The sequence below is a fragment of the Frigoribacterium sp. PvP054 genome (assembly GCF_040547465.1).
In the GTDB taxonomy this organism is placed as follows: Bacteria; Actinomycetota; Actinomycetes; order Actinomycetales; family Microbacteriaceae; genus Frigoribacterium.
Window position 1 is genome coordinate 1 of the sequence record NZ_JBEPPU010000007.1, and the last position, 57,524, is coordinate 57,524.

The 57,524-nt window shown below is 72.8% G+C and carries 47 protein-coding genes (1 of these 47 running past the window's edge); 16 read left to right on the forward strand and 31 right to left on the reverse strand.

Going from position 1 to position 57,524, the window contains the following annotated elements; translation table 11 throughout:
• Nucleotides 1–204 precede the first annotated feature (204 nt).
• Both ABID81_RS10330 and ABID81_RS10335 read left to right on the forward strand, forming a co-directional pair.
• Nucleotides 205–1,080, forward strand: a complete 876-nt coding sequence (locus ABID81_RS10330; RefSeq protein WP_354594722.1) for a DNA/RNA non-specific endonuclease — start codon at nucleotides 205–207, stop codon at nucleotides 1,078–1,080.
• Between the two features lie 56 nt (nucleotides 1,081–1,136).
• Nucleotides 1,137–2,177, forward strand: a complete 1,041-nt coding sequence (locus tag ABID81_RS10335) for a hypothetical protein (protein ID WP_354594723.1) — start codon at nucleotides 1,137–1,139, stop codon at nucleotides 2,175–2,177.
• 67 nt (nucleotides 2,178–2,244) lie between these two features.
• Here ABID81_RS10335 and ABID81_RS10340 read toward each other — a convergent pair whose 3' ends face one another.
• The gene (locus ABID81_RS10340; protein ID WP_354594724.1) at nucleotides 2,245–2,604 is read right to left on the reverse strand and encodes a hypothetical protein; all 360 of its coding nucleotides are present in this window, start codon (nucleotides 2,602–2,604) and stop codon (nucleotides 2,245–2,247) included.
• Nucleotides 2,605–2,855: 251 nt separating this feature from the next.
• Here ABID81_RS10340 and ABID81_RS10345 point away from each other — a divergent pair, with 251 nt between their 5' ends.
• A complete protein-coding gene (locus tag ABID81_RS10345; protein ID WP_354594725.1) occupies nucleotides 2,856–3,593 on the forward strand; it encodes a S1 family peptidase in 738 nt (245 codons plus the stop codon).
• Between the two features lie 221 nt (nucleotides 3,594–3,814).
• Here ABID81_RS10345 and ABID81_RS10350 read toward each other — a convergent pair whose 3' ends face one another.
• From ABID81_RS10350 to ABID81_RS10360, 3 genes are all read right to left on the reverse strand, one after another.
• Nucleotides 3,815–4,336: a GNAT family N-acetyltransferase gene (locus ABID81_RS10350; RefSeq protein ID WP_354594726.1), complete on the reverse strand. Its 522-nt coding sequence runs from the start codon at nucleotides 4,334–4,336 to the stop codon at nucleotides 3,815–3,817.
• 53 nt (nucleotides 4,337–4,389) lie between these two features.
• A complete protein-coding gene (locus ABID81_RS10355; protein WP_354594727.1) occupies nucleotides 4,390–5,745 on the reverse strand; it encodes a M23 family metallopeptidase in 1,356 nt (451 codons plus the stop codon).
• Between the two features lie 313 nt (nucleotides 5,746–6,058).
• Nucleotides 6,059–6,499, reverse strand: a complete 441-nt coding sequence (locus tag ABID81_RS10360; RefSeq protein WP_354594728.1) for a MarR family winged helix-turn-helix transcriptional regulator — start codon at nucleotides 6,497–6,499, stop codon at nucleotides 6,059–6,061.
• Between the two features lie 110 nt (nucleotides 6,500–6,609).
• Here ABID81_RS10360 and ABID81_RS10365 point away from each other — a divergent pair, with 110 nt between their 5' ends.
• Together ABID81_RS10365 and ABID81_RS10370 are read left to right on the forward strand one after the other, a co-directional pair.
• Nucleotides 6,610–7,770, forward strand: coding sequence for an ABC transporter permease (locus tag ABID81_RS10365; RefSeq protein WP_354594729.1), 1,161 nt, complete (start codon nucleotides 6,610–6,612; stop codon nucleotides 7,768–7,770).
• Between the two features lie 115 nt (nucleotides 7,771–7,885).
• Entirely contained in the window at nucleotides 7,886–9,163 is a 1,278-nt protein-coding gene (locus ABID81_RS10370; protein ID WP_354594730.1) for an FAD-binding protein, read from the forward strand.
• 61 nt (nucleotides 9,164–9,224) lie between these two features.
• Here ABID81_RS10370 and ABID81_RS10375 read toward each other — a convergent pair whose 3' ends face one another.
• The 3 genes from ABID81_RS10375 to ABID81_RS10385 all read right to left on the reverse strand — a co-directional run bounded on the left by ABID81_RS10375 (nucleotide 9,225) and on the right by ABID81_RS10385 (nucleotide 11,456).
• Entirely contained in the window at nucleotides 9,225–9,893 is a 669-nt protein-coding gene (locus ABID81_RS10375) for a histidine phosphatase family protein (protein WP_354594731.1), read from the reverse strand.
• A 112-nt stretch (nucleotides 9,894–10,005) separates the two neighbouring features.
• Nucleotides 10,006–10,725 (reverse strand): nucleoside/nucleotide kinase family protein, encoded by a 720-nt coding sequence (locus ABID81_RS10380; protein ID WP_354594732.1) that lies wholly within the window; start codon nucleotides 10,723–10,725, stop codon nucleotides 10,006–10,008.
• Nucleotides 10,722–11,456: a DedA family protein gene (locus tag ABID81_RS10385; protein WP_354594733.1), complete on the reverse strand. Its 735-nt coding sequence runs from the start codon at nucleotides 11,454–11,456 to the stop codon at nucleotides 10,722–10,724. The genes ABID81_RS10380 and ABID81_RS10385 overlap by 4 nt, the downstream gene beginning before the upstream one ends.
• A gap of 164 nt (nucleotides 11,457–11,620) precedes the next feature.
• Between ABID81_RS10385 and ABID81_RS10390 the strand changes: the two genes are divergently transcribed.
• The 4 genes from ABID81_RS10390 (at nucleotide 11,621) to ABID81_RS10405 (ending at nucleotide 17,135) form a co-directional block, all read left to right on the forward strand.
• Nucleotides 11,621–12,583, forward strand: coding sequence for an ABC transporter ATP-binding protein (locus ABID81_RS10390; protein WP_354594734.1), 963 nt, complete (start codon nucleotides 11,621–11,623; stop codon nucleotides 12,581–12,583).
• Nucleotides 12,580–13,458, forward strand: a complete 879-nt coding sequence (locus tag ABID81_RS10395) for an ABC transporter permease subunit (protein ID WP_354594735.1) — start codon at nucleotides 12,580–12,582, stop codon at nucleotides 13,456–13,458. Before ABID81_RS10390 ends, ABID81_RS10395 begins: the two co-directional genes overlap by 4 nt.
• 122 nt (nucleotides 13,459–13,580) lie before the next feature.
• Nucleotides 13,581–15,110, forward strand: coding sequence for an MDR family MFS transporter (locus ABID81_RS10400; protein ID WP_354594736.1), 1,530 nt, complete (start codon nucleotides 13,581–13,583; stop codon nucleotides 15,108–15,110).
• A 555-nt stretch (nucleotides 15,111–15,665) separates the two neighbouring features.
• Nucleotides 15,666–17,135, forward strand: a complete 1,470-nt coding sequence (locus tag ABID81_RS10405; RefSeq protein WP_354594737.1) for an MFS transporter — start codon at nucleotides 15,666–15,668, stop codon at nucleotides 17,133–17,135.
• A gap of 199 nt (nucleotides 17,136–17,334) precedes the next feature.
• Here the strand turns inward: ABID81_RS10405 and ABID81_RS10410 are convergent, their stop codons facing one another.
• Nucleotides 17,335–18,300, reverse strand: coding sequence for a hypothetical protein (locus ABID81_RS10410; protein ID WP_354594738.1), 966 nt, complete (start codon nucleotides 18,298–18,300; stop codon nucleotides 17,335–17,337).
• 257 nt (nucleotides 18,301–18,557) lie between these two features.
• Nucleotides 18,558–19,310, reverse strand: coding sequence for an NAD(P)H-hydrate epimerase (locus ABID81_RS10415; protein ID WP_354594739.1), 753 nt, complete (start codon nucleotides 19,308–19,310; stop codon nucleotides 18,558–18,560).
• 746 nt (nucleotides 19,311–20,056) lie between these two features.
• Here ABID81_RS10415 and ABID81_RS10420 point away from each other — a divergent pair.
• Together ABID81_RS10420 and ABID81_RS10425 are read left to right on the forward strand one after the other, a co-directional pair.
• Nucleotides 20,057–20,854, forward strand: coding sequence for an alpha/beta fold hydrolase (locus ABID81_RS10420; protein WP_354594740.1), 798 nt, complete (start codon nucleotides 20,057–20,059; stop codon nucleotides 20,852–20,854).
• A 229-nt stretch (nucleotides 20,855–21,083) separates the two neighbouring features.
• Nucleotides 21,084–22,646, forward strand: coding sequence for an FAD-dependent oxidoreductase (locus ABID81_RS10425; RefSeq protein WP_354594741.1), 1,563 nt, complete (start codon nucleotides 21,084–21,086; stop codon nucleotides 22,644–22,646).
• Here ABID81_RS10425 and ABID81_RS10430 read toward each other — a convergent pair.
• Nucleotides 22,577–23,341 carry a Pr6Pr family membrane protein gene (locus ABID81_RS10430; protein ID WP_354594742.1) on the reverse strand — a complete coding sequence of 255 codons (765 nt, stop codon included), beginning with the start codon at nucleotides 23,339–23,341 and terminating at the stop codon, nucleotides 22,577–22,579. The two genes, ABID81_RS10425 and ABID81_RS10430, sit on opposite strands and share 70 nt — an antisense overlap.
• Before the next feature lie 165 nt (nucleotides 23,342–23,506).
• Nucleotides 23,507–24,346, reverse strand: a complete 840-nt coding sequence (locus ABID81_RS10435; protein WP_354594743.1) for an aldo/keto reductase — start codon at nucleotides 24,344–24,346, stop codon at nucleotides 23,507–23,509.
• 332 nt (nucleotides 24,347–24,678) lie between these two features.
• Here ABID81_RS10435 and ABID81_RS10440 point away from each other — a divergent pair, with 332 nt between their 5' ends.
• Complete coding sequence (locus tag ABID81_RS10440; protein ID WP_354594744.1) at nucleotides 24,679–24,957, forward strand: hypothetical protein; 279 nt, start codon at nucleotides 24,679–24,681, stop codon at nucleotides 24,955–24,957.
• A gap of 185 nt (nucleotides 24,958–25,142) precedes the next feature.
• On the opposite strand, the gene ABID81_RS10445 is transcribed toward ABID81_RS10440, so the two are convergent.
• From ABID81_RS10445 to ABID81_RS10460, 4 genes are all read right to left on the reverse strand, one after another.
• Entirely contained in the window at nucleotides 25,143–25,811 is a 669-nt protein-coding gene (locus ABID81_RS10445) for an endonuclease/exonuclease/phosphatase family protein (protein ID WP_502915210.1), read from the reverse strand.
• A 135-nt stretch (nucleotides 25,812–25,946) separates the two neighbouring features.
• Nucleotides 25,947–27,635 (reverse strand): Ig-like domain-containing protein, encoded by a 1,689-nt coding sequence (locus ABID81_RS10450; RefSeq protein WP_354594746.1) that lies wholly within the window; start codon nucleotides 27,633–27,635, stop codon nucleotides 25,947–25,949.
• An 878-nt stretch (nucleotides 27,636–28,513) separates the two neighbouring features.
• Nucleotides 28,514–31,696 carry a S8 family serine peptidase gene (locus ABID81_RS10455; protein WP_354594747.1) on the reverse strand — a complete coding sequence of 1,061 codons (3,183 nt, stop codon included), beginning with the start codon at nucleotides 31,694–31,696 and terminating at the stop codon, nucleotides 28,514–28,516.
• 250 nt (nucleotides 31,697–31,946) lie between these two features.
• Nucleotides 31,947–33,071, reverse strand: coding sequence for a helix-turn-helix transcriptional regulator (locus tag ABID81_RS10460; protein WP_354594748.1), 1,125 nt, complete (start codon nucleotides 33,069–33,071; stop codon nucleotides 31,947–31,949).
• Between the two features lie 70 nt (nucleotides 33,072–33,141).
• Between ABID81_RS10460 and ABID81_RS10465 the strand changes: the two genes are divergently transcribed.
• Nucleotides 33,142–34,554 (forward strand): mannosyltransferase family protein, encoded by a 1,413-nt coding sequence (locus tag ABID81_RS10465; RefSeq protein ID WP_354594749.1) that lies wholly within the window; start codon nucleotides 33,142–33,144, stop codon nucleotides 34,552–34,554.
• A 140-nt stretch (nucleotides 34,555–34,694) separates the two neighbouring features.
• Here the strand turns inward: ABID81_RS10465 and ABID81_RS10470 are convergent, their stop codons facing one another.
• The 8 genes from ABID81_RS10470 to chvE all read right to left on the reverse strand — a co-directional run bounded on the left by ABID81_RS10470 (nucleotide 34,695) and on the right by chvE (nucleotide 45,672).
• The gene (locus ABID81_RS10470; protein ID WP_354594750.1) at nucleotides 34,695–35,708 is read right to left on the reverse strand and encodes an LLM class flavin-dependent oxidoreductase; all 1,014 of its coding nucleotides are present in this window, start codon (nucleotides 35,706–35,708) and stop codon (nucleotides 34,695–34,697) included.
• Nucleotides 35,709–35,838: 130 nt separating this feature from the next.
• Nucleotides 35,839–37,368, reverse strand: coding sequence for an L-arabinose isomerase (araA, locus tag ABID81_RS10475; protein WP_354594751.1), 1,530 nt, complete (start codon nucleotides 37,366–37,368; stop codon nucleotides 35,839–35,841).
• On the reverse strand, nucleotides 37,365–38,078 hold the full coding sequence (locus ABID81_RS10480; RefSeq protein WP_354594752.1) for an L-ribulose-5-phosphate 4-epimerase: 714 nt from the start codon (nucleotides 38,076–38,078) through the stop codon (nucleotides 37,365–37,367). Before ABID81_RS10480 ends, araA begins: the two co-directional genes overlap by 4 nt.
• Nucleotides 38,075–39,883: a ribulokinase gene (gene araB, locus ABID81_RS10485; RefSeq protein WP_354594753.1), complete on the reverse strand. Its 1,809-nt coding sequence runs from the start codon at nucleotides 39,881–39,883 to the stop codon at nucleotides 38,075–38,077. The genes ABID81_RS10480 and araB overlap by 4 nt, the downstream gene beginning before the upstream one ends.
• Before the next feature lie 604 nt (nucleotides 39,884–40,487).
• Entirely contained in the window at nucleotides 40,488–41,477 is a 990-nt protein-coding gene (locus ABID81_RS10490) for a LacI family DNA-binding transcriptional regulator (RefSeq protein ID WP_354594754.1), read from the reverse strand.
• Nucleotides 41,478–41,636: 159 nt separating this feature from the next.
• Entirely contained in the window at nucleotides 41,637–42,905 is a 1,269-nt protein-coding gene (gene mmsB / locus ABID81_RS10495; protein WP_354594755.1) for a multiple monosaccharide ABC transporter permease, read from the reverse strand.
• Entirely contained in the window at nucleotides 42,892–44,442 is a 1,551-nt protein-coding gene (gene mmsA, locus ABID81_RS10500) for a multiple monosaccharide ABC transporter ATP-binding protein (protein WP_354594756.1), read from the reverse strand. The genes mmsB and mmsA overlap by 14 nt, the downstream gene beginning before the upstream one ends.
• Before the next feature lie 102 nt (nucleotides 44,443–44,544).
• Nucleotides 44,545–45,672: a multiple monosaccharide ABC transporter substrate-binding protein gene (gene chvE / locus ABID81_RS10505; protein WP_502915208.1), complete on the reverse strand. Its 1,128-nt coding sequence runs from the start codon at nucleotides 45,670–45,672 to the stop codon at nucleotides 44,545–44,547.
• Nucleotides 45,673–46,165: 493 nt separating this feature from the next.
• Between chvE and ABID81_RS10510 the strand changes: the two genes are divergently transcribed.
• Nucleotides 46,166–46,483: a hypothetical protein gene (locus ABID81_RS10510; RefSeq protein ID WP_354594757.1), complete on the forward strand. Its 318-nt coding sequence runs from the start codon at nucleotides 46,166–46,168 to the stop codon at nucleotides 46,481–46,483.
• A gap of 123 nt (nucleotides 46,484–46,606) precedes the next feature.
• On the opposite strand, the gene ABID81_RS10515 is transcribed toward ABID81_RS10510, so the two are convergent.
• From ABID81_RS10515 to ABID81_RS10525, 3 genes are all read right to left on the reverse strand, one after another.
• On the reverse strand, nucleotides 46,607–47,665 hold the full coding sequence (locus ABID81_RS10515; protein WP_354594758.1) for an aldose 1-epimerase family protein: 1,059 nt from the start codon (nucleotides 47,663–47,665) through the stop codon (nucleotides 46,607–46,609).
• On the reverse strand, nucleotides 47,658–48,914 hold the full coding sequence (locus tag ABID81_RS10520; RefSeq protein WP_354594759.1) for an FAD-binding protein: 1,257 nt from the start codon (nucleotides 48,912–48,914) through the stop codon (nucleotides 47,658–47,660). Before ABID81_RS10520 ends, ABID81_RS10515 begins: the two co-directional genes overlap by 8 nt.
• 66 nt (nucleotides 48,915–48,980) lie before the next feature.
• The gene (locus ABID81_RS10525) at nucleotides 48,981–50,042 is read right to left on the reverse strand and encodes an LLM class flavin-dependent oxidoreductase (protein WP_354594760.1); all 1,062 of its coding nucleotides are present in this window, start codon (nucleotides 50,040–50,042) and stop codon (nucleotides 48,981–48,983) included.
• A gap of 219 nt (nucleotides 50,043–50,261) precedes the next feature.
• On the opposite strand from ABID81_RS10525, the gene ABID81_RS10530 reads away from it, so the two are divergent.
• Nucleotides 50,262–50,741, forward strand: coding sequence for a hypothetical protein (locus tag ABID81_RS10530; protein ID WP_354594761.1), 480 nt, complete (start codon nucleotides 50,262–50,264; stop codon nucleotides 50,739–50,741).
• 61 nt (nucleotides 50,742–50,802) lie between these two features.
• Here the strand turns inward: ABID81_RS10530 and ABID81_RS10535 are convergent, their stop codons facing one another.
• From ABID81_RS10535 to ABID81_RS10550, 4 genes are all read right to left on the reverse strand, one after another.
• Nucleotides 50,803–52,317, reverse strand: coding sequence for an NtaA/DmoA family FMN-dependent monooxygenase (locus ABID81_RS10535; protein ID WP_354594762.1), 1,515 nt, complete (start codon nucleotides 52,315–52,317; stop codon nucleotides 50,803–50,805).
• Between the two features lie 188 nt (nucleotides 52,318–52,505).
• Nucleotides 52,506–53,141 (reverse strand): hypothetical protein, encoded by a 636-nt coding sequence (locus ABID81_RS10540; protein ID WP_354594763.1) that lies wholly within the window; start codon nucleotides 53,139–53,141, stop codon nucleotides 52,506–52,508.
• 124 nt (nucleotides 53,142–53,265) lie between these two features.
• On the reverse strand, nucleotides 53,266–54,213 hold the full coding sequence (locus ABID81_RS10545) for an aldo/keto reductase (protein ID WP_354594764.1): 948 nt from the start codon (nucleotides 54,211–54,213) through the stop codon (nucleotides 53,266–53,268).
• A 174-nt stretch (nucleotides 54,214–54,387) separates the two neighbouring features.
• Complete coding sequence (locus ABID81_RS10550; RefSeq protein WP_354594765.1) at nucleotides 54,388–55,362, reverse strand: D-isomer specific 2-hydroxyacid dehydrogenase family protein; 975 nt, start codon at nucleotides 55,360–55,362, stop codon at nucleotides 54,388–54,390.
• A 558-nt stretch (nucleotides 55,363–55,920) separates the two neighbouring features.
• On the opposite strand from ABID81_RS10550, the gene ABID81_RS10555 reads away from it, so the two are divergent.
• Nucleotides 55,921–56,979: a magnesium and cobalt transport protein CorA gene (locus ABID81_RS10555; RefSeq protein WP_354594865.1), complete on the forward strand. Its 1,059-nt coding sequence runs from the start codon at nucleotides 55,921–55,923 to the stop codon at nucleotides 56,977–56,979.
• A gap of 111 nt (nucleotides 56,980–57,090) precedes the next feature.
• Here the strand turns inward: ABID81_RS10555 and ABID81_RS10560 are convergent, their stop codons facing one another.
• Nucleotides 57,091–57,524, reverse strand: partial view of an OsmC family peroxiredoxin gene (locus tag ABID81_RS10560; protein WP_354594766.1) — the 3' portion only. The gene runs 7 nt beyond the window's last position; the window shows 434 of its 441 coding nt (coding positions 8–441); its start codon lies off the right edge, out of view — the gene reads right to left on this strand; its stop codon occupies nucleotides 57,091–57,093.

Sequence of the window (57,524 nt, forward strand, 5' to 3'; positions counted from 1 at the left end):
GGCGTGTCCCGCGTACCGCGCCCCCGGGCGCGGGGGGCGGGGGGGCGGGGGGGGCGGGGCGCCCCCCCGGGGGGGGGGGGGGGGGAACCCCCCCCCCCCCCGCCTCCTGCACGTCCTCGCCCCGGCGCCCCGCCGACCGGGCCGGATGTCGGAGGCCGTGGGCATGATGGCCCCACGAGCACGACGACCCCGCCGGAGGCGCCCATGAGCACCGCAGACGACCCCACCACCGCGACCACTCCCGACCGCACGGGCTACGACCCGTCGTTCCTCACGGTCGACGTGCCCCTGCCGGCCGTCCACACCACCGTGCGCGAGCTGCCGTACGTCCACTTCACGGTGCTGCTCGACCCGGCCCGGCGCCTGGCCGCCCTGACGGCGGTCAACATCGACGGGGCGAGCCTGCTCGACCTCGGCCGCGGCGACGACTGGCACGTCGACGACCGCGTGCCCGACGACGAGCAGACCGGCCCCGACGTCTACGCCTCGAACGACCTCGACCGGGGGCACCTGGTGCGTCGTCGCGACCCGGTCTGGGGCGACCCGTCCGTCGCCGCGGCGGCGAACGTCGACACCTTCAGCTTCACGAACGCCGCCCCGCAGGCCGCCGAGTTCAACCAGTCGAAAGAACTCTGGCTCGGGCTCGAAGACCAGGTGTTGCAGTACGCCTCGACTCACCGGCAGCGTCTGACCGTCTTCACGGCACCCGTGCTGCTCGACGACGACGCTCCGTACCGCGGGGTCAGGCTGCCCCGCCGGTTCTTCAAGGTCGCGGCGTGGACGACGTCCGACGGTGGGTCGCTGCGCACGGCGGCCTACCTGCTCGACCAGTCGCCCGAACTCGAGGGCGTCGACCTCGAGGCGGCGTTCGCCCGGGCCCACGAGCTGGGCGACCCGCCCCCGCTCGGGCCGTACCGCACCTACCAGGTGCCCGTCCGCGACATCGCCGAGATGACCGGGTTCGACCTGGCCCAACTCGCCGAGGCCGACACCCTGCAGCCGGTGCCGACCATCGAGCCACCGGACGGCATCCGCGCCGGCTGGGTCCCGCTCACGTCGGTCGACCAGCTCTCGTTCTGAGGGCGGGGCCTCTCGCCCAGGCGGTTCGCATCGAGTCGTGCCACCATTCTCGGGCCATGGCACCGAACGACCGAGACCCCGTCGACCCCGCCGAGCCCTCCGACGAGGGGTCGGGCGACGCCGTGCCCGGCGACGCCACGTCCCGCGACCCCGAGCCGCGCGATCCGGGGCCGGTCCTGCCTCCCGAGATGCCGCGCAGCCTGACGATCCTGCGCGACGAGGACGCACCTCCGGTCCGCGCCGCCCCGTGGCGCGAGGTGCAGGTCGCCTTCGTCGTGCCGCTCACCTCGACCGACGCCGCCGCCGACGTCCGGCACCTGCTCGACGAACCCGAGCTGCACTTCTCGCCGGGCCTGCGTCGTGGAACCCTCGCGCTGCTGCCCCGTCGCTCGGCCCTGCTGCGGGTCGTGCTCGAGTGGGAGTGGTCGGTCGAGGCCGCCTCGTTCGCCGTCAACTCGTTCGAGCCCGAACCCTTCACGCCGGACGAGCGTGACGCCCTCGAGGCCTGGTCGCGCGCGACGGCCCGACGCCTGCACCTCTTCGAGGGCGCACTCGCGCGTGCCGTCGCCCGGGTCGACCACGACGTCGTCCGGGGCATCGACACGAGTTCGCCCGAGTCGTCCCTGGCCGGTGCGGCGGCCGCGGCCCGGGCCGCGCGAGCAGGCGTCGAGGGCACCGGGGCGGGCTCAGCCGTCGACGGTGCGTCCCGGCCGACCGACCTGGCGACGGCGGGCCCGGCGGCCACGACGCTGCGGACCGCCACCCTCGGGACGAGGCTCGCCTCACCGGCGCCCGGTGCGGCCCACCCGGTGGTCGACGTCACGCTGCCTGACGCGAGCGACCCCGGCTGGGAGGTGTTCGTCGACGCCGACAGCCGACAGACCCTGGGGTACCGCCGCACCCTCGACGTCGACGGCAGCGCGTACGCCTTCAGCTACCTCGTGGCGGACGACGTCGACGACGTCACGCCCGGCGACCTCGTCGACTGGCACGACCAGCACATCCAGCGCCAGCTGCTGGTCGAGGACGCCCGCCAGGCCTACGTGCACGTGCTCGCCGGGCTCGAGCCGCCGGTCTCGGTGCAGTACACGGTCTGACCGGCGCGCGCCGCGCCTCCTCGGCCGTCCCGAGGGGCCGGGCCGACGAGCCGGGCGGACGGAGGGGTCAGGGCGCGACGTCGACGATGGCGACGAAACGGGTGCCGACGCCGTCGACCTCGGCCCGGACGACGCCCGGCTCGGGCTCGGGCAGCTCGTCGGCGCCGTGGTCGTCGCAGCTGAGGTAGGTGTACTCGGGCCACCACTTCTTCGGCCGGGCCGCCTCGTGGTAACCGCAGACGACGCACTCGAGCTCGACCCAGACGGGCTTGCCCGTGCGGTTGGCGCGGGACTGCACCAGCCACGCCGGCGGGGTCCGCTCGATCACGACCAGCTCGTCGACCGTCATCTTGGGCGGCAGTCCGTGGCGCTTCGCCATCTCGAGCGGGATGTCCAGCCGCAGGGCGGCGTCTCGTCGCGTGATCACCCGCACACGCTACCCGTCAGCCCGCATCCGCCGCGAGCACCCGCCCTGTTGCCACGCGCAACACCGACCGTCAAGTCGGCCAGAGTGCCGACTTGCCCCCGAACGGGGGCCAGGCGGAGGCTCGAGCCAGGCGGCACGTGCCCGACCCACCCGGTCGGGCGATCACCGGGCCGCCCGTCCCGACGGCTCGGGCAGCAGCACCGCCCGACGGGGACCACCCGACACGCACCACACGAACGAAGGGGAACACCATGAAGAGAGCCGTCGCCGTCGCACTGACCACCGCGGCCCTGGCCGTCGGGTCGCTCGGGGTCTCGACCTCGGCCGTGGCCGCGGGGCCCGTCGACACCATCCGGTCGACGGACGTCGTCGGAGGCGAGAAGGCGCCCACGACGCCGTGGGCCGTCCAGCTGGTCTTCCAGACCGGGGGCACCGCGAGCTACGCCTGCACGGGCGAGCAGCTCAACGCCAGCTGGGTGCTGACCGCGCGCCACTGCATCGACGGCGTCACCTCGATGCAGGTGTACCACTCCAACAGCACGACGAACCCGGGCACCGCGATCGCCGTCGACCGCGTCGCCGCGGCACCGTCGGGTGACATCGCACTCGTCCACCTCAGCCAGTCGAAGGCCCTCGGCAGCTACCCCTCGGTGAACCTGGGGTTCCAGGCGACCTCGTCCGGCAGCGGGACGATCATGGGCTACGGCCTGCGGGCGAACTCGGTCCGGTCCGACGGCCTGTACCAGGCGACGGTCGGCCTGACCGGCCGCAGCACCGACGCCTACGGCGGGACCGCCCAGCACCTGAACGGCACGACCGGCGCGGCGAACCACGGCGACTCGGGCGGCCCGCTGATCGTGGGCGGCCAGATCGTGGCCGTCTGCTCGACCGGCGACGAGGCCGACCCGGGCGCGAACACGCGAGCGGGCTCGAACTACGCGGTGCTGTCGCAGAGCGCGAGCTGGATCCGCTCGACGGCCGGCCTCTAGTCCGGAGGCGGGCGGGTCCGGCCACCACGGGGGCTCACCGGCGCCCGGCGACGAGGGACCCTACCCACGACACGAGCGCAGGAGGCGCGCCCCGACCACGCGGCCGGGGCGCGCCTCCTGCGTCGTGGCGACCCGCGCCTCCTCGGTGCGTCGGCGGCGGCAGGCAGGCGCCCGCGGCGGTCCCACCCGGCCGCCGTCGCCCGACGGGCGGCGCCGACCCGTCAGGCGATCGGCTTCTCGAAGCAGATGGACTGCGGGATGGTCGTGACGTAGGGCTCGTAGGTCGGGATGCGCGTGAAACCGATCTTCTCGTACAGGGCGACGGCGTCCGGCTGCCGGTCGCCGGTCTGCAGGACGAGGCGACGGGCGCCGCCCTCGCGCGCGATCGACTCGACCTCGGCCATCAGCAGCCGACCGATGCCCCGCCCGCGCTGGCCGTCGGCGACGATCACGCGCTTGACCTCCCACTCGCCGTCGCGGTCCTGCACGAGGGCGTGGCCGACCGGGGTGCCGCCGTCGACGTCGTCGGCGACGACCAGCACGGTGCCCAACACGTTCGAGGGCTGGACGGTGAGGGCGGCGTTCCGCGCCTCGACGACGGCGGCGGGCTCGACCACGTCGCGGTGGTAGCGGACGGTCATCTCGGCGTCCATCGCGTCGCGCAGGGCGACGGCCCGGGGGTCGTCGAAGGCGACGCGTTCGAGGTGGAGCGGGGGCAGGGCGTGGTGGGCGGCGTTCGTCACCAGACGATTCTGCCCCTTCGTGGGCGGGCGGTCCGCCTCGGCGGGTTTCCGACCTAGAGGCCGACGCCTCGGGCGGCCATGAACGGCACGGGGTTCGTCGAGGCGCCGTTGACGCGCGTCTCGAAGTGCAGGTGGCAGCCGGTCGAGTTGCCCGTCGAGCCGACGAGCGCGATGAGCTGACCCGCGACGACGCTCTGGCCGCGCGACACCTTGATGCCGCCGTTGACGATGTGGCCGTAGGCGGTCGAGACGCCGCCGCCGTGGCTGATCTGGATGTAGTTGCCGTAGCCGCCCGTCAGGCCGGCGAACGTGACCGTGCCCGAGGTCGCGGCGTAGATGGGGCTGTTGCAACCGGGCGCGAGGTCGATGCCGTCGTGCATGCGGTAGACGCCCGTCACGGGGTTGACGCGCATGCCGTAGCCGCTCGACATGTAGCCGGCGCTGGGACGCACCCAGCCCGAACCGGTGGAGGCACCGCCGCCGGACGAGCCACCGCCCGAGGGCGCCGGAGCCGGTGCGGGGTTGCTCGGACGGGCTGCCGCCGCCGCCGCGGCCGCCACGGCACGCTGCTGACGGAGCACCTCGGCCTGGCGGGCGGCCTCGGCGGCCTCGGCCGCCTTGCGCGCCTCCTCGGCCTGACGCGCGACCTCGACGCCGGTGGCGTAGTCGGCCTCGGTCTGCAGGCTCTGGTCCTGCAGCACGGCGAGCTGGCCCTGGAGGCGCGACTCGTTCTCTTGCTGGGCGGCCACCGCGGACGCGGCGGCGTCGGACGCGGCCTGGGCCTCGTCCATCGAGACCTGTGCGGCACCTTGCAACTTCACGAGCGCGTCCGAGGCGACCTTGGCCTGGTCGGACAGCGACTGCGCGACGTTGCGGTCGGTCACCGCCTGCTGGCGGATGCCGTCGGTCTGCTCGGTGAGCTTGCTCATCGCCCCGAGGCGGTAGAGCAGGTCGCCCGCCTGCTCGGTGTCGCCCACCAGCTGGGACGAGACGTCGCCACCACCCGTGCGGGCGAGCTGCGCCGAGACCTGACCGGCCCGCTGTTCGCTGGCGTCGGCGACGGCGCCCTTCTCGTCGGCCTGCGCCTGCAGCTCGGAGAGCTTGGCGGCCCCGGCGTCGGCGTCGGCCTGTGCCTTCTCGAACGCGATGCCGAGACGTTCGGCCTCGGCCTGGGCATCGGCGGCGTCACTCGCCAGCTGGTCGAGCAGGCCCTGGATGCGGCTGACCTCGGCGGCCTTGGCCGACTCGTTCGACCGGGCCGCCTGGACGTCCTCCCACGAGGGGTAGCTGACGGCCTGCGCGGTCGAGGCCCCGAGCACCGAACCCGACACGACCAGCGACAGGCTGAGCAGCACCGTCGCGGCGGCGGCGATGCCTCGTCGGCGGGGCGGGGTCACGGGCGAAGTCACGGAGGGGGCACCTATCTGTGGTCGGTCCTGGCCCGCAGGACGCGTCGGATCGACGGTCGTCGGGGGTGGGGAACCCGATCAGCCTACGGGCGGAACCGGGAAGGGTAAACCCGCACCTCAAGGTTTCTCGTCATCGGCATGTCCCCAGTCAGGGGTTCACATGCGATCGCACGACATGACGTCAGTCACACGAGTCACACGATCTGTACCCCGAAAACCAGGAGGCGCGGTGCGGCGGACCCCGCGGGTCGCGGCGACGGGTGTCGCGTCGCGCGGCCTCGGAGCCCTGCCGGGCCCGATCGTGGGCGACGGGTCAGTCGACGAAGGCCGAGTTCAGCCGGTGCAACGCCGCGGCGAGCGCGTCGACCTCGGCGGCCGTCCAGCCGGCGAGTCGATCGGCCAGGGCGGACCGGTTCGCGTCGACGGACCGGGCCAGCAGGTCACGCCCGCGGTCCGTCAGGGCGAGAGCCTGGCCCCGCCGTCCCTCGCCGCCGGCCGCCGCCCCGGGTTCGACCAGCCCGAGTTCGACCAACCCGCCGAGCTGACGCGACACGGTCGACCGGTTGAGGCCGAAGTCCGCGGCGATGTCGGTGGCGCGGCACCCCGGGTTCGCGGCGATGAAGGTGACGAGCGAGTGCTCGACGAACGACAGCGGAGCACTCTTGTGCCGCGCACGGGCGACGGCCCGTCGCGACACCGTCTCGAGCTCGGAGTACACGGTGTCGATGCCCTGCTGCCCCCGCTGGTCCGTCACGCGCCCAGCCTAGCCACGGGTGATCGGGAACAGCGGAGCGGCGTTTTGTGTTGCATAATGCAACTGTCAGACCGATCGGGCAACGGCGCCCCCCGACCACGAGGAGCACCGTGACGACCACCGACCTGACCCTGCACCGACCCGGCGACCGGGTCCGCCCCGACGACGAGGGACGACGCGACGAGGCGTCACGCCCCGACCCGCGCCTCCACCGCGGCCACCAGCACGTCGGTCCGACCGTCGCGCGCCGCCCGCGCCCCGACGCCGCGGCCTGGCGCTCCCTGGCCCTGCACGTGCTCATCCCGCTCTTCCTCGCGACGGGGATGGCCCTGGCCTACCTCGGAGCCTTCGGCCACCCGGCCCCGCACCACGTCCCCGTCGCGGTCGTGGGCACCTCGGCCCAGAGCGAGGTCTTCGCCCAGCAGCTGAACGACGCCGACCCCGACGCGCTCGACGTCCGCACGGTGGCGGACCCGGCCGCCGCCCGGGCGCTGATCACCAGCCGCGAGATCTCGGGGGCGTTCGAGGTGGGTGCCACGGACGCGACGCTGTACGTCTCGTCCGCGGCCTCCGACACGACCGCGAACGTCCTGCAGAAGGTCTTCGGACCGGTGGCGTACCGGCTCGGCCTGCCCCTGCAGGTCGACGACGTCGTGCCGAGCGGCGGGGGCGACCCCACGGGCCAGGGGCTCTTCTTCCTGCTCGTCGCCCTGAGCGTCGGTGCGTACGCGAGTGCCGCGGCCATCTCGGCGGCGAGCGCCCGGCTGGGCCTCGGCTCGCGCCTCCTCGCCGGCGTCGTGACCGCGGCCGTCGTCGCGGCCGTCGGCACGGTCGTCGTCGGTCCGGTCTACCGGATCGTCACCACCGGGCTGTGGGGCGTGGCCCTCGTCAGCTGGCTGTACGTCACGGCGATCGTCGTGATCGGCATCGGCCTGCACCCCCTGCTGCGCCACTGGACGACGCCCGCGCTGACGATGCTCTTCGTCATGCTGAACTTCACCAGCTCGGGCGGCGTCTTCTCGTCGCAGCTCGTGCCGCCGTTCTTCGGTGCCCTCGGCGCCTTCTGGAACGGCTCGGCCTGGCTGCGCGCCACCCAGTCGATCGTGTACTTCCCGGGACAGGGCTGGGGGCGGGCCGGCCTGACGCTCGCCCTCTGGCTGGCCGTGGGCGTCGGCCTCGCCGGGCTCACGCACCTCTGGAGCGTCCGCCGCACCCGGCTCGCGGACGAGCGCGTCACGGTGCGCGAGGACGAAGAGGGCATCGCGGCCTGAGCCGGCCGCCGGACGGTCCTCACGAGGAGGCGCGGTGGGCGATGATCGCGCGCCGCGCCTCCTCGGGTCGTCGCGGCCCGGCCGACCCGGCCGGAGCTCGTGCGAGACTCGACCGGTGACGACGACGCACGAGACCCTCCGGCCGCCCCGACGCGACGAGCGCAACTGGGCGGACAGCTTCAGCTACGGCGCGACCGAGGTCGTGACGCCGACGTCGCTCGACGAGCTCCGCGGACTCGTCGCCGGGGCCCCCCGCATCCGGGCGCTCGGCACGCGTCACTCGTTCAGCGACGTCGCCGACGGCCGCGGCCTGCTGGTCTCGACGACGGCCCTCCCCTCCGACCCGGTGATCTCCGACGACGGTCGCAGCGTCACGATCGGTGCAGGCACGAACTACGCCGCCGTCGCCCGACACCTCGACCGCCACGGGCTCGCGCTGCTCAACATGGGGTCGCTGCCGCACATCTCGGTGGGCGGGGCGATCGCGACCGGCACGCACGGCTCGGGTCTCGGCCTCGGCAGCCTGGCGAGCGCGGTCTCGGCGCTCGAGATCGTCGGACCGGACGGGTCGCTGCGCACCGTCCGTCGGGGGGAGCCGTCGTTCGACGGCAGCGTCGTGGCGCTCGGCGCCCTCGGTGTCGTCGTGCGGGTGACGCTCGACGTGCAGCCCGGGTTCCGGATGCGCCAGGACACGTACGTCGACCTGCCCTGGACCAGCGTCGACGACCACCTGCTCGACGTGTTCGGCGCGGGCTACAGCGTCAGCTTCTTCCACGAGTTCGACCACCGCATCCGCGAGGTCCTGGTGAAGTCACGCGTGCCCGACGGCCTCGCGGACGTCTCGATGCCCCGCGAGCTCTGGGGTGCCCGGCCGGCCCCCGTCGACGAGCACGCCGAGGTGACCGGCACGAAGTCGACGCCGATGGACGGCAGCGTCGGCTCGTGGGCGGACCGGTTGCCGCACTTCCGCATCGACGCGACGCCGTCGGTGGGCTCCGAGCTGCAGAGCGAACACTTCGTCGCGCTCGAGGACGGGCCGGCCGCCCTCCGCGCCGTGCAGCGACTGGGCGACGCCCTGCGTCCGCACCTCCACACCTGCGAGACCCGCACGGTCGCGGGCGATCCGCTCTGGCTGAGCCCGACGCCCCGCGACAGCCTCGCGATCGCCTTCACCTGGAAGAAGCACCCGGCCGAGGTCGGCGCCCTGATCCCCCGCGTCGAAGAGGCGCTGGCCCCGTTCACCCCGCGGCCGCACTGGGGCAAGCTGTCGGCCCTGCCTCCGGCGTCGATCCGGGCGGCCTACCCGCGCCTGGACGACTTCGCCGCGCTCGTGCGCGAGGTCGACCCCGACGGCAAGTTCTCGGGCCCCGCGCTCGAACGTCTGCTCGCCTAGCCGGTCGTCGAGGTCGCGTCCGTGGCCTCGGACCGCCGCCCGACGAGGACGGCGGAGGCGGTCAGTACGACTCGCCCGTGGGGTCGGGGGCGTCGAGGTCGAGCAGCTCGGCGCCGCCGACGGGCAGGCCCTGCCACGTCTGCAGACGCCAGCCGCGGTCGAGCGTGCCCTCGAGCGTGACGACGCCCGTGTTCTCGAGCAGGTGCCGGCGGATGAACTCGTCGTCGGCGTTGACGGCCCGCGAGCCGACCCAGGCACGGATGGCCGCACCGTGGCTGACGGCGGCGACCGTCTCGTGCCCGTCGCGCTCGCCCGCCGCGACGAGCTCGGCGAGGGCGGAGTCGTACCGTGCGAAGAACTCGTGCCCGTCCTCGGAGCCGGGCACCCGGGCGTCGAGGTCGCCCGACGCCCAGGAGAACACGCGACCGACGTAGGCCGTGACCGCGTCGGTGTCGCTCCGACCCTCGAGGTCGCCCGCCCTCACCTCGCGCAGCCCGTCGAGCACCACGGGGGCGAGCCCCCGGGCGTCGGCGAGGGGCGCAGCCGTGAGCTGCGTGCGGACGAGCGTGCTGACGGCGAGGGCGCCGATCGACTCGTCGGCGAGGGCGGCGGGGAGCGCCTCCGCCTGGCGCCGCCCGAGGTCGGTGAGCCCGACCCCCGGGGCGACGGTGCCGAGCTTCCCCTCGACGTTGTCGGGCGTCTGACCGTGGCGGATCAACAACAAGCGCATGATCGTCCACCCTACGGTGGGCCTCCGACACCGCTGCCCCGGGGCGGAGGCGCGAGGCGGGCGACGACGGGCGATCGGGCTGCGCGGAGTCGTCGGGCGGCGGGCGGCGGGGTCAGGCGTCGGGCCAGAGGCTGCCCGCGTCGACGACGGCGTCGGCCCGGCCCCGGGTGGAGCGGACCAGCCGGGCGGCGACCTCGTCCGGTCCGGCCGCCCAGGCCTCGGCCGCCTCGGGCGTCATGCCGAACCGGACGTGACGCGCGACCAGCCACCGTCGCCGGAGCGCGGCCGGGGTGTCGACGAACCACACCTCGTCGAACGCCGACCTCACGTCGGGCCACGGGGCGAGCTCGGCCAACAGGTAGTTGCCCTCGCTGACCACGACCTCGACGCGCGCGTCGACCTCGATCGCGCCCCCGATCGACTCCTCGACCCCGCGGACGTACTCGGGTGCCCAGACCGTCGACCGGCTCGTCCGCAGACGGTGCAGCAGGGCCAGGTAGCCCTCGGCGTCGAACGTGTCGATCGCCCCCTTGCGGTCGAGGCGGCCGAGCCGGGCCAACGTCGCACCGGCCAGGTGGAAGCCGTCCATCGGCACGACGACGGCCCGCACGCCCACGCGCGAGAGCCCCTCGACGACGGCCGCGGCAGCCGTGCTCTTGCCGCCACCCGGTTCGCCCGCGACTCCGATCAGGGTGCGGACGGGCGTCGGAGCCGGCCCGGAGGACGACGCGCGGTGCCGCGAGGAGCCGAGCCGCGCCTCCTGCGCTCTGGCGTGGACCGCGAGGGCGCGGGCGACGAGGTCGTCGACCGAGCCGAGCGGGGTCGCCGTCACTCGGGGCGGCCGGCCGAGCCGGGCACGGCGCCCGGGTCGTCGCCGACGTCGGCCGTGCGCAGTTCGGTGAGGGCGGCCTCGCGGCGCGACCGACGCCAGGCCAGCAGGGCGTGGAGGGCGATCGGCACAACCGAGAGCGCGACGAGCACGACGGCGAGCACGTCGATGTGGTCGCGGATGAACGGGATGCCGCCGAGCAACGACCCGAGGACGGTCATGCCCACGGCCCAGAGGAACGCCCCGGTGACGTTGAAGAGGAGGAACTTCGGGTACCGGTAGCCCGCCGTGCCGGCCGCGAGGGGGACGTACGTGCGGACGATCGGGACGAACCGCCCGAGGATCAGGCTCGTGCCCCCGTACTTCGCGAAGAACGCCTCGGCGCGCTCGAGGTAGGCGGTCTTGAGGATGCGGGCGTCGTCCGTGAACAGGCGGCGGCCGAAGCGGTTGCCGAGGAGGTACCCGACCTGGTCGCCCAGCACCGCGGCGACGAAGGCGCACAGCGCGATCACCCAGACCTGCAGGCCCAGCGCCTCGTGCAGCACGCCCGCCGTGAAGAGCAGGGAGTCCCCCGGCAGGAAGGGGAAGAGCACGCCCGACTCGACGAACACCATCAACGAGATGCCGGCGAGCGCCCAGGGTCCGAGGGCCGGCAGCAACTCGTCCGGGTTGAACAGGACGAACCCCCCGCCGGTGGAGGCGGGCAGGGCGGCGAGCAGGGCGTCGGCGATCACGAGGGACGACCCTAACGGGTCGACCCTGCGGCGCGGCGTCCGCCGAGCGGACCAGGCCGTCCTCCGGCGGTCTCGGCCGGGCGGGGGATGCCCCCGCGCACGCCACGCACCTAGCCTGGGGCGATGCGGACACCCCCCAGCATGCCGACGACAGGACGCACGCGATGATCGAAGCCCGGAACCTCACCAAGATCTACGGAGACAAGCGCGCACTCGACGACGCCACCTTCACGGTCCGCCCCGGCCTGGTCACCGGGTTCCTCGGCCCGAACGGCGCCGGCAAGTCGACCACCATGCGCATGATCGTGGGCCTCGACCGACCCACCCGCGGCAGCGTGACGGTCAACGGCAAGCGCTTCGCCGACCACGCGGCCCCGCTGCACGAGGTCGGCGTCCTGCTCGACGCCAAGGCCGTGCACACCGGCCGCAGCGCCCACGACCACCTGCTGGCCATGGGTGCCACGCACGGCATCGGCAAGAAGCGCGTGGCCGAGGTGATCGCCCTGACCGGCCTCGAGTCGGTGGCGAAGAAGCGGGTCGGCGGCTTCTCGCTCGGCATGGGTCAGCGCCTGGGCATCGCCGCAGCGTTGCTCGGCGACCCCGCCACCGTGATCCTCGACGAGCCCGTCAACGGCCTCGACCCCGAGGGCGTCGTCTGGGTGCGCACCCTGGCCCGCTTCCTCGCGAGCGAGGGCCGCACGGTCTTCCTCTCGTCGCACCTCATGAGCGAGATGGCGCAGACCGCCGACCACCTCATCGTCCTCGGGCGGGGCAAGGTGCTCGCCGACTCCCCCGTCGCGGACGTCATCTCGCAGGCCTCGGGCGACGCCGTCCGCGTCCGCAGCCCGCACGCCGACCACCTCGTCTCGCTGCTGCGGGGCCCCGACGTCGCCGTCACGGCCGTCGAGCCCGGCGTGGTCGAGCTGCGCGGCGTCACCGCCGAGCGGGTCGGCGACCTCGCCGCCTCGTCGGGCGTCGTGCTGCACGAACTCACCCCCCTCGTCCGCTCGCTCGAGGACGCGTACATGACCCTCACGCAGGACTCCGTCGAGTACCACGCAGGAGGCGCGGCGTCGGGCAACCACGTCGCCCCCGACACGCAGACCCCCCAGGGAGCGACCCGATGACCGCCACGACACCCACCCGCCACCTCGACCGGCCCGCACCTCCCGCCTCCAGACTCTCCTTCGGGGGCGTGCTGCGCAGCGAGTGGATCAAGCTCCGCACCCTCCGGTCGACGTGGTGGTGCCTGGCCGTCATGGTGGCCGTCATCGTGGCCTTCGGCGCCCTGTTCTCGACCAGCGCCGGCTTCTTCGCCCTCGACGGCGCGACGCGTGAACAGCAGCAGGCCGTGGTGGCGCAGTCGGTCACGGTCGGCGTCGTCTTCGGTCAGTTGGTCGCCTCGATCCTCGGGGCCCTCGTCATCACGGGCGAGTTCGGCACCGGCATGATCCGCTCGACCTTCACGGCCGTTCCCCGCCGCGGTGCCGCCCTGGTCGCCAAGTTGATCGTCGTCGCCGTGACCCTGTTCGTCGTGTCATTCATCGGGCTCGTGGTGTCGCTCCTCGTCAACAGCGCGATCCTGCCGCTGCACGACATCTCGGTCGACTTCGCCGACGTCGCACTCTGGAAGACCGTCCTGGGTGCCGCCGTCTCCGTCGCGGCCATCGGCATGATGGCCCTCGCCCTGGGCGCCATCATCCGCAACGGCGCGGGCGCCATCGCCTCCGCCGTCGGCATCGTGTTCGTCCTGCCGATCGTGCTGCAGCTCTTCATGACGGCCAACGACTCGGTGTGGCTCTACAACCTGAACGAGATCATCCCGCCGAACGCCAGCGCTCGCCTCTACGACTACGTCGTGGACGGGCGGTCCGCGACCATGCTGCCCGTGCCCGAGGGCGCCTGGGCACTCGAGCCCTGGACGGCCCTGCTCGTCCTGGCCGGTTGGGTCGTCGTGCTCTTCGCCGTGGCCTTCGCACTCGTGAAGCGACGCGACGTCTGACCGACCCGCACCGCGCCTCCTCGGGGTGACGGCGGGGCGATCGTGACGGATCGGGAAGAACCGGACCGTCTCGTACGTTCAGCCGCACAGGCACACCCGCCGTCACCTCCGAGGAGCCCCATTTGAGCAACGACCTCTCGCCCGCGCCGACCACCGTCCCGGGCGCGTCACCGACCTCGACGTCGAACGCCCACGGAGCCGACGCCTCGGGCGCCGACGGCGGCCAGGCCGCGACCGACGCCCGCAACAAGCTCGTCATCGGGTTGCTGCTCGTGTCGGCGTTCGTGGTCATCCTCAACGAGACGATCATGGGCGTCGCGCTGCCCAGCCTGACGAGCGACCTCGGCATCACGGTCACGGCGGGCCAGTGGTTGACCACGGGCTTCATGCTCACCATGGCCGTGGTCATCCCGATCACGGGGTTCCTGCTGCAGCGCTTCAACACCCGACCCGTGTTCATCACGGCCATGAGCTTGTTCAGCCTCGGCACCGCCATCTCGGCCGTCGCGCCGGGCTTCGGCGTGCTGCTGCTCGGCCGCGTCGTCCAGGCCTCGGGCACGGCCATCATGATGCCGCTGCTCATGACGACCGTCCTCACCCTCGTGCCGCCGGCGACCCGGGGCCGCACGATGGGCAACATCTCGATCGTCATCTCGGTCGCGCCGGCCATCGGGCCGACGATCTCGGGAGTCATCCTGAGCGTGCTCGAGTGGCGCTTCATGTTCATCCTCGTGCTGCCGATCGCGTTGGCCGCCCTCGCCCTCGGCGCGGCCCGCGTCAAGAACGTCACCACGCCGAAGAAGGTGCCGCTCGACGTCACCTCGGTGATCCTCTCGGCATTCGCCTTCGGCGGGATCGTCTTCGGGCTCAGCTCGATCGGCGAGGGTGCGGAGGCGGCCGTCCCCGCATGGGTCCCCCTGGCCGTCGGCGTCCTGGCGCTGGTCGCCTTCGTGCTGCGCCAGCGGTCGCTGCAGCGTCGTGACCGCGCTCTGCTCGACCTGCGGACCTTCCGCTCGCGCACCTTCACCATCTCGGCCTCGGTGCTCGGCGTCGGCATGATCGCCCTCTTCGGCACGCTGATCGTGCTGCCGATCTACCTGCAGAACGTGCACGGCCTCGACCCGCTCGCCACCGGCCTGCTGCTGCTGCCCGGCGGTCTCGTGCAGGGCTTGCTCTCACCCGTCGTCGGCCGCCTGTTCGACCGTTACGGGCCGACCGTCCTGCTCGTGCCCGGCACGACGCTCGTCAGCGCGGTGCTGTGGTTCATGTCGACGGTGTCCGAGTCGACGCCCATCCCGATGGTGCTGGCGGCGCACGTCGCCCTCAGCATCGGCCTGGCGTTCATGTTCACGCCGCTATTCACCTCGGGCCTCGGCTCGCTGCCGTCGAACCTCTACTCGCACGGCAGCGCGATCGTCGGCACGGTGCAGCAGCTCGCCGGCGCCGCGGGAACGGCCGTGTTCGTCACCGTGATGACGCTCGCCGCCACCGCCGCCGCCAGCCAGTCGGGCGTCGGCGTCGCGGCGACGGGAGCGGGCGTCCGCGCGGCCTTCCTCGTCGGGGCGATCATCTCGGTGTTCGCCGTCGTCGGGTCGTTCTTCGTCCGCCGCCCACCCGTGGTCGAGGGCGCCGAGCCGGTCGTCGCCCACTGACGCCGGGGCGCCGAGTCGGTCGTCGCCCGCTGTCGGCGGGGCGGCCGAGTCGGTCATCGCCCGCTGACGACGGGGCGCCTGTGCCGGACCCGGCGCCCGTCCACCCGCAACGGCGCCGGTGCACGTGCCCACACCCGCGCCCGGCGCGAACACCCACCCGGAGCCCCCACCGGTCGGCAACTCCTGACTCGTGACGGGCGTCGGCCTCGTGTCGCCGTCGTCACGGCCCGTGCCGCCCTGTGGTCCTGCGTTCCCGACGTGCGCCTCCGTCCGACGATCAGCCGTCCCCGCGGCCGCGCGGCGACCGGCCTGCCGACCTGGATGTGCGGCGAATTCCTGGCCGGTGCGGCACGCCGAAAGGCGACTGCCCCGCGGTCGGCCCGTCTCTCCTCGGAAGCCCTGCGTTGCCGACGGGCACCGGCCCGAGGCGGACGGTGCCGGGCTCCGGGCACGGTCGCGGACAGGAGCGTCGCGCGCGAGTAGCGTCCGTGCACGTGCAGATCGTGCACAGTTGCACACCACGCACCCGTCGTCGCATCACCGGGAGGCCGACCCATGACCAGCACACCCGCCACCTCGTCCGGAGCGACCAGGAGCCTGGTACCCGCCCGCATGGACCGGCTCCCCTGGACGCGGTTCCACTGGTCGATCGTCGTCGGTCTCGGCTTCTCCTGGGTGCTCGACGGGCTCGAGATCCAGATCGTGGCGTCGGCCGGATTCCAGGCCGACTTGGGCCTGACCGCGGCGGAGGTCGGCCTGCTGGGAACGATCTACCTCGTCGGCCAGGTGTTCGGCGCGCTGATCTTCGGGCGCATGGCGGACAGCCTGGGGCGCAAGAAGCTCTTCATCCTGACGCTCGCGATCTACCTCGTGGCGAGTGCCATCGCCGGCCTGGCGCCGAACTTCGCGTTCTTGGCCGTGTTCCGATTCTTCGCCGGTGCGGGCATCGGCGGCGAGTACGCCGCGATCAACTCGGCGATCGACGAACTCATCCCCTCGAAGTACCGCGGCCGCGTCGACATCGCGATCAACGGCACCTACTGGGGCGGGGCGGCCCTCGGCGCCACCGCCAACATCTTCCTGTTGAACCCCGACCTTTTCGCCGAGAACGTCGGCTGGCGCATCGGGTTCTTCATCGGGCCTGTGCTCGGGCTCGCCATCATCTACCTGCGGCGACACATCCCCGAGAGCCCCCGGTGGCTGATGACCCACGGTCGCGAGCAGGAGGCCGAGGCCACGGTCGACGAAATCGAGGCTCGCGTCGAGCGCGACAAGGGCACCGATCACCTCTCGCCGGTGTCGGACGACCAGGCCATCGAGGTGGTGGCGGCGGGACGCATCAGCTTCGGGACGATCATCCGCACCCTGGTGCGTGACTACCCCAAACGGACCTTCGTCGGCGCCGCGATGATGATCACCCAGTCGTTCCTCTACAACGCGATCTTCTTCACTTACGCGCTGGTGCTGCAGAACTTCTACGGCACGAGCCCCAGCAGCACCCAGTACTTCTTCCTGATCTTCGCCGTGGGCAACCTGCTCGGCCCGCTCGTGCTCGGTCCCCTGTTCGACAGTTGGGGACGGCGCCAGATGATCTTCTTGACGTACGCCGTGTCGGCAGTCGTCCTCGCCGTGTCCGCCGTCCTGTTCCAGGCGGACGTCTTGAACGCGGCGACCCAGACCGCCTTCTGGAGCGTCTCGTTCTTCTTCGCGTCGGCAGGAGCGTCATCTGCCTACCTGACGGTCAGTGAGATCTTCCCGCTCGAACTGCGCAGTCAGGTGATCGGGTACTTCTTCGCCCTCGGCCAGATCGTCGGGGCCGTCGCGCCCAGCCTGTACGGAGCACTCATCGGCGACGGGAGCGACCGGGGCCCGTTGACCGGCGGGTACTTCCTCGGGGCGGGGGTCATGCTCGTCGGCGGTGTCATCGCCCTCCTCTTCGGCGTGGACGCGGCACGCAAGTCGCTCGAGACCATCACGACTCCCCTCTCGGTCGTGCCGCCGTCGAAGCAGTCCCCCCGGGGCTGACTCCGGCGTCCCGGCGTTCCGGGTCGCCGAGGTGGGCCGACACCCACCTGCCGATGATGCGGCCGTGGTGTCATCGGTCCGTGCCCGGCGGTCGGGTGCAGCCCGTACCGCCGACACGTCACACCGTCAGCACTTCAAGCCATCAGCTCCCCACCGTCCGCACTCGCCCCGCCGAGACCCCGCGCGTCCGTCCATTCGGTCAGCACACGACCGTCGGCAACTCCTGCCCGATGCCCTGCCGCGGCATGGCGAGGCGCCAGCGCCTGCGCCCCCGGGGCCCGAGCACCCGCGGCAACGAGGAATTGCCGACTTCCGCCACGGGCCTGGCGCCACCCGCCATGTGGATGAGGGCGTCGACGGCATCCGCAGTCGATCGCCACCGGTCCCTGACCATGCGGGCGCTGGCCCGGAACGGAATCCGGCCGCTCCGGGCGATGTCGGAGTCCTTGGCCCGGTCCTTCTCGAACCGATCGGCGTGGTGGGCCCGCCCATCGGTCTCGAGGCCGATGATTCCGTCGACCACCATGTCGATGACCTTGTTCGTTCCCTTGATGGGCACCTGTCGCACGACGTGGTGCCCGGCACGTCGGAATCTCGTGCCGGCGACGCTCTCGAGGATGCTTTCCGCGCCTCCTTCGCTCCAGGCCGCGAGCCCGGCGGCGTCCGCTCGGAGACGGGACAGCACCTCGGCCGCGTCGTCGTCGTCCGAGACGATGCCCGCCTCGCGGGCCCAGTCGACGAGCAGGACGGCGTCCTCGAACGAGTCGGCGTCGATGACCGCACGGGCGAGGGCGTCACGAGGATCGACCGCCCAGGTCGAGCCCCGGTCGCTCAGGTCGAGCGAGTCCCACACGACCCTCACTCCGCGGCGTCGCCGGAGGCGTGACGCCGTCTGGGGCACCGACACGGTGACGGGCGGCCGACGCCACGACCAGGCCCCGAGCAAGTGCAGAGCGGATGCTCCCGTGAGCCGACCGCCGACAGCCACCGCCACGTGGCGAGGGTCGCCCTTCGGCCAGGTCGAGTACCACCCCCGCCTGGGTCTGCTGACGCTGCCTGACCGGACGGCGCTGGTCAGGTGACGGTCGGTGGCCCCGTGCGCGACCAGGTCGCGTTTGTGCAGGAGTCCCCCGGCAGAGGCGACGAGTTCGGCGATCGTGGTCATGGGATGCGACAGTGTCGGAGATGTCGACGAGATCGCGGAGGCGGCGCCTCCGTTGTGCACGGAGTGGAACCGTTCGCCCCTCGGGAGGAGACGTCGGCGTCCCGGTCGCCACGTCGACGGCGACGTGATTCGCCGCCCTGTCGCCAACTCCCCTCCGTCGCCCGGGTGCTGCCGTGGTCGTGGTGGCCGGCCCGCGGGCGTCGACCGCGGTCAGGAGTTGCCGTCGCGGTCGGAGTGGCGGGACGGAGTGACAAGGGTCAGGGAGCGGACAGCGCTGGCCTGAGTCGTGACAGGTCTGGCCCGATGCCGATGTCCACGAGCACCAGGCGACCCGCGAGACGCGACGCCGGGGCGACGAGCAGCCCGACCTTGCACCCGCCGAAGGTCACGGTGACGTCCGCGGCGAGCACGACGAGCGGGTCGGGGACGGCTCCGTCGTCCACGCCGATCCCGCTCGGCACGTCCACGGCGACCACGACCGGCGAATCCGAAGAACGGGTACCGATACCGGCACCGGCACCGGTACCGGTACCGGCACCGAGCATGGCCGTCACGACGCGGAGGGCGTCGCCCCGCAAGCCGGGCCCGTCCGAGCCCGTCCCGACGAGACCGTCGAGCACCACGTCGTACCCGGGGAGCAGCTCGGAGACGACCGCCTGGTCGCTCCAGGATGGGACGTCGCCGAGGACGGCTCCAGCCCCGAGCGCGGCGGCCAATGCCTCCTCGTGCATGCGCGTCCCCACGGGCACCACGGTCACGACGCCCCCCGACGGCACGAGTTCGCGAGCGAGGGACTCCCCCGCGTAGAGGGCGTCGGCCCCGTTGTTGCCGCTGCCCACGAGCAGCAGCACGCGGGCGGCACGGACCCCACGGCGAGCGCGAGAAGCGTGCAGCACCTCCCGGACGACACCTGCCAGCCCGTCGGCTGCCCGTTGCATGAGCGGTTCGCCCGCTTCGAGATGAGGACGTTCCGCCTGGCGGATCTGCGCGGCCGTCCATGCGTCGATCATGACCCCAGCCTGCCCCGGTCACCCGTCGGCCGACCAGACGTCGCCTCGCTCGGGCGCAGCTGAGCCGAGCCGCTGCCAGGGCAGACCGTCCCAGAATTCGGTTGAGGGTGGATCGGGGGTGCCACCGGGTTGACAATTCCACCGCCACGACCCAGCCCGTGCCGCCGATGCTGGTCGACCCGGCCGATCGTGAACACGGCGCAGGACTTGCCGACGGTCAGCGCCGCCGAGCGCCGCCGAGGGCCGATGGGCGCCACCGGGTCGACAATTCCACCGCCACGACGCAGCCCGTGCCGCCGATGCTGGTCGACACGGCCGATCGTGAACACGGCGCAGGACTTGCCGACGGTCGGGGCCGCCGAGGGGGGAGGGCAGGCAGGGGAGGTCAGCCCGCCCGCGAGCAGCCAGCTCGGCCCGCTCACGAACAGGCGTGCAGGCACGGGTCGACCAGCTGACAGGCAGGGAGGCTGGCAGGCTGACCCAGAGGCAGACAGACAGACAGACAGACAGACAGACAGACAGACAGACAGACAGACAGACAGACAGACAGACAGACAGACAGAGAGACAGAGAGGCTGGGAGGCTGGCAGGCTGACCCAGGCGCAGGCAGGCGGGCACCCGGGCGGACACGCAGACGGGCAGGCACGCAGGGCGTGCAGGCCGGACGAGCAGAACGCGCAGAACGTGCGCAGCGAGCACTACGACCACAACCCGCGCCGACCACCGGGCACTGCCAGACTGGCCGGATGCGCGCGAGCACCCCGAACCCCGTCGACGGCACCGAGATCGCCTACGAGGTGGACGGCGACGGCCCTCCCCTGGTGCTCGTGCACGGTTCGGGCCTCTCGCGCGGCACCTGGCGCGGCCTCGGCTACCTGCGCGACCTGCAGCGCGACTTCACCGTGGTCGCCCTCGACATGCGGGGCCACGGCAAGAGCGGCAAGCCCCACGACGCGGGGTCGTACTCGATGGAGCTCCACCGCGGCGACGTCGCCGCCGTCCTCGACGCGACGGGGCTCGAGCCGGCGCACTACGTCGGCTACTCGTTCGGCGCGCGCATCGGCCTGTCGATGGCGGCGAACGAGCCCGGCAGGCTCCGCACGCTGACCACGATCGGTGGCAGTTGGGCTCCGATGAACGGCAACATCGGGGCGACCTTCACGCCCGACTGGCACGACGCGCTCACGACCGGCGGCATGGCCCGCCTCGTCGACCGTTGGGGTGAGACGATCGGCCGCCCCATCGACCCCGAGACGCGTCTCGCCTTCATGCAGGACGACCCGGCCGCCCTGGCCGCGTTCTTCACCGCCGCCGAGACGGGTGGCGGCCTGACCGTGGCGCAGCTCGACTCGGTCGAGGTCCCGACGCTCCTGCTCGCGGGCACGCGTGACGTCGACCGTCACCGTGAGTCGCAAGAGGCCGCGCGGCGCATGCCCGCCGCCGTCTTCTACTCGCTCGTCGGCCAGGACCACGCGTCGTCCCTCCTGCCCGTCGACCAGGTGACCGACCTGCTGCGCACGTTCCTCGAGACCGTCGACGCCTGACGGCCGTCGACACGGCCAGGAGGCGCGGCGGGCCCTGGGAGGCGCGACTCACGACCCGGGCGTCCCCGGCAGGCGCGACCCACCGCTCCGGGAGGCCCGACCGACGACCACTGATGACCCCGGGGAGGCGCGACCCGCGACCGCGGGACCCCCCGGAGGCGCGGCTCCAGGCCCGGTACCCGCCGAGGCGCGAGCGGATGCCCGCCCCGGCTGCGAGAATGGGCTGACCATGGGCATCAGTCGACGAGCGTTCTTGACGGGTTCGGTCTCGGGGGCCGCGGTCCTCGTGCTGACCGCCTGCACGACGGGTGCGCCGACGCCCACCGGCAGTCCGTCGCCGACCGGTGCCGTGACGACCCCGACGACGAGCCCGTCCGCCGCCGCCCCGGGGACGATCGCCCCCGCCGCCTTCCGTCGCAGTTCGTGGGGCGACGACCCCTACGCGCTCGGGGCGACGAGCCACCTCACCCCGGGCACGACCGACGCGGATCGCCGCCTGCTCGGCACCCCGATCGACGACCGGCTCTTCTTCGCCGGTGAGGCGGTGGCCGCCTCGATGGGCGGCACGGTCTACGGGGCCCGTCAGTCGGGCTTCGACGTGGCCGCCCAGGTCGCCGAGGTCGCCGCGACCGACGAGCGCATCGCCGTCATCGGGGCCGGCATCGCCGGGGCGACGGCCGCACGTTCGCTGGTCGAGCGGGGTTACGACGTCGTCGTCGTCGAGGCCAGGGGCAGGGTCGGCGGCCGGGTGCACAGCGTCCGCGACGACGACTGGCCCTTCCCGGTCGAGCTCGGCGTGGGTCTGCTCGAGGGCTCGGGGGCGGTCGCGCTCGAGGCCGCGCTCGCGCTGGCCCGGGTCCGCACCCGCCCCCTCGACGACACCCTCGAGGTCCGCACGTCCGACGGCACGGTCGACTCGGTGGGCGACGCCGTCGACCGGCTCGACCGGGCGGCGTCCTGGGCCTCGGCCCGAGCCGGCTCGAGCGACACCGGCACCGGCACCGGCACCGGCACCACCACCGGGGCCGACGCCGACGCCGCCACGAGCGTCACCGACGCCCTCGCGGGGTCCGGGGCCGACCAGGTCTCGACCGTCCCCGGCCCCGACGGCGTCTCGGACGCCGACCGGCTCGCGCTCGTCCTCGACGACCTGCTGCCCGCCCGGTGGGGCGCGGGGGCCGACGACCTCGCCGCCGCCGCGCTCGGCGACGCCCCCTCGGCCGACCTGCTGCCCACCGGCGCGACGCTCGTCACGGGCGGCCTCTCCGGCTTCGTCGCCGGTCTGCTCGACGGGCTCGACGTGCTGCGCGACAGCAACGTGGTGCGTCTGCAGTACGGCGACCAGGGCGTGGGGCTCCGCTTCGCCACCGGAGAGTCGCTCTCGGTGGACCGCGCCGTGTCGACGATCCCGCTCGGCGTGCTCAAGTCCGGGGTCCCCGAGTTCTCGCCCGAGCTGCCCTCCACGCACGCCGACGCGATCGAGGCCCTCGGCGTCGGCACCCGCGAGGTGCTCTGGCTGCGCTTCGACGAGGCCTTCTGGTCGACGCAGGCGACCGTCTGGGCCGTGCTCGACGACGAGGCGCCCTACCGGCTCTTCGTGAACCTCCTGCCGGCCACCGGTGCTCCGCTGCTGCTCGCCCTGACGGGCGGCGAGGCGGCCTCGGCCGTCGCCGACCTCGACGACGACGACGCCGTGGCCGCCGCGATGCGCAGCCTCGCGCCCTACCTCGACCTCGTGGCCGAGGGGTCGCCGGCGCCCACCGCCGAACCGTCGGCCGACCCGACGGCCTGACCCGCGCCTCCTCGTCGCGTGACCGCAGGAGGCGCGGTGCGCGTCGACGACACCGGCTCGCGGCCCCGCGACCTCCGGGCGTGCGGCCGCACGTGGCTCAGGGCGACGAGGGCGACGATCACCCCGACGATCACCCCCAGCGCGATGCCGTTGTAGAGGACGAACTCACCCGGCCAGGTCACCTGGGCAGGATCGAGGAAGAAGTACGGGTACCAGCCGACGTCGGCGCCACGGACGATCGTGAAGACGCCCCAGAGCAGCGGGAAGACCAGGACGACCGAGACCACGCGCCAACGCACCCGGGGCCGGTCGGGGGCGAGCACCCAGTCCACGAGCACGAAGGTCGGGACCACGAAGTGCAGCAGCTGGCTCGACCACGGCACCTCGATGCGGTAGTCGTGGCTCGCCGACTCGGCGACGATGATGCCGAACACGATGCCCGACACGATCACGTAGGTGCTGACCAGGGCGTGGACGGCGGCGAACCAGCCGGGTTCCGGTCGACCGACGAGCAGGAGCGCCCCCGCGGTCGCGAGGACGACCACGTTGGCCATGTTGCTCTGCTGCGTGAAGTAGCTGAAGTAGTTGATCGAGCTGAAGGTGCTGAAACCGAGGACGTAGACGAAGTCGGCGACGAGCGCGACCACGCCGACGGCGGCCGCGAGCAGGCGTAGGACGCCGACAGTCCGTCGCACCGTGTCACGCCCTCCGGGTCCGGTCGTGTTCTGGGGGAACGTCGATCGTACTAGCCCTCGACGGTCACCCGACGCGGCGAGGCCGGGCCCGCACGTCCTCACGACATGCCGGCCCGGCCTCGATGCCCGATGCCGCCGTGACGCGACACCGTGCCGATCAGGGGATCAGCTGGGGATGTAGTTGAACTCGTCCGGGTTCGGGCCGGTGCGCTCGTCCTTGTTCAGGGCGGTGATCGCGGCGACGTCGGCGTCCGTCAGCTCGAAGTCGAACAGGTCGAAGTTCTCCTCGACGCGCGAACGGGTGACCGACTTCGGGAAGACGATGTCGCCCCGCTGGATGTGCCAGCGCAACGTCACCTGGGCGGTCGTCTTGCCGACGCGCTCGGCGATCTCGGTGATGGTCTCGTCCTTCAGCACGCCGCCCTGGGCGATGGGCGACCAGGCCTCGGTGTGGATGCCCTTCGAGACGCCGAACTCGCGGAGGGCGTCCTGGGTGAGGTACGGGTGCACCTCGATCTGGTTGACGACCGGCACGACCGAACCCTCGTCGAGGATGCGCTCGAGGTGGGCCTGCTGGAAGTTCGAGACGCCGATCGACTTGGCCCGTCCGCTGGCGTGGATCTCTTCCATGGCCTTCCAGGTCTCGACGTAGTCGACGTCGATGCCGGGCAGCGGCCAGTGGATGAGGAAGAGGTCGACGTAGTCCTGCTTGAGGGCGTCGAGCGTGCCGTCGAACGCCTTCAGCGCGTCGTCACGCTTGTGGAAGCCGTTGTTGAGCTTCGAGGTGACGAATATCTCGCCGCGGTCGATGCCGCTCTCGGCGATGGCCTCGCCGACGCCCGCCTCGTTGCCGTACATCTCGGCGGTGTCGATGTGGCGGTAGCCGACCTCGAAGGCGGTGAGGGTGGCGTCCTTCGTCTCGGCCGGGTCGACCTGGTAGACGCCGAACCCGAGCTGGGGGATCTGGATTCCGTTGTTCAGGGTGATGGTGGGGATCGTGGTCATGTGTAGAGCCAACCACCGACCCCCGCCGAGCCTTCCGAGGAAGCCCTGGCGCATGTACCCCGGGCGTGTTACAGTCATGAGTCGCTTGGGCCCCTCTTCTCACAGGGGCCCCGTGCGGTGACGACCGAGTCCACACCGGTGCACCGCCCGAAAAGCCTCGCGAGACGACCTCGCCGGATGCGCACGACGACCACCGATCGTCGTTGCCCTACTTCTCCGGCCGCCGTCTCCGCAGGCCCGACCACCGCCTCCTGGCGGACCACGACCGCCCACCCGGCGGGTCGTCCCACGGATTCTGTCGCAGCACAGAGCACACATCGAAATCGAGCATCATGAACGACATCATCAGCATCACCGGCACGGTCACGACCGTGCCCACCCTGACCACCGCCCGTCTCGTCGAGTTCGTCGTCGTCGACGACCGCGGCACCGAGTTCGCCGTCCGCGCCTGGCGCGACGACGTGGCGGCCGCGGTCCGCCCCGGTGCGACGGTCACCGTCCACGGTGCCGCCGGCTGGGTCATCCCGGGCCGCAGCTGGCGCCACGAGCCGAGCCGCACCATCGTGCAGGCCTCGACCGTCGAGACGCGCGAACTGGCCCTCGCGGCCTAGGTCGTCCCGGCGCCCGAGGCGCGACGACTTGCAGGAGGCGCGGTGGGGCTCACGGCCGCACCGCGCCTCCTGCGGTCTCCGCCCTCCGACGACGACGGGCCCGGCCACCGAGAGGTGACCGGGCCCGTCGTCGCGTCCCCGGAGGACCCGGAGGCATCGGCGCGGAGGCGTCGGGGACCGGCCCGTCAGAGCCCCTGGGCGCGCACCAGGATGGGACGGTGGTCGCTGACGCCGGCGGGCAACGTGACGACGTCCTCGATCTTGAGGTCGTAGCTCGTGGCGAAGTCGAAGTGGCCCTTGACGTACTTGTAGCCGAGGTAGGTCGGGGTCGAGCTGCGCGTCAGCACGAAGCCGTCCCGCTCGATGTGCCTGCGCAGACCTCCGTGGAACCACGGGTAGTTGAAGTCGCCCACCATCAGCATCGGCACGCCCGGCGCGAGCGAGCGCATGAGGCGGTGCGCCGACTCGACCTGTTTCTTCCGCAGGGCGTTGGTGGCCGTCAGCGGAGCTGCGTGGAAGGAGCCGATCAGGACGTCGCGCCCGCTCTGCCGGTCGGCCAGGTGCATGGCCAGCAGACGCTCGTGCGCCGGCGACATGACCCGGTCGTGCATCGACTTCTTGAGGGCGTACACGTTCGTGCCCAGCAGCTCGAAGCGCGAACGCCGGTAGTAGGCCGCGAGCCCCAGCCGGTTGTTCTGCGTCGACGCCGCGAGGGCGAACTCGCCGAACTCGTCGGGGATGTCCTTGGTGTCGGCCTCCTGCAGGCACAGCACGTCGGCGTCGTTCTCCTCGGCGAGCGATCGGATCTCGCCCTTGGCGGTGTGCTCGCGCAGGTTGTAGCTGACGACGCGCATGGTGTGTCCGTTGTGTTCATCCACGAGTAGCGAACCTAGTCCACGAGTGTTTCGAGCATGTGCAGGTTGGACGAACGGGGGGTGCCGGATGCGGCGGACGTCGCGTCCGCCGCACCCGGCACCCCCCGTCGTCGGCTACGCGTCGTGGTTCGAGCGGTCGGCACCGGTCGCCGTCGCGGCACGAGCCGCCCGACGACGCGTGCCGATGACGAGCGCGGCTCCCAGCAGGGTCAGCAGGGCGGCCAGGCCGACCGGGCCGGCCAGCTCGGCGCCCGTGAAGGCGAGACCGGTCGTGGTGCCACGGGGCGTGGACGCGACCGGCGTGGTCGGACCGGCCGCGGGGGCGGCGGCCGGCGTCGACGGCGAGGCCGTCGGCGTCGTGGGCGTGCTCGCAGCTGCGGGGACCCGGGCGAACCAGGCGTTCGAGGCCGTCACGGCCTGACCGGACTCGATGCCGCGGGCCGTCACGGTGCCGACGTCGTGGTGGTCGACGCTGCCGGCCTGGACGCCGCCGAGTGCCGCGGTGCAGTCGAACGAGGCGCCGACCGCGAACGGTCCGGCCCAGGTCACGCCCGACGCCGGGCCGCCGAGCGGCGAGAAGTCGCAGCTGAGGTCGGTGACGGTGCCGTTGGCGACGACGGCGTCCGAGACGGTCACGTCGGCGAGCGCGTCGGCTCCGGAGTTGGTCACCTGGTAGACGAGGGAGGCGGTGCCGTCGGCGCCGAGGAGGACCGCGGTCTCGGCGGTGTCGGCCGCGTGTCCGGCGTCGTCGTCCTTGGTGATGGTCACGGCGGGGACGGGCACGTCTCCGCTGCCCTCACCGCCGGCCGAGGCCTGCGTCTTCGAGGCGCTGACCGAATCGGTCGTGGTCACGCCGCCGACGACGGTCGACACCGTCGCGAGGTTGGTGAAGGTCTGGGCGGGCGTCGCCGTGCCGGTGGGGGCGGGCAGGCTCACGGCGATGGCGACGCGGTCCTGCACGTTCTCGACCTGGGCACCCCAGTTCACCGTGAAGCCGGCCGGCGAGCACGTGTACGACGTGGGCGCGACCGCGAGGGGGGCGGCGAGGCTCCCGTCGGCCTTGACGCGGATCGAGTCGAAGACGATGGTATCGCAGTCGTAGCTCCAGGCCTGGCCCGCCGGCACGGCGTCGGTGGTCGTGGCGGACTCGAAGGCGCCCAACGGGGTGAGCACGTGCCAGGTGAGGAAGCGCGAGGCCGTCGAGCGGCCCTGGTCGGCTCCGGCGTAGGTGCCGTACTTGGTGGGCTGGTCGAGGCCACGCAGCGACCCGGTCGGCGTGACCTCGGTCGTGAAGGTGCGGCCGTCGTTGGTGGTCGAGGTGAACGGCGTCGGCACCCCGGACGGCGTGGTCAGCGACTCGAAGTCCGACGTCACGAAGGCCTTGCCGCTCACGTCGAGGTGGTCCTCGGCGTAGGCCGTCATCGTGAAGGTGACCACGTAGGGGCGGGTCCCGACGACCGTGGCCTCGGCCACGACGGCGTCGGTCGCGGGATCGCGCAGGGCGAAGCCGGTCGGCAGGTTCTTCAGGTGCTCGCTGAGCGTGAGCGTGAAGGTGTCACCGGCCATCGTGTCGTCCGGCACCTGCCAGGCGAGCGTCGTCGTGAGCTGGGTCCCCTGCTTGGGGTTCGTGGGGGTGACGGTCACGTTCGTGATCGCCCCGTCGATCTCCCTGGCCTGGGCAGAGGTCGCAGGCCCGGTGAGGGCGGCGGTTCCGGCCAGGGCCAGCACGGCGAGCAGGGCGGCGGACAGGCGCAGGGCCCTCCGCCCGCGACGGGGAGACCCCGCGAGGGTGAGCGAGTGCATGGTGGTGCCTTTTTCGGGTAGGTCGGACGCGCGCCTCGACCTGCTCCCCCTGCGCCGTGTTCGGGTACGGCGCAGGGGTCGGGTGAACAGGGATCGTCACGTCTCGGGTGCCCCCAAACTAGGGCCGGGTTGCTGACAGTGTCCACCATTCGGGGGACAGATCACCCGGATGGGCGTGCGGGCGACGCCGGCGGTCCCCCGAGCCACCCGCTCCGGGGGACACGGCGACCCGGTGCCGACGCGCGGGCGGGTGGCGACTCCCCTGGCCCACGCCGGCCGACGACGGGCAACTCCTGACCGGTGCACGGGCCCAGGGCACGAACCGGCGCGCCCCGGACGGCGCGGCGGCACCGGGCAGGACTTGCCGGCACCGCCAGCCGACGACGGGCAACTCCTGACCGGTGCACGGGCCCGGGGCACGAACCGGGGCGCCCCGGACGGCGCGGCGGCACCGGGCAGGACTTGCCGGCACCGCCAGCCGGCGACGGGCAACTCCTGACCGGTGCACGGGCCCGGGGCACGAACCGGGGCGCCCCGGACGGCGCGGCGACACCGGGCAGGACCTGCCGGCACCGCCAGCCGGCGACGGGCAACTCCTGACCGGTGCACGGGCCCGGGGCGCGAACCGGGGCGCCCCGGACGGCGCGGCGGCACCGGGCAGGACTTGCCAGCCAGGCCGACCGGCGACGGGCAACTCCTGACGGGTGCGCGGGCCCGGGACGCGAACCGGGGCGCCCCGGACGGCGCGGCGGCACCGGGCAGGAATTGCCCCCAGGTCGAGGCGGAGACGGGCGGGGACGCGGGGAGGCGGTGGCCGCCTCCCGTGGGGAAGGTGACCACCGCCTCCTGGCCGTCAGGCCGTCAGGCCGTCGGCGCTGCTACCAGCGCCACGGGAACCACCCGTAGAAGAGGTCGCCGAGGGCGTTCCAGATCCACTGGAGGACGTCGCCGAGGCTCCAGCCGCCCCCCGGGTTGCCGGGCTGGCCCGGGCCGGGGCCCGGGTCGGTGGGCACCTCGGGCGCTTCGCCGGACGCGACCGTGAGGTAGGTCACCTGCCCGGTGTCGCCGTAGACGACGCGGCCGAGGTAGGTCTGCTCGTAGGCCAGGTCGGTCCACGACGCGGTGAGCGTCGCGGTCTCGCCGAGTCCGGCCGAGAGCGTGGCCGGGTCGACCGTGAGGCCTCCGACGGCCGTCGCCGGGTCGAGCAGGTACGACGTGAGCGTGTAGTCGAGCGCTCCCGACCCCGAGTAGAAGTCGACGAGCAGCACGTACTCGCCGGCCGCGGGGGCGTCGAGGTCGATCTGCTCGTCCGCCGAGCCCGTCGCCGAGACGGCCGCGAGCTGGTCGGGCGCACCGTCGGCGTCGGCCGTGTAGAGCAGCAGGTCGAGGTCGGCGGTGTCGTCGGCGCTGTCGAGCACGAAGCGCGCGTGGGTGGTGCCCTCGGCGATCGTGACCGGCGTCTCGGCCGCGGCGGCTCCCGCCGTGCCCGACCCGGTCGTCACCTGACCGGCGACGAGCCCCTCGGTGGTCAGCGGCAGCTCGAGCGCGTCGCCCGCGGTCACGTCGAACGCGGTCTCACCCGTGGCGCCCTCGCCGGCCACCTCGGCCGGTGCCTGCAGCCGGACGGGTCGGACCGCCAGCGGGCTGCGGACGTCGTGCTCCCCGTCGCTCCAGGTCAGGTACCCCGTCGCGAACTCGTCGAGCGCGGCCGTGGTGCGGGTGAAGGTGACCGTGTAGTCCTGCGTCTCGCCCGCCGCGGCGAACGTCAGGGTCGAGGGCTCGACGGTCGCGGTGACCCCGTCCATCTCGATCGGGGCGACCGTGTAGGTGCCCGCCTCGGTCGAGGTGACGCTGCGGGTGACCTGGGCGGTGCCGGCCAGCGAACCGACGCTGATCGACGGCAGGTTGAGCGACGAGTCGGTCCCCTCGACGGTGTCGATCGAGTCGACGTAGGCCTGCCAGTCGGCGGGGCCGTTCTCGTAGACCAGGCCGGGGTCGAGGAACGCGGTCGGGTCGACGTGGCCGGCCCCCTGGGCGAAGACGTCCTGGCTGGGGGCGCCGTCCTCGCCGACGAGGTCGTAGGCGGTCGTCATCATGGCGGACTTGACCTCGTCGGGGGTCCAGTCCGGGTGCACGCCCTTCGAGAGGTACAGCGCCGCGAGGCCCGCGATGTGCGGGGACGACATCGAGGTGCCGGAGAGGAACTCGTACGTGCCGGGCTCGCCCTGCGCGTTGGCACCGTCGGCGAGGATCGCCACGCCGGGCGCTGAGATGTCGGGCTTCAGCAGGTTGCCGCCGTCGGCGGTCACCGGACCACGCGACGAGAAGCCGGCGATCTGCGGGGTCGCGGGCTCGGGCAGCGCACCCGGGTTGCCGTCGAGCAGCGTGACGGTCGCGCCGTCGGTGTCGGCGTACGCGTGGATCGCGGCGTAGTCGTCGGCGTTGAGGTGGACGGTGGGCACGGCGTGCTCGTCGAGGTCGACCGAGCTGCTCGTCGGGTTGACGAGCACCATGCCGATGCCGCCGGCGCGCTCGACCTCGGCCGACTTGGCCGTGCGGTCGTAGACGCCGCGGTCGCAGAGCACGATCGTGCCGGCGGCCTTGGCGGGGTCGAGGGTGTCGGGCGCACACAGCGTCACGGCGGTGGCGTCGGCACCGGCCGCGGCGACCGCGGTCGACGAGACGAAGTCGCCCGTGAGGCCGTCCTCGCCCGTCGGCACGGTGATCGAGCCGCCGAGGTAGTTCGTGCCGTCGGCGGTCTGCACCGTCGCGCTGTAGCTGGGGATGGTCGACGCGGCGACGGTGGTGATCCACGGTGCGGCGTTGTCGGCCGTCGTGGGGGTCGGGCCGTCGTTGCCGGCCGAGGCCGCGACGAAGACGCCGGCCGAGGCCGCGCCGAGGAACGCCTGGTCGGTGGCCGAGAAGGTGCTCGTGGCACCGCCGCCGCCGATCGAGTAGTTGATGACGTCGACGCCGTCGGTGACCGCGGCCTCGATGGCGGCGATCAGGTCGAGCGTGGCGCACCCGTCGTCGTCGGTGCCGACGCGGTCGGGACCGTCCCAGCAGACCTTGTAGGCCGCGATCTTCGCGGCCGGGGCGACGCCCGACACGGTGCCGAACGAGCGGTCGCCGATGGTCGCCTCGACGTCGGCGTTGCCCGCGGCGGTCGAGGCGGTGTGCGACCCGTGGCCGTTGCCGTCACGGGGCGAGAGGTACTCGCCCTGCTCCTCGGTGCCGATGTTGCCGACCCCGAAGCCGTCGACGAAGTACCGGGCGCCGATCAGCTTGGTGTTGCAGTCGCTCGCGTCGAACTGGACGCCGGTCTGGCAGACGCCGGTGAAGGTGCCGCCGTCGCCCTTGGCGAAGACGGTCGCGTCGCCCTCGAGGTGCGGTTCGGCGTCGCTCGCGGAGCCCAGCGGGTCGCCCGCGAACGAGGCGTTGCCCGCCGCGATGCCCGAGTCGATGATGCCGACCACGACGCCCTCGCCGGCCTTGTCGCGCCCCCCGACGGCGTCCCAGACGCCGCCGTTCCCCTCGGCGTCGCCCAGCCCGAGGAACTCGGTCGAGGGCGTCGCCTGCAGCTTCAGCAGTTCGTTCCTCGACACCGCGGCGACCGCCGGGTCGCTCGCGAGCTTCGCGGCCTGGGCGGCCGTGAGGTCGGCGGCGAAGGCGTTGGTGGTGATGGCGTAGCTCGCCTCGACCGTGGCTCCCGCCGCGGCGGCGACGTCCTGCTGGACGTCCTCGAGGTGCGCGGCGTAGTCCTGCACGGGCGCGCTCTGCGCGTCGAGGTGGCTGCCCTGGGGCACGGCCGTGCGGGCGAGCCCGGCCTTGCCGCCTTCGTAGGTCGCGGCGGCCGGTTCGCGCAGGGTGACGACGTACTTGCCGTCGGCGAACTGGCTGTCGCCCACGACCGCGGGACCGTCGGCGGCGAAGGAGGCGGTGGTCGGGACTGCGACGAGGCCCGCGGCGACGACGCCGGTGGCCAGGATCGCGGCGAAGCCGCCGCGGAGGCGGCTGCGGGGAGGTGCGGACGGCCTGCGTCGGCCGGATGGTGTGATCACGGATCGCCTTTCGATGCACGCCGCTCGGAGCGTGCTGTCGGGGGTGCGCCGCGGCCCCGGGCCACGGTCGATCCATAAGAACTACCTGTGAATGCGCGTGACCCTCTAGTGGGGGTCATGGCCGAAACCGGCCAGTGACCTCCATCGGCCACAGAGTTCACACGAGGAGGCGCGGGCGGGGCACCGAGGCCGTCCTCCCTTGGGGGGACGCACGCCCCCGCGCCGGTCCGACCGGGGTCGCTCCGGCGGCTCAGACCCAGCCGCGCCGGGCCGCCTCGACCCCGGCGTGGAACCGGTTGCTCGCCCCGAGCTCGTCGAAGAGCGCGTGCAACCGGCGACGCAGGGTGCGGGACGAGATGCCGAGCTGCGATGCGATGACCTCGTCGGTCGCCCCGGCGGCCACGAGGGCCAGCAGGTCGCGCTCGGCGGGGGTCGGGGGTCGGGACGCGACGCGCGCCTCCTCGTCCCGCGTGGGGGATCCGCCCACGGCGGACGACGCGGGATCGGGCCAGGGGGCGGACGTGGGCGTCGACGCCGCGAGTCGGGCCGCCACCTCGGCCCAGTCGACGGCGGGCCCGCCCGCCCCGGGAGCACCGGGCACCGGCAGGGCGCTGCGCCAGCGGGCCTCGAACAGGTCGTAGAGGGCGGCGACGAGCGGCTCGGACTCGGTCACCAGGGCCTCGGGCCGGTCGGGGTCGTGACCGATCGACACCAGGGCGACCCGACGGTCGGCGACGGCCAGCTTGACGGGCAGGTCGTGGGTGATGCGGGCCTCTTCGCCGTCGGCCCCGAGACGGTGCACGCCCTGCCAGCTGCCGTCGGCCGAGATGCTCGCCACCGTGTAGACGGCCCGCCAGCGCACCCCGCGCCCGAGGGCGACCCGCTGGGTGGACTCGTTGGACGCGACCACGTAGGGCGGCCGGTCGAAGGCGACGAAGTCGGTGGTGGCGCGGTGCTCGAGCCGCGAGTACCAGTCGCCCACGGCGGCGTGACCGACGACGACCCGGGTCAGCTGGTCGGCGTCGTGCGGGCGCCTGCCCTCGTCGAACAGCTCGCCCAGCTCGGGCACGGCCGCCCGCACCTCGACGAGCTCGTCGGCGCGCGCCGCGACCACGGCCGGCAGGGCCACCCGCGGGTCGACCGCGCCGTACCCCTCGCCACCCGCCGTCCGCTGGACGAGACCGAGCGAACGGAGGCGCTCCAGGGCGGCCAGGGCCGTCGCCTCGTCGAGGTGCTCGGCCCGTGCCACGGCCCCGGGCGTCGGCCCGGCCGCCGCCCCGTCGGCGTCCGCCACCCCGGCCCCGGCGACGACGTGCCGGTAGACCGCGACCGCGACGTCGTCGATGCCGAGCGCGGAGAAGGACGGAAGGGGCACGGGACGATCTTGCCCCGTCCCAGCCGACTCTTGGTAGCGTCGTCCAGATGACCGGACACGGGGCGGGGCGGTGAGCCGCGAGGCGATCGCGTCGCCGGCGGCGACGTCGCTGAGGCGACCCGCCTTCACGGTCGACCTGGCGGGCCGCGTCTCGGGCAGCTGGCGCAGCCTGATGGTGGTCTACCTCGCGTCCCGGCTGTTCTCGACCAGCGTGCTCTTCGCCGTCTACGAGATCGCGAAGCTGGCCGGGGCGACCTTCATCACCCCCGGCAGCGATCGCAGCTACCTCGACTTCACCTCGTCGTGGGACGCGGACCGCTACCGCACCATCGCGCTGCACGGCTACCCCTCGACCCTGCCGACCGACGCGGCGGGCGAGGTGCTGCCGAACGAGTGGGCGTTCCTGCCGGTCTTCCCGTACCTCTGCCATCTGCTGATGGTCGCGACGGGCATGGACTTCACCGTCGCCGCTCCCCTGCTGGCCACCGTGTTCGGGGCGGGGGCCGTCGTCGTGCTGTACCGCCTGCTCGTCACGAAGGTCGGCCACACCGGCGCGGTCTGGGCCGTGCTGCTGTTCTGCTTCGGGCCGATGGCGTTCGTCCTGTCGATCGGCTACGCGGAGAGCCTGTTCCTGCTGCTGATGTTCGGCGGCCTGTACGCCATGCAGCGGCGGCGGTACCCGCTCGTGGCGGCGGCCGGCATCGCGGCCTCGTTCGTGCGGCCCGGGGCGCTCGCCCTCGCGTTGGCCCTCGGCGTCCACCTGATCGTGCGCTGGCACACCGAGCGCGAGCGACCCGCCGGCGGATCGTCGGGGGCTGCCGCCGACGCGGTGGACGACGCGGCGACGCGGGCAGGCGACGCCGCCGGGTCGCGACGGGTCGCCGGGGTCGACACCGCGCCTCCTGAGCTCGTGACCGCCGCCCGGACGGTGGGCCGACGGGCCTGGGCCGGGCTGCGCGAGTTCGTCGTCGGCGGCCGCATGCCGACCCGCGAGCTGACGACGATCGTCGTGGCGGGGCTCGCGATGGCGGCGGCGGGCCTGGCCTGGCCGGTGGTCGCGCACGTGGTCACGGGTCAGTCGGACGCCTACCTCGAGACCGAGATGGCCTGGTGGGTCGACTACGTCGGTCGGCCGGCGTTCATGCCGCTGACGCCGTGGTTCTTGCTGGCCGGCCGCTGGCTCGGCATCGCGGGCATCGTGCTCGTGCTGGCCATCGTCGGGTCGTTCACGTTCTGGATGACCCGCCGCTCGACGCTGCGCCTCGGCCACGAGGTCGTCGCGTTCGTTGCCGGCTTCTTCGCCTACCTGGTCGCGGTCTTCCTGCCGCAGCAGAGCCTGTTCCGGCTGCTGATGCCGCTCAGCCCGGTGCTCGGCACGCCCGCGATCTCGACGCGTCCGTGGCTGCGCCGCACCCTGCTGCTCGGCGGGGCGGCGCTGCAGCCCGTGGCCGTCGTCTTCGTGTTCCTCTTCACCGCGCCGTAGCGACCGCGGCGTCGCCGCCGGCTGTCACGACGGACACACCGCCGAATGGACACGACACCGTCGCATTCCTCGGTGTCTCGTCCACTCGGCGGTGTCCGGTGGGCGGGGCGCAACGCGTCCCGCCCGGAGGCACCGGCGCGCTACGCGGCGGCGGGGGCCAGCTGCATCGCGTCCGCGAGCAGGGCGACGGACCGGAGGCGCGCGTCCAGCGACGAGGACGAGTGCGCGACGATCAGCTCGTCGGCCTGGGCGGTCCGGGCGAACTGCTCCATGTACTCCCGGGCGTCGCCGGGCGTGCCGACGGCGGTGTAGGTCGTCATGGTCTGGACGTGCTGGCCGACCGGGGTGCGCAGCAGGTGGTCGAGCTCGTCGTCGCCGAACTCGCGGGTGGGGTCGATCTGGCCGCTCTGGCGCAGGAGCATCAGCAGACGCTGGCGCTTGACCTGGGCGAACTGCACGTCGGCCTCGTCGGCGTCGTCGGTGACGATCGCGTTCACGGCGGCGAGCACGTAGGGCTCGCTCAACTGGGCCGACGGCTGGAACTCGCGGCGGTAGGCCGAGACGGCGTCGATCAGGTCGCCGGGGGCGAAGTGCGACGCGAAGGCGTAGGGCAGGCCGAGGGCCGCGGCGAGCTTGGCCCCGAAGAGGGACGAGCCGAGGATGTACAGCGGCACGTTCGTGCCGGCACCGGGGACGGCCTGGACCCCGGCGACGCGGGACTCGCCGGCCAGGAAGGCCTGGAGTTCGACGACGTCCTGGGGGAACCGCTCGGACGACGACGGGTCACGGCGCATGGCGCGGAAGGTGGCCTGGTCGCTGCCGGGGGCACGACCGAGACCGAGGTCTATGCGGCCCGGGTGCAGCGTCTCGAGGGTGCCGAACTGCTCGGCGATGGCGAGCGGCGAGTGGTTCGGCAGCATGACGCCGCCCGAGCCCAGTCGGATCGTCGAGGTCTGGCTGGCGATGTGGGCGATCAGCACCGACGTCGCGCTCGACGCGATGGACGCCATGTTGTGGTGCTCGGCGTACCAGACCCGCCGGTACCCGCTCGCCTCGGCCTGCTGCGCCAGGGCCACCGAGGCCGCGAAGCTCTCGCGCACGGTCTGACCGGGTGCGACGGGGGCGAGGTCGAGGATGGAGAGGGGGATGCTCATGCGGGGGTGAACAACGACGGGCGTCGTCGTATGCCCGCGAGGACGACGAGTGGTCCCGGACCGTCCTCCGCCGGGGGGCGAGGAACGATGCGGGACCACTCGGTGCGGGCCGCGCGACGCGCGCCCGGGCCTAGAGGCCGCGGGCGAGGCGGTGGTAGGCGGCGTTCCAGGCGACCTCGTGGCGGAAGTCGCGGATGCGGGTGTCCTCGTCGATGACGAGCAGCTCGGTCTCGACGATGCGGGCCAGGTCTTCGAAGGCCTCGAGCCCGACGGCGGTCGACATCACCGTGTGGTGCGCAGCGCCGGCGGTCAGCCAGGCCTCGGCCGACACCGCGAACGACGGACGGGGCTTCCACACCGCGCGCCCCACGGGCAGGTTCGGGAGGTCTTCGTCGGGGTCGACGACGTCGACCACGTTGACCGTCAGGCGGAAGCGGTCGCGCACGTCGCTCATCGCGACGACGACGGCCGGGCCGGGGTCGGCCGAGAAGACCAGGCGCACCGGGTCGTCCTTGCCGCCGATGCCGAGCGCGTGCACCTCGAGCGACGCGCGACCCGACGTCAGCGACGGGCTGACCTCGAGCATGTGCGCCCCGAGGATCTTCTCCTCGCCGGGCACGAGGTGGTAGGTGTAGTCCTCCATCAAGGAGGCGCCACCCGGCAACCCGGCGCCCATCACGGCGGCCGCACGCACGAGCACCGAGGTCTTCCAGTCGCCCTCGGCGCCGAAGCCGTAGCCCTCGGCCATGAGGCGCTGCACCGCGAGGCCGGGCAGCTGCTTGAGCGCGCCCAGGTCTTCGAAGTTCGTCGTGAAGGCGTGGAACCCGCCCGCCTCGAGGAACGACCGCAGGCCGATCTCGATCGCGGCGCCGTCGCGCAACGACTGGTGACGCGCGCCACCGGCCCGCAGCTCGGGCACGACGTCGTACTCGGCCTCGTACACGGCGACCAGGTCGTCGATCGCCGACTCGGACGCCGCCGCGACCGCCTCGGCCAGCTCGTTGACGCCCCAGGTGTTGACCTGCACGCCGAAGGCGAGCTCGGCCTCGGTCTTGTCGCCCTCGGTCACGCCGACGAAGCGCATGTTGTCGCCGAAGCGGGCCAGCTTGAGGGACCGCATGGCCGAGGCACCCGCGGCGGCGCGCATCCACGTGCCGACCTGCTGCTGGACGCGCGGGTCGCTGACGTGGCCGACGACCGTCTTGCGCGGCACGCCGAGGCGGGTCTGCATGTAGCCGAACTCGCGGTCGCCGTGGGCGGCCTGGTTGAGGTTCATGAAGTCGAAGTCGATGTCGGCCCACGGCAGGGCGACGTTCGCCTGCGTGTGCAGGTGCAGCAGCGGCTTGCGCAGGGCGTCGAGGCCGCCGATCCACATCTTGGCCGGGCTGAAGGTGTGCATCCAGGCCGTGACGCCGACGACCGAGTCGTCGAGGTTCGCCTCGAGCATCGTGCGGCGGATGGCGTCGGCGTCGGTCAGCACGGGCTTCCAGACGAGCCGCACGGGCACGTCGGAGGCCGCGGCGAGCTCGTCGGCGATGGCGCGCGACTGGTCGGCGACCTGCTTCAGGGTCTCTTCGCCGTAGAGGCCCTGGCTCCCGGTGAGGAACCAGACCTCCTTCGAGGCGAGGAAGGCGGTCGGGTCGAGGGTGTCGTTCGTCATTTCAGTTCTCCTGCGGGCGCTTGGCCGTAGACGTTCTGGTACCGGTCGAAGAGGGCGTCGATGCTCTCTGCCGGGATGGGGAGGGGTTCGCCGAGCTGGCGGGTGATGTGGACGGTGCGGGCGACGTCCTCGGTCATCACGGCGGCCTTGACCGCGTCGCGGGCGTCCTTGCCGATCGTGAAGACGCCGTGGTTCTGCATCAGGACGGCGCGGCTGCGGTGGCCCTCGAGCGTCGCGACGATGCCGCGACCGATCGAGTCGTCGCCGATGATGGCGAACGGACCGACGGGGATCTCGCCGCCGAACTCGTCGGCCATGGCCGTGATGACGCACGGGATCGCCTCGCCGCGGGCGGCCCAGGCGGTGGCGTAGGTCGAGTGCGTGTGGACGACTCCCCCGACGTGGGGCATGGTCCGGTACACGTAGGCGTGTGCCGCGGTGTCGCTCGACGGGCTGCGGTCGCTGCCCGGGGTGCCCTCGACCACGGTGCCGTCCAGCCGGCAGAGGATCTGGTTCTCGGCCGTCAGGTCGTCGTAGAGCACGCCGCTCGGCTTGATGACGAAGAGGTCGGTGCCGGGCACGCGACCCGAGACGTTGCCGCCCGTCCAGACGACCAGTCCGTACCGCACGAGCTCGGCGTGCAGGGTCGCCACGTCTTCGCGGGTGGCGTCGATGGCCGCCTGCGTCGAGCGGTCGATCCAGCCGGTCATGCGGTCACCTGCGACTCGGTCGAGGCGGAGGCGGTGGCGTCCTGCTCGACCGCGTCCGCGCCTCCTGCGTCGACGGCGGGGGCCGAGGAGGCGCGGCTCGCCTCACGACGCATCGCCCGCAGGCGGTGCATCACGTCGTTGCCGCCCCGACCGAACCAGTCGTGCAACAGGAGGTACTCGGCGTAGAGGGCGTCGTAGGCGTCGGCGTTCGCCTCGTCGGGCGTGTAGGTGGCGCGGTCGACGCTGCCCATGGCGTCGGCCGCCGAGCGGATGTCGGGGTAGGCGCCGGCGGCCACGGCCGCGTGGATGGCGGAACCGAGGGCGGGGCCCTGCTCGCTCGTGATCGTCGAGATCGGCAGGCGCAGCACGTCGCTGTAGGTCTGCATCAGGTGGGCGTTCTTGAGCAGACCACCCGCGGCGATGAACTCGGTGACGGGCACACCCGACTCTTCGAAGGCCTGGACGATGCGGCGGGTGCCGAAGGCCGTCGCCTCGAGCAGGGCGCGGTAGCCCTCTTCGGGCGTCGTGCTGAGCGTCTGACCGACGATGACGCCGCTCAGCTCGTGGTCGACGAGCACCGAGCGGTTGCCGCTGTGCCAGTCGAGGGCCACGAGGCCGTGGGCGCCGACGGGCTGTTCGTAGGCGAGATCGGTGAGGTGCTGGTGGACGCTCTTGCCCGCGGCCGCGGCGGCCTCGACGGCCGACTGCGGCACCTGGTTCTTGACGTACCAGGCGAAGACGTCGCCGACGCCGGACTGCCCGGCCTCGTATCCGTAGAGCCCGTCGACGATGCCGCCGTCGACCACGCCGCACATGCCGGGCACCTCGGCGAGCCGGTCGCCGTTCATCACGTGGCACGTGCTCGTGCCCATGATCGCGACCATCTGGCCGGGCTGGGTCGCCTTCGCGGCCGGGGCGGTGACGTGCGCGTCGACGTTGCCGACGGCGACGGCGATGCCCTCGGGCAGCCCCGTCCAGCCGGCCGCCTCGGCGGTCAACGTGCCCGCGACGTCGCCCAGGGCGCCGATCTCGTGCACGACCTTGCTCTCGGCGAAGTCGGCGAAGTCGGGGTTGAGCGCCGCGAGGAACTCGCGGCTGGGGTACTCGCCGTCCTGGTAGATGCCCTTGTAGCCGGCGGTGCAGGCGTTGCGGACGTACCGGCCGCTGAGCTGCCAGACGATCCAGTCGGCGGCCTCGACCCAGTGCTCGGTCGCGGCGTAGACCTCGGGGTCCTCTTCGAGCAGCTGCAGGCCCTTGGCGAACTCCCACTCGCTCGAGATGAGCCCGCCGTAGCGCGGCAGCCAGGTCTCGCCGCGCTCGGCGGCGAGCTCGTTGATGCGGTCCGCCTGCCCCTGGGCCGCGTGGTGGCGCCAGAGCTTGACGAAGGCGTGCGGGCGGTCGGCGAAGCGCTCGAGCTCGTTGAGCGGCGTGCCGTCGGCGGTGGTCGGCACCATGGTGCAGGCCGTGAAGTCGGTGCCGATGCCGACGACGGCCGACGGGTCGACGCCCGACGAGCGCAGGGCCTCGGGCACGGCGTTCTTCAGCACGTCGACATAGTCCGACGGCACCTGCAGGGCCCAGTCGGCGGGCAGGCGCTCGCCCGTGCCGGGCAGCGTGCGGTCGACGACGGCGTGCGGGTACTCGAACGTGGCGCTGGCCAGTTCGGCGCCGTCGCGCACGCGCACGACGACCGCACGGCCGCTCAGCGTGCCGTAGTCGACGCCGACGACGTACGAGTCGGCCGAGGTGCCGGCGGGGTCGGGAACCCCGGGCGACGAGTCGGAGGGGATGGCGGTCTCGGCCATGGAACGTCCTTGTCCTGATGCGAAAGTGAGCGCTCACATTCTCACATGCGAGGGCTCGCGCGTGCAATCTCGTGAGGCGCGGGTCGGGTCGATCGGCCACCGTGCCCGGGGCCGGGCCCGCCCCCCGCGAGCGGCGCTCGACGATTTGCCTAGGCAGAGGTTCTGCGCCGGACGCGGGGGCCACACGGGCAGGCCGGACCGGGGCCGGGCCCGACCACCCCGAGCGGCGCTCGACGTTCCGCCTAGGCAGAGGTTCCGCGCCGGACGCGGGGGCCACACGGGCAGGCCGGACCGGGGCCGGGCCCGACCCCCGCGCGCGGCGCTCAACGATTTGCCTAGGCAGAGGTTCTGCGCCGGACGCGGGGGCCACACGGGCGGGCCCGACCGGGGCCGGGCCCGACCCCCGAGCGCGGCGCTCAACTATTTGCCTAGGCAGGGGTTCGGCGCCGGACGAGGGGGTCACCCGGGCAGGCCGGACCGGGGCCGGGCCCGACCACCCCGAGCGGCGCTCGACGTTCCGCCTAGGCAGAGGTTCTGCGCCGGACGCGGGGGCCACACGGGCAGGCCGGGCCGCGGGCGCGGGTCAGCGGGCGCGGGCACCGGGTCAGCGCGCGGGCGCAGCCGTCGAGCGGCGGACCACGAGCTCGGGGCCGAGCGCCGCGACGGGCGCGTCGTCGCCCGCGAGCACCGCCTCGACGGTGGTCATGAGGCGACGGCCGAGGGCCTCGAAGTCCTGGCGCACGGTCGTCAGCGGCGGCACGAAGTGCTCGGCCTCGGGGATGTCGTCGAACCCGACGATGCTGACGTCACGGGGCACGACGAGCCCGGCGTCGACGTACGCGTGCACCACGCCGAGCGCCATCTGGTCGTTGCCGCAGAACACGGCGGTCACGTCGTCGCGCCGGGCGAGCTCGCGGCCGATGCGATGACCGGACCCCGGCGTCCAGTCACCCCGGCACAGCAGGCTCGAGTCGACCCCGAGCCGGGCGCACGCCTCGCGCCACCCCCGCTCGCGGTCGCGTCCGTCCATCCACCCGTCGGGCCCCGCGACGTGGGCGATGCGCCGGTGCCCGAGCGCCGCCAGGTGCTCGACGGCGGCCTCGGCCCCGGCGGCCTGGTCGAACGACACCGTGTGGTGGCCGTCCTCGGCCTCGCTGTCGGCGGTCACCAGCGGCACCGAGACGTCGGAGCGCCGCAGCACCTCGAGGGCCTCGGAGTCGGGGGCGATCAGCACGATGGCGGCGACGTTCTGCCCGACCAGCGAGTCGAGGGCCTGACGCATGCCCTGGCGGTCGTCGACGTCGAGCGTGGCCATCGACACCTGGTAGCCGGCGCGGCGGGCGGCACCGTTGAAGCCGTGCATGGTGCTCGACGGCCCGTAGAACGGGAACCCCGTGCTGATGACGCCGAGCGACCGGGTCTTGCGACTGGCCAGGGCCCTGGCCGTGAGGCTCGGCCGGTAGTTCAGGTCGTCGATCGCGGCGTCGACCTTGGCCTTCGTGGCGGGCCGGACCGTCGGGTCGCCGTTGACGACCCGCGACACGGTCTGGTGCGAGACGCCGGCCGCGGCCGCGACGTCGAAGAGGGTTGCCACGAGATGATCCTATTTCGGTTCGGTTTGCGGACGACGGTGTCCTGCGCGGCCGACCCGCGCCTCCTGCGGTCCGACCGGGTGCCCGCCCGGGGGCGGAGAGACGAGGAGGCGCGGCTCCCGTCACCGGGAACCGCGCCTCGTCGACGGGTGTCGCGTTCGTTACTTGCCGGACGAGGCGGCGCGACGCTTGTTGAAGACGTCGAACGCGACCGCGGCGAGCAGCACGAGGCCCTTGATCAGGGACTGGTACTCGGTGCCGACGCCGAGGATCGACAGGCCGTTGTTCAGGATGCCGATGATCAGACCACCGATGATGGCGCCCGTCACCGTGCCGATGCCGCCGGTGACGGCGGCGCCACCGATGAACACGGCCGCGATGGCGTCGAGTTCGAACCCGGTGCCGGCGCTGGACGCGGCGAGGTTGAGCTGGCTGGTGAAGACGATTCCGGCCAGCGCCGAGATGACGCCCATGTTGACGAACAGCAGGAAGGTCACGCGCTTGGTCTTGACGCCCGAGAGCTCGGCGGCGTGGACGTTGCCACCGATCGCGTAGACGTGACGACCGAAGACCGAGTTCTTCATGACGGTCGAGTACACGACCACGAGCACGGCGAGGATGACCAGCACGATCGGGGTGCCCGAGTAGCTCGCGAGCAGGAACCCGACGTACATGACGAGCGCGACGGTGAAGACGAGCTTGGTGACGAACCACAGGAACGGCTCGTCCTCGAGCTGGTACTTGCGACGGGTCGCACGACCGCGCAGTCCGGTGCCGATCAGGGCGATCGAGGCGACGGCGCCGAGGATCAGCGTCAGGGGCTCGTAACCGGTGGTGCCGAAGGCCGGCAGGAAGCCCGAGCCGATGTTGCGGAACCCCTGGGGGAACGACGAGATCTGGGTGCTCTGCAGGGCGATCTGGGCGGCACCGCGGAAGGCGAGCATGCCGGCCAGGGTGACGATGAACGCCGGGATGCCGAAGTAGGCGATCCAGAACCCCTGCCAGGCACCGACCAGCGCGCCGAGCACGAGGCAGAGGACGACGGCCAGCGGCCAGGGAAGGCCCCACTGCGTGATCATGACGCCGGCCATGGCACCGGTGAAGGCGACGACCGAGCCGACCGAGAGGTCGATGTGGCCGGCGATGATGACCATCACCATGCCGATGGCCAGGATCAGGATGTAGCTGTTCTGGACGACCAGGTTCGACACGTTGATCGGTGCGAGCGTGATGCCGTTCGTGGTGATCTGGAAGAACAGCACGATCACGATCAGCGCGATGAACAGGCCGATCTGACGCAGCTGGCCGCCGAGGTACGAGACCGCGCTGACGATCGGGTTGCCCCCGGAGCCGGACTGCGGCTGACGGGACGTGGGCGACCCGCCGGTGGGCTTCGGGTCGGTGGCCTGGGTGGGGCTAGGCGCGCTCATTGACGGGGCTCTCTCGTTCGAGGGTCATGTACTTCAGGAGGAACTCGGGGGTCGCCTCGGCGATCGGCACGTCGGCCGTGATGCGCCCCTCCGAGAGGGTGTAGATGCGGTCGCAGATGCCGAGCAGCTCGGGCAGCTCGGACGAGATGACGATCACGCCCTTGCCCGCGTCCGCGAGCTGGTTGATGATCGTGTAGATCTCGTACTTGGCACCCACGTCGATGCCGCGGGTGGGTTCGTCGAGGATCAGCACGTCGGGGTCGGCGTACATCCACTTCGACAGCACGACCTTCTGCTGGTTGCCGCCCGAGAGCTTGCCCGTCACGGCGGCCACGGTCGGCGCCTTGATGTTCATGCTCTTGCGGAAGCGCTCGGCGACGGTGCTCTCTTCGGACCGGTTGACGAAGCCCCAGTTCGCGAGCTTGCCGAGCGCCGAGCCCGACACGTTGCGGGTGATGTCGTCGATCAGGTTCAGGCCGTACTTCTTGCGGTCCTCGGTGGCGTAGGCGATGCCGGCCGCGATGGCCTTGCTGACCGTCGAGGTGTCGACCTCCTGGCCGCGCTTGTAGACGGTGCCCGAGATGCCGGTGCCGTAGCTCCTGCCGAAGACGCTCATCGCGAGCTCGGTGCGTCCGGCACCCATCAGCCCGGCGATGCCGACGATCTCGCCGGCCTTCACGCTGAGGTGGGCCTGGTGGATGATCTCGCGGGTCGCGTCGAGCGGGTGGTGGACGGTCCAGTCCTCGATGCGGAGGAGCTCTTCGCCGACCGTCGACTCGTGGGCCGGGTACCGGCTCTCGAGGTCACGGCCGACCATGCCCTTGATGATGCGGTCCTCGGACACCTCGTCGGCGTGCATGTCGAGGGTCTCGATGGTCTTGCCGTCACGGATGATCGTGACCTTGTCGGCGATCGCCTTGATCTCGTTCAACTTGTGGCTGATGATGATCGACGTGATGCCCTGGCCCTGCAGGCTCTTGATCAGGTCGAGCAGGTGGGCCGAGTCGTCGTCGTTCAGGGCGGCCGTCGGCTCGTCGAGGATGAGGATCTTCACGCGCTTCGACAGCGCCTTCGCGATCTCGACCAGCTGCTGCTTGCCGACTCCGATGTCGACGACCTTCGTGATCGGGTTGTCGCGCAGCCCGACGCGGGCCAGCAGGCCGGCGGCGTCGAGGTTGGTCTTGTTCCAGTCGATGAACCCGCCCTTGGCCTGCTCGTTGCCGAGGAAGATGTTCTCGGCGATCGACAGGAACGGGCTGAGGGCCAGCTCTTGGTGGATGATGACGACGCCCGCGGCCTCGGAGTCGTTGATGTTCTTGAAGTCGACGGGCTGGCCGTCGAGCAGGATCTGGCCGTCGAACGAGCCGCTCGGGTAGACCCCGGAGAGCACCTTCATGAGCGTCGACTTGCCGGCGCCGTTCTCGCCGCAGATGGCGTGGACCTGGCCGCGCTCGACCTCGAGCGTGACGTCCTGCAGGGCCTTGACGCCGGGGAACGTCTTGGTGATCTCCCGCATCTCGAGGATCGTGTTCGCCACGTGTTCCTTCTTCCGTGTGTCGGGTGGGTGCTGCTGGGGAGCAGAGGAACGAGGAGGCGCTGGTCGGCGACCGGCGCCTCCTCGGTTCTCGGGGGGAGGGACCTACTTGAGGTCGGCCTCGGTGTAGTAGCCGCTGTCGATCAGGACCTCTTTGTAGTTGTCCTTGGTGACGATGGTGGGCTGGAAGAGGTACGTCGGGACGACCTTCTCGCCGTTGTCGTACGTCTTGTCGTCGTTCGTCTCGGGCGTCTTGCCGGTCAGCAGGTCGTCGGCCATCACGACGGACTGGTCGGCGAGCTGACGGGTGTCCTTGTAGATGGTCGAGTACTGCTGGCCCTCGATGATCGACTTGACCGACGCGGCCTCGGCGTCCTGGCCGGTGATGATCGGCAGGGCGTCACTCGAGTAGCCGGCACCCTCGAGCGCCGAGATGATGCCGATCGAGATGCCGTCGTAGGGCGAGAGGACGCCGTCGAGCTTGGTGCCGCTCGAGTAGGTCGAGGCGATCAGGTTCTGCATGCGCGCCTTGGCGGTGGCGGGGTCCCACTGCTGCGTCGCGGCCTGCGTGAACTGGTCCTGGCCGGAGCCGATGGTCAGCGAACCGTCTTCGATGTAGGGCTTGAGGGTGTCCATCGCGCCGCTGAAGAAGAAGTTGGCGTTGTTGTCGTCGGGGCTGCCGGCGAAGACCTCGATGGTCTTGGGCGAGGCGCCGTCGACCTTCTTGCCGTCCGCGTCGACGAGGCCGAGACCGGTCAGGAGGCTGGTGCCCTGGTCGACGCCGACCTTGTAGTTGTCGAACGAGACGTAGTAGTCGACGTTCTTGTTGCCCGTCAGCAGGCGGTCGTACGAGATGACCTTGATGCCGGCCTTGGCGGCCGAGTCGAGCTGGTCGCTGAGCGAGCCGCCGTCGATCGAGGCGACGATGAGCACCTTGGCGCCCTTGGTGATCATGTTGCTGATCTGCTGGACCTGCTGGGGGATCTTGTTGTCGGCGTACTCGAGGTCGACCTTGTAGCCCTTGTCCTCGAGGGCGCTCTTGACGGCGTCGCCGTCCTTGATCCAGCGCTCGGACACCTTGGTGGGCATCGCGACGCCGACCAGCGCGCCGGCGTTGTCGCCGCTGCTGCTGCCGCCGGCGTCACCGCCGCGTCCGCCGGCACCGCCGGAGCAGGCGGCCAGGGAGAATGCCATGCCGACGGCGACGATGCCGACGAGGAGCTTTTTCTTCACGGTTGTTCCATTCGTGTCAGGTGTCATCTCGACGGCGTCGTCGATGACGGGTGGTGGTGCTGTGGAGGGATCACTGTGGTGCAGGCACGCGACGACTCGGGAGGTCGGGGACGTGCCGGGCCGACGGGTGCGCGAGGCGTGCCCGTCGGGGCCGAGGGGACGTCAGGCCGGGGCGGCCGCGAGGAGGCGCGGGGCGGGCGACGTGCGGAGGCCGGGCCGAGCGGCCGGGCGGGGTGCGGTGCTGTTCACGGTTGACCTCTTCGTCAGGAAACGTGTGGCGGGGGCGTCACGGAGTGGTGCGTGATGGTCCGTCGCGAGGACGGTCGAGCGCTGACCTGAGAATGTGAGCGCTCACATCGGGTGGTGCGGGGCAATACTGAACGAGGTCCAGGTGCTTGTCAAGTCGATGCGCCGTCGGCGTGTCGCGGCAGGATTTACACGTTCGCCACACGCCGTTCACGCGCATGAGCGGTCGTCACGTCACAGTGTGGCCATGATCACCGCGACCGCGACCGTCCACACGGCGCACGACGCCGCCGGCCTGTTCTGGTTGTCGCGTCGCCTGCTGGCCGAGCACCGGGCCGCCCGGGTCGACGTGGGCCAGTACCTGGTGCAGCTCGCCGACGCGGGCACCGTGCTGCTGACCGAGCTGCCCGACGCGCTGCGCTTCGACGTCGTCGTGCGCGACGAACTCGCGGCCCGCCGGACCCGGCGTGCCCTCGAGGCCGCCCTCGAGCGCTGCCTGCCCGGCACGGTGTCGGCGATGACGTGGCAGACCGAGGCCCTCGCGGCGGGCGCCGAGGTCGCCTGAGCCGTCCGCACCGCGTGTCGTGCACGGCACCGCGTCTAGACGGGGTGCCGTGCACGAAACGCGGTGCGGAGCGGGTGGGGCGGGCCGGGCGGGCGGGCGGGCGGGACAGGGCGGGTGCCGCGGCTAGAAGGCCGTGATGGTCCAGCTCGCGGTGTGCGCCTCGCCGGGGGCGAGCAGCACGAGGTCCTCCCCCGAGTTGAACGCGTCGGGCGGACAGGTCATCGGCTCGACGGCCAGGCCCACGCGGTCGTTCTCGGGTTCGGGCCGGTCGGCGGTGTGCACCTGCACCCAGGGCAGCTCGCGGCCCCACGACATGGTGACGCCGTGGCCGTCGCGCGCGGTGACCGTGGCGGCGACCCGCGCCTCCCGGGCCTCGGCTGACCCGCCGTCGCCGGCGCCGTCGCCGCCGCCGAAGGCGAGGCCGGTGAAGGCGTGGTCGACGAAGAGGTCGCCGATCGCGTGCCCCTCGCGGAAGTCGAAGCCCTCGCGGTCGCCCACCGGGCGGGTGCCGACGGGCACGAGGCGGTCGTCGGTGACCTCGAGGTAGCTCGCGGCGGGCAGGTCGAGGGTCCAGTCGTCGACGCGGCCGTCGCCGGCGACGAGGTACGGGTGCGGGGCCGTGCCGTAGGGCGCCGTGCCCTCGCCCACGTTGCGGGCCGTGACGGTCGTGGTCAGGCCGTCGTCACCCAGCTCGTAGACCACGGTGAGCGCGAGCCGCCAGGGGTAGCCGTCGCTCGGCACGAGGACGAACGAGGCCGACGCCCGGGCGGCCTGGGCCTGGTCGAAGCTCCAGTCGGCCCAGTGCACGAGGCCGTGCAGGGCGTGCCCGCGCTCGACCTCGTTGAGGGCCAGCTGGTGCTCGACCCCGTCGCGCTCGTAGCGTCCGTCCGTCACGCGGTTCGGCCAGGGGGCCAGCAGGGCGCCCCGGAAGCCGGGCCGGACCCGGTCCGCGGCGAACGGCACGACGAGGTCGCGGCCCTCGAAGGTCAGGGCACGCAACGTGGCCCCCACCGCGGCCAGCTCGGCGCGGTAGCCGTCGCGCTCGAGCACGACCTGGGCACCCGAGACCGGGACGGGCGAGGTGGCGAGGGTCGCCGTGGGCGGTGCCCCCGGCGCGGGCTCGACCACGGGCGCGGTGGTGCCGGGCACGGGGACGTCGGCGACGGGGGTGGGTTCAGACATGGGCGGGCTCTCCGAGGACGGACGCGGACAGGAACGCGTTGCGGAAGCGACCCTCGGGGTCGACCGACTCGACGTGGGCGGCGAAGTCGCCGAGGCGCGGGTGCACCCGGCGCAGCTCGGCGTGCGTCGCGGTCGACACCTTGCCCCAGTGCGGGCGGGCGTCGAAAGCGCCCAGCACGCCCTCGATCGCGGGCAGGGCGGCGAGCACGTCGGCCGGCCGGCGGTGCCAGGTGAAGTGGAAGGCGACGCTCTGACGGCCGCTGCTCGGGCTGATCCACGCGTCGTCGGGGGCGATTGTGCGGATCTCGCTGACCATCAGCACGTCGGCGAAGGTGTGGGCGATGCCCCGCAGCCCCTCGATCGCGGCCGCGGCGTGCTCGGCGGGCACGAGGTACTCGCTCTGGATCTCCTCGCCGGCGCTCGGCGTGAAGTCGAAGCGGAAGTGCGGCAGGCGTTCGAGCCACGGGCCGGCCACGCCGCCCTGCTGCGTCACGGCCGCGGTCTCGGCCCCGGGGATCATGTGCGTGGTCGCGTCGGCCCGCACGGCGCCCAGGTCGCGCAGGTCGAGCCCGACCTCGTCGCCGACGCGGTGCTTCGACCAGACCTGGTCGACCCCGTCGCCGTCGTAGCGCGTGAAGAAGCTCAGGCTGTAGGCGCTGGCCAGCACGGCGTCGAGGTGCTCGAGGGCGGCCTCCCAGGGCAGCCCCTCGACGATCGTCTGCTCGACGTCGAAGGTCGGCACGGTGTCGAGCTCGAGGGCGGTGACGACGCCCACCGCGCCGAGCGAGACCACGGAGGCGCCGAACGCGTCGTCACCACGGCGCACGGTCTCGAGGCTGCCGTCGGCCCGCACGAGCTCGACGGCGCGGACGCCGGCCGAGAGGGCGGGGTTGCGGACGCCCGAGCCGTGGGTGCCGGTCTGGACCGCGCCGGCCACCGAGATGTGCGGCAGCGAGGCCAGGTTGTGCAGGGCGAGGCCACGGCGCTGCAGTTCGCCGGCGAGCGCGGCGTGCGTCGTGCCCGCCCCGACCCGGACGGAGCCGGCGGCGGTGTCCACCTCGACCGGGGTGGCGAGCGCGTCGAGCGACACGAGGGTGCCGTCGGTGTCGGCGACGCGGTTGAACGAGTGGCGAGACCCGAGGGCCTTCACCCGACGACTGCCGGTGACGACGTCACGCAGTTCGTCGATGCTCGTGGGGCGACGCAGGTCGGTCGTCGAGTACTCGACGTTGGCGGCCCAGTTCTGCATGGAGACTCCTTCGGCTCGGGGTGCTCCGTCGAGTCTAGGCGCGCCGCCGGGGTGTCGTGTGAGCGCTCACTTCGCCTGCCACCCGAGCAACGGCCCGAGTCGCTCTGCGGCGTCGGTGAGCACCTGCGTGTACTCGGCCAGGCCGAAGTCGAACGGCAGCTTGACGATGAGGTCGTCGACCTCGCGCATCGCCGCGTTCTCGCGCAGCTGCTCGGCGATCCACTCGGACGGGCCGACCAGGTCGCGGTCGAACATCATGCCGCGGGGCCCGTGCGCCACGGTGGTGCGGTCGCGACGGGAGGACGCGTAGGCCTCGTACGCCGCACGCTGCCCGGCGGTGGCCGTGTCGGTGGGCAGCACGACCGCGCCCTTGGCGACCCGCGCCTCCTGACCCGCCGGGTGGGCCGCGCGGAAGGCGCGGATCTGCTCGAGCTGCGACGCGGCGAAGCGGGTCGGCTCGACCGGACCGGGCGCACCGGCGAAGCTGACGTTGCTGATCAGCATGCCGAGCCCCTGCCGGCCGGCCCACTCGGCCGACCGCGGACTGCCCGCGCCGTACCAGACGCGGTCGGCGAGTCCGGGGCTCTGCGGCTGCACCCGGCCCGTGTAGACCTCGATGCCCTCGGTGCCCTCGAACGCGCTGACCTGCTCGCCCCGCACGAGCGAGAGGAACTTCTCGACCCGGGCGTACGAGAAGTCCTGGTGGTCGACCGCGTCGCCGTAGAGGTGCGGGCCGACCTCGTCGTAGCCGCGGGGCTCGCCCACGCTCACCCCGAGCTGCAGCCGACCGCGCGAGAGCACGTCGACGGTCGCCCAGTCCTCGGCGAGGCGGAAGGGGTTCTCCCAGCCGAGCGGCATGACGGCCGTCCCGAGGGTCAGCCGTGAGGTGCGCTGCGCCGCCGCCGAGAGGAAGGCGACCGGCGACGAGATGCCGAACTGCAGGTGCCGCGTGCGGGTCCAGCCACCGTCGAGCCCCAGCGCCTCGGCACGCTCGAACAGCTCGAGCCCCTGCTCGAGGCCGGCCGTCGGGTCGGCGCCCTCGAAGGCGCCGATGGTGAGGAACCCGAGGCGGCGCAGCGGTCTCGGGGCGACGGACGGCGAGGACGGCGACGAGGAGGCGGTGGTCACCCGTCGAGCCTAGCCAGACGACGTCGGGTCCCCCGTCGCGTCCCCCGTCCCCCGTCTCGCGTCCCCCGGACTGGGGACCGCTCCACCCCCGTACTGGGTGGCCGTGCCCCGTTGTCCCCCGGCCCCGGGTGGGGTTCGCTGGACGGAGCCGTTCGAGAGCCACGCGTCGACGACGACACGACCACGGACGACACCACGACTTCAGGGGACACCACCACGATGGATACCGCAGAGCCCGACACCGGACGCCCGGGCACGACCGACCCGTCGGACGCCGCCACCACGTTCGACGCGGCCGCCACGACCGGCACCCGGCCGGCCACCGCGACCCGGGCGGTCCGTGTCCGCCCCGAGCGCGTCACGCGGGTCCGACGACCCGCCACCTTCGTCCTGTCGTGGCTCGACGTGCCGAACGACGGCACGGACCCCGGCCTGCCCCTGGGCACCTGCCTCGTGCTGCGCACGGTCGGCCGCTCGGCGCGCGACGTGCTCGTCGACCTGCCCGGCGGACCCGTCCGCGGCCGCGACCGGCTTCGCCCGGGCACGATGCTCGGCATCGCGACCCCGGTCGAGCTCGACGCCCTCGTCGCGCTCGGCACCGTGTTCGTCGAGTGGTCGGACGGCCGCGGTGGCAGCCGCACCACCTGGCTGCGCGTGCCGCCGGTGCCCGCGCGCTACCGAAGCCCCGCCGCCCGCTGACCCGGCCGCGCCGCGCCTCCTGACACCACCGCGTCTCGCGTCGGCACCGCGCCTCCCCGGGTCAGCGTCGGTAGGCCGCCGCCGGGTGCGTCCCGGGCAGGCGGGGCCCGCCGCCCGTCAGCCGCTCGCGCAGCGTCTCGCCCGGCACGTACGCCTCGCGGAGCCGACCACGGCGCCGCAGCTCGGGCACGACGAGCTCGACGAAGTCGGTCAGCGTGTCGAACGAGTGGTACTGGCGCAGGTTGATGCCGTCGATGCCCTCGTCGTCGAGCCAGCGCTCGATCTCGTCGGCCACGACCGTCGGCGTGCCCGCGACGAAGAACGTGCCGCCCCAGGCCTCGTCGACCGAGTCGATCAGCTGGCCCACCGTGATGTCGAGGGGCAGCGCGGCCGCGCCCGGGTGGTCGAGCCGTCCCTCGGCCTCGAGTGCCTCGCGGACGCTGCGGTCACGCGGGTGCGACGGCGCGTCGAACGGGATGCTGCGGTGGACCAGCTTGCCCTGCTCGCTCGCGAACGACCGGTAGAGCGCGAGCTTGTCGGCGACGACCTCGTCGGTCTCGCCCGTGACGACGCCCGCCTGCACGATGAACGAGACGTCGTCGGCGGAGCGCCCGGCCAGGACGGCGGCCTCGCGGGTGGCGGCCCCCACCGCCTTGACGGCCGGACCGCCGGTGAACACCACCTCGGCGTTGCGGGCCGCCTGCTCGACGCCCTTCGGCGAGGCCGTCGCGAGGAAGAGCACGGGCGTCCGCTGCGGCGACGGCTCGCTGAGGTGCGGGCCGGCGACGCGGAAGTGCTCGCCCACGTGGTCGATGGCGTGCACCTTCGACGGGTCGGTGTAGACGCCCGAGCCGGGGGCCAGACCGTCGGCGGTGGGGTCGGCGACGACCGCGTCGTCCTCCCACGAGCCCTCCCACAGCTTGTAGAGCACGTCGAGGTACTCGGCGGCCCGGGCGTAGCGCTCGGCCTTCGGGATCTCGGCGTCGAGGCCGAAGTTGCGCGCGGCGTTCGGCAGGTACGACGTCACGACGTTCCAGCCGACGCGGCCCCCCGTGAGGTGGTCGAGCGTCGACATGCGCCGGGCGAACGCGAAGGGCGGCTCGTAGCTGGTCGAGAACGTGATGCCGAAGCCGAGGTGCTCGGTGACCGCGGCCATCGCCGGCACGACCATCATGGGGTCGCCGTTCGGCGCCTGGATGCCCTCGAGCAGGGCCGGCGCCGGGCTGTCCCCGAACACGTCGTACGCACCCAGCACGTCGGCGAGGAAGATCGCGTCGAAGCCGCCCCGCTCGGCCAGGCGCGCCAGCTCGAGCCAGTAGGCGAGGTCCTTGTACTCGCTGCGGTGGTTGTGCGGGAGCCGCCAGAGGCCGTGCGTGATGTGGCCGACGCAGTTCATCTCGAACAGGTTGAGGATCAGCCGCTTCTTCGGGGCGGGGGCGTCGACGGCGCCGGTGGCGGTGGCGGCGGCGGACGGGTCGGTGGTGGCCGGGTCGGACGCGGCCGGGTCGGCGGACGGGTCGGATGTGGCCGGGTGGGTGGCGGACGGGTCGGACGCGGGGGTGTCTGCGGTGCTCACGCGTCCTACTGTGCCGCACCGCGCCTCCTCGTCCACCGGGCGGCGACGCCGTGTTGCGCATGGTCTGGGCTCTTCGCACCGCGTTTCGTGCACCGCACCCCGCCTAGTCGCGGTGCGGTGCACGAAACGCGGTGCGGGGCGAGGCGTGCGGGGCGAGCGGTGCGGTGCGGGGCGCGAACCGGGCGGCGTCAGCCCTCGCGGATCGTCGTCGTCACGTCGACGAGGCTCGGATCGGCGGGCGCCGAGCCGAAGCCGAAGCGGACGGGCGGGTCGAGCGGCGCGAGCGCCCCGAGCGGCCGACCGTCGAACCGGGCGTCGACCGCGACGACGCGGCGGGCGAGCGTGACTCCGTAGTACTCGCGACGTCCGCCGCCGGCCGTGCCCGCGGTGCGGGCCCCGGGCACGAGCAGGCGCGCCACCGGGTCGATCAGCGTGAGCCAGCCGGGCCGGGTCGCGAACGCCGCCGGAACGAGGCGCAGCAACCAGCCGAGCGGCGACACGGGCCCGATCTCGAGCGACAGGTCGAGCACGTCGTCACCCGAGGCGTCGGGCCCGGCCGACACCCGCAGCGTCCGGTCGACGCCGCGCCACGAGACCGGCTGCACCCGCACCTCGTCGAACGTGTACGTCGACGAGACGTAGTCCGCCACCGCCTGCGACGGAGCGAGCAGTGTGCGGTGGCCGTCGGCGGCCTCGACCATCACGTCGACGAACCGCCCGAGCGGCGAGCGGTTCCAGAGCCCGACGACGACCCGCGTGCCGGAGGTCGTGCCGAAGCCGGCGATGCGTCCGTGGAACCTCTGGTCGGGGGCCGCGCTGTTCATCGTTCGACCGTACGCCGACGGCGCTGCACGCACCGCGCCTCCCGAGGGCCCGTCGGTCGCGCCGCCGGGGCGGGACCGTGCGGAGACCACCCCGGGAGGCGCGGGTCGAGTGACCGGGTCGGCTCTACTCGGGCACCCGGGCCGAGACGGTCTCGAGGGCGGCGAGCTCGTCGGCACCGAGGGCCACGCTCGCGCTCGCCAGCAGGGCCGGCAGCTGCTCGAGGGTGCGGGCGCTGGCGATGGGGGCGACGACGCGCGGCTGCGCCTGCAGCCAGGCGAGGGCGATGGTCGCGATCTCGACCGAGTGGGCGCTCGCGATGTCGCGGAGGGCCGCCACGACCTCGAGTCCCTCGTCGCTGAAGTAGCCCTCGACGTTGCCGCTGCGAGCACCGGCGATGTCGTCGCGGGTCTGGTACTTGCCGGTCAGGAACCCGGCGGCCAGCGAGAAGTACGGCGTGACGCCGAGCTGGTTCAGCGCGGCGAGCGGTGCCAGGTCGCGCTCGTAGGCCCCGCGGGTGACGAGGTTGTAGTGCGGCTGCAGCGCGACCGGCGCCGCGAAGCCCTCGCGGCGGGCGATCTCGATCCACTCGGTGATGCGCTCTGGCGAGAAGTTCGAGATGCCGACGTGCCGCACCTTGCCGGCCTTCTGCAGCGCGTCGAAGGCGCCGAGGGTCTCCGCGAGGTCGTCACCGGTGTCGAAGTGGGCCCAGTACAGGTCGATGTGATCGGTCTGCAGGCGGGTCAGCGAGGCGTCGGCGGCCGCGGCCACGTTGGCGGCGCTCAGCCCCGGGAACTCGGGGTGCTGGCTGACCTTGGTGCCGATGACGAGCTGGTCGCGACGGGCGGCGCCGCCCTGCGCGAGCCAGGTGCCGATCACGGTCTCGGACTCGCCGCCCGAGTTGCCGTCGGCCCAGGCCGAGTACACGTCGGCCGTGTCGACGAAGTTGCCGCCTCCGGCGACGAACGCGTCGAGCACCGAGTGCGACTCGGCCTCGTCGCTGGTCCAGCCGAAGGTGTTGCCGCCGAGGGCGAGGGGGAAGACGTCGAGGTCGGATGTTCCGATGAGGGGCATGCGGGGGTTCCTTTCGCGGACGTCGCGCCGGGTCGGCGTGGCGACTACCCAGGTCTAACGCGTCGGGTGCGACTTCGTTCCCAGCCTCGCACCGTGACGACGCCGTCGAGTGGACGCGGCACCGCCGCACGTCACGGCGTCGTGTCCACTCGGCGGTGTCCTGGAAGGAGCGGCTCAGTAGCCCTGCTCGACGTCGACGACGCCCTCGGGCTCGCCGCCCTCGGCGAGCGCCCGCACGTTGGCCTCGACCCGGGCCTGGAACAACGGCTCGGTCATGGCGTTGGTGTTGGCCTGGTGCGGGGTGATCAGGGCCCGGGGCTCGGCCCACAGCGGGTGGCCGTCGGGCAGCGGCTCGGGGTCGACGACGTCGAGCCCGGCGGCCCCGATGTGCCCCTCGGCGAGCGCGGTCACCAGCGCGTCGGTGTCGACCAGGGGGCCACGGGCGATGTTGACCAGCACGGCGGTGGCCTTCATGGCGGCGAACTCGTCGGCGCCGAGCAGGCTGCGGGTGCCGCCGGTCAGGGCGGCGGCGACCACGACGACGTCGCTGGTGGGCAGCACCTCGGCCAGGCGGTCGACGGTGATCGTGCGGTGGGCGCCGGGCACGGCCTCGTCGGTGCGACGGACCATCGTCACCTCGACGTCGAACGGCTGCAGCAGGCGCAGCAGCTCGGTGCCGATGCCGCCGGCCCCGACGATCGTCACGCTCGACCCGTTCAACGAGATGCCGCGCTGCTCGCGCTCCCACGAGGAGGCGCGGGCCCTGATCTGCAGGGACCGCAGGGTGGCGAGCGTCAGGGCCAGGGCGTGTTCGGCCACGGGTGCGCTGTAAGCGCCCTTGGCACTGGTGAAGACGAGGCCGTCGCGGGCGGTGGCCTGCATGGTCTCTACGTAGGCGTCGACGCCGGCGCTCGGCAGCTGCACGAGGCGGACCGCCGGGTGCTGCTCGATCGCGGCGCGCAGCTCGTCCTGGTCGACGCGACCGCCGACGACGATCATCTCGGTCTCGTCGCCGAGCTCGACCAGGTGCGCGTCGGTCGCCTCGACGGCGCGCCCGGCGGGGCCCACGCCCCACGTGTCGCCCGACGACCCCTCGGAGTCGGCGGTGGCGGAGGCGGCGGGCAGGACGGTGACGGCGACGGTGCTCATCGCTCCACCGTATCGATCGGGTCACGAAGACGACTCAGGCTCGTGTCCTGCTCGCCCGGGTGGCAGAGTGGCGCCGTCTGCCGGTCGCGAACCCGATCGTGGACGCGGGAGGCACGGGTCAACGGCGACGCGCGCCTCCTCCTCTCCGGCTCCGGCCGCCCGGTCGCCCCCGGGTGCCCGCGGGGGTACGCTGTCCCACGGCCCACCAGGGCCCACGGCCCGTCCGGGCCCGGCGGCAGCACCACGGAAGGCAGGTGAGCGGCGATGGCTGGTGACAGTACTGGCGCCCCGCGGCATCCCTCCGTGGTCGCGCCGTCCACCCCGCTCGTCTGAGCGACGGGGTCGACCGACCACGAGTGACGCCCACGGGCACCGACGTCTCCCGTCGACGCGCGTCGTCGGCGATCCGCGCCTCCGGGTGTCGCGTCGCCGCCCGTGTGCGTCGCCTCCGGCCCGCACCGCCCGCCCGTCGTCCACGCGACCGTCGTGACCACCATCCGACCCGACGTCGGCGCCGACCACGACGCCACGCACCACGAACGGCAGGGAGCGCAGACCATGGCACTCATCGACAACGGCATCTACGTCGCGGGCCACCGCACCGACAGCCCGGCGAACCTCGACGAGACCTTCGAACTGCTGCACGAGCACCAGGGCATGGCGTGGATCGGCCTCTACCGGGCCGACCCCGACGAGGTGCGGTCGATCGCACAGGAGTTCGACCTGCACCCGCTGGCCGTCGAGGACGCCCTCAAGGGCCACCAGCGCGCCAAGCTCGAGCGGTTCGGCGAGACGCTGTTCGTCGTGCTGCGCTCGGCCCGGTACCTGGACGCCACCGAGACGGTCGAGTTCGGCGAGGTGCACGTCTTCGTCGGGCCGGGCTTCGTCATCACGATCCGGCACGCCGAGAACCCCGACCTCGGCCGGGTGCGCCGGCGCCTCGAGTCGAGCCCGGACCTCCTCGCCCTCGGGCCCGAGGCCGTGCTGTACGCCGTGCTCGACCAGGTCGTCGACGGCTACGGACCGGTCGTCGCGGGCATCGAGAAGGACATCGACGAGATCGAGGACGAGCTCTTCGGCGGCGACCCCGAGGTGTCGCGGCGCATCTACGAGCTGCTGCGCGAGGTGATCAGCTTCCAGCGGGCGACGAGCCCGCTGCGCGGCATGCTCGAGAACCTGCTGCGCGGGTCGGACAAGTACGGCGTCGACGTCGAGCTGCAGCGGTCGCTGCGCGACGTGCTCGACCACGTGCTGCGGATCGGCGAGCGGGCCGACACCTTCAGGGCCCTGCTCGAGAACGCCCTCACGGTGCACTCGACGCTGGTGACCCAGGCGCAGAACGACGAGATGCGTCGGTTGTCCGAGGCGGGGCTCGCCCAGAACGAGGAGACCCGGCGCCTGTCGGAGGTCGGCCTGCAGCAGAACGGCGAGGTCAAGAAGATCTCGGGTTGGGCGGCGATCCTGTTCGCGCCCACCCTGGTCGGCGGCGTCTACGGCATGAACTTCGACCACATGCCCGAGCTGCACTGGCAGTTCGGCTACCCGATGGCGGTCGCCGCGATGGTCGCGGTGGGCGCGAGCATCTGGGGCGTGTTCAAGTGGAAGAAGTGGCTCTGACGGCGTGATGCGCCGGCCCGCGGGGGCCGGGACGCAGAGGACGCGGGAGGCGCGGGTCGGGTGACCCGCGCCTCCTGCGTCCTCGAGGTGGTGCGGTGCTGCGGCTCGGGCCTACGCCTCGAGCGCGGCGTCGAGGGTGATGTCGACGCCCGTGAGGGCCTTCGAGACCGGGCAGGTCTCCTTGGCGTTCTGGGCGGCCTCGAGGAAGGCTGCCTCGTCGATGCCCGAGACCTCGCCGCGGACGGTGAGGGCGATGCCGGTGAGCTTGAAGCCGCCGGCCGAGTCCGGGCCGAGCGAGACGTCGGCCTTGACGTCGAGGGCCTCGACGGTGCCGCCGGCCTGGCCGAGGACGGCCGAGAACTGCATGGCGTAGCAGGCCGAGTGGGCGGCGGCGAGCAGCTCTTCGGGGCTGGTGGCGCCGTTGGCGTCGTCGGCGGCGCGCTTCGGGAACGAGACGTCGTAGGTGCCGAGCTTCGAGCTCGAGAGCTCGACCTGGCCCTCACCGGTCTCGAGGCTGCCGTTCCAGGCGGTGCGTGAGGTGCGAG

Bases quoted from the DNA above. Each gene is read 5' to 3' on its own strand.
- ABID81_RS10330 (WP_354594722.1), top strand. From the start codon at position 205: ATGAGCACCGCAGACGACCCCACCACCGCGACCACTCCCGACCGCACG.
- ABID81_RS10335 (WP_354594723.1), top strand. From the start codon at position 1,137: ATGGCACCGAACGACCGAGACCCCGTCGACCCCGCCGAGCCCTCCGAC.
- ABID81_RS10345 (WP_354594725.1), top strand. From the start codon at position 2,856: ATGAAGAGAGCCGTCGCCGTCGCACTGACCACCGCGGCCCTGGCCGTC.
- ABID81_RS10375 (WP_354594731.1), bottom strand. From the start codon at position 9,893: ATGCGCTTGTTGTTGATCCGCCACGGTCAGACGCCCGACAACGTCGAG.
- ABID81_RS10390 (WP_354594734.1), top strand. From the start codon at position 11,621: ATGATCGAAGCCCGGAACCTCACCAAGATCTACGGAGACAAGCGCGCA.
- ABID81_RS10395 (WP_354594735.1), top strand. From the start codon at position 12,580: ATGACCGCCACGACACCCACCCGCCACCTCGACCGGCCCGCACCTCCC.
- ABID81_RS10405 (WP_354594737.1), top strand. From the start codon at position 15,666: ATGACCAGCACACCCGCCACCTCGTCCGGAGCGACCAGGAGCCTGGTA.
- ABID81_RS10410 (WP_354594738.1), bottom strand. From the start codon at position 18,300: ATGACCACGATCGCCGAACTCGTCGCCTCTGCCGGGGGACTCCTGCAC.
- ABID81_RS10415 (WP_354594739.1), bottom strand. From the start codon at position 19,310: ATGATCGACGCATGGACGGCCGCGCAGATCCGCCAGGCGGAACGTCCT.
- ABID81_RS10420 (WP_354594740.1), top strand. From the start codon at position 20,057: ATGCGCGCGAGCACCCCGAACCCCGTCGACGGCACCGAGATCGCCTAC.
- ABID81_RS10425 (WP_354594741.1), top strand. From the start codon at position 21,084: ATGGGCATCAGTCGACGAGCGTTCTTGACGGGTTCGGTCTCGGGGGCC.
- ABID81_RS10435 (WP_354594743.1), bottom strand. From the start codon at position 24,346: ATGACCACGATCCCCACCATCACCCTGAACAACGGAATCCAGATCCCC.
- ABID81_RS10440 (WP_354594744.1), top strand. From the start codon at position 24,679: ATGAACGACATCATCAGCATCACCGGCACGGTCACGACCGTGCCCACC.
- ABID81_RS10445 (WP_502915210.1), bottom strand. From the start codon at position 25,811: ATGCGCGTCGTCAGCTACAACCTGCGCGAGCACACCGCCAAGGGCGAG.
- ABID81_RS10450 (WP_354594746.1), bottom strand. From the start codon at position 27,635: ATGCACTCGCTCACCCTCGCGGGGTCTCCCCGTCGCGGGCGGAGGGCC.
- ABID81_RS10470 (WP_354594750.1), bottom strand. From the start codon at position 35,708: ATGAGCATCCCCCTCTCCATCCTCGACCTCGCCCCCGTCGCACCCGGT.
- araA (WP_354594751.1), bottom strand. From the start codon at position 37,368: ATGACGAACGACACCCTCGACCCGACCGCCTTCCTCGCCTCGAAGGAG.
- ABID81_RS10480 (WP_354594752.1), bottom strand. From the start codon at position 38,078: ATGACCGGCTGGATCGACCGCTCGACGCAGGCGGCCATCGACGCCACC.
- araB (WP_354594753.1), bottom strand. From the start codon at position 39,883: ATGGCCGAGACCGCCATCCCCTCCGACTCGTCGCCCGGGGTTCCCGAC.
- mmsB (WP_354594755.1), bottom strand. From the start codon at position 42,905: ATGAGCGCGCCTAGCCCCACCCAGGCCACCGACCCGAAGCCCACCGGC.
- ABID81_RS10510 (WP_354594757.1), top strand. From the start codon at position 46,166: ATGATCACCGCGACCGCGACCGTCCACACGGCGCACGACGCCGCCGGC.
- ABID81_RS10515 (WP_354594758.1), bottom strand. From the start codon at position 47,665: ATGTCTGAACCCACCCCCGTCGCCGACGTCCCCGTGCCCGGCACCACC.
- ABID81_RS10520 (WP_354594759.1), bottom strand. From the start codon at position 48,914: ATGCAGAACTGGGCCGCCAACGTCGAGTACTCGACGACCGACCTGCGT.
- ABID81_RS10530 (WP_354594761.1), top strand. From the start codon at position 50,262: ATGGATACCGCAGAGCCCGACACCGGACGCCCGGGCACGACCGACCCG.
- ABID81_RS10540 (WP_354594763.1), bottom strand. From the start codon at position 53,141: ATGAACAGCGCGGCCCCCGACCAGAGGTTCCACGGACGCATCGCCGGC.
- ABID81_RS10545 (WP_354594764.1), bottom strand. From the start codon at position 54,213: ATGCCCCTCATCGGAACATCCGACCTCGACGTCTTCCCCCTCGCCCTC.
- ABID81_RS10550 (WP_354594765.1), bottom strand. From the start codon at position 55,362: ATGAGCACCGTCGCCGTCACCGTCCTGCCCGCCGCCTCCGCCACCGCC.
- ABID81_RS10555 (WP_354594865.1), top strand. From the start codon at position 55,921: ATGGCACTCATCGACAACGGCATCTACGTCGCGGGCCACCGCACCGAC.